This window comes from Streptococcus sp. 3874 (genome assembly GCF_013276425.1).
GTDB lineage: Bacteria > Bacillota > Bacilli > Lactobacillales > Streptococcaceae > Streptococcus > Streptococcus pseudopneumoniae.
On the sequence record NZ_VMLA01000013.1, the window covers coordinates 1 to 53706 of the forward strand.

Below are 53706 nucleotides of genomic sequence, written 5' to 3' on the forward strand. Positions count from 1 at the left end.
TTCTCTTTCTAGCGACAGACCTCAAACAGTCTCTCCCCAGACTGTTTGAGTATTCACCCCTTCGCTCCACTTCCATTACAGAAGTTTCCTCACTACTATGGGTTCGGCTGACTTCTCATGATTCCTTGTTACTACGCTTTCAGAGCTCATGAGACCTCACGGGATAAGTCCTACATCTTTCCTCGTTTATACAAGATATGAGGACGTTAAAAGGTTAGAGTGAAAATAGGAAATCTGACGCAGAGTCTTTAGACTCTAGAAAGATTTATCTTTTTCACACAAACCTTAGTCCGAATTCAATTACTCTCGTGATTTACGCATATAGGTTACGACCACCTTTTTGGACTTTAAGGTTTCGCGCCCCCCTATCCGCTATATACGCCTTACTATCACCTTCCTGTTCGTAGAGCCACGATTTCGCTATCCCTTCCTCTGACGATTCTTATTTCCAGTGTCAGACTTAAAACGGTCTATCCCCAGACCGTTTTAATCCGCTACCTCACGATAGTCAGGCTTGGGAATCGCTATTGGGTTCACCGGTAGCAGGTGCCCACCGAGGACTTACACCTCAGATGCACGACATGCCCGTCGTACCAGAAAAGAGCAGGAAAAATTTCCTACTCCAATTTTCTACACTCGTTCTCCATCACTGTTTACTCTGTAGCCATCCACCGTCGTATTAACAGCTAGGGCACCTGAAGAGTAAGAATAATACCACTTACCAGAAACTTGATACCAACCTGTTTTCATTGCCCCTGAACTATCCAGATAATACCACGAGCCATTTTCCTTTAACCATCCTGTCTGCATTTCACCAGATAATTTCAAATAATACCAGCTAGAACCGTCTTTCAGCCAGCCTGTTGATTTAGAACCATTTGATTTGAAATGATACCAACTACCATTTATTTTCTTCCAACCGACAGTTGGACTACTATTGGATCTATAGCTAGAGCTATTTCCTGATTGATTCTGATAATTTTGTGAAGAAGTCACTCCCTCTAGCTGTATATAGCGACGACTTCCGTTATAAGCCGTATAACTCAACCACTTGTAGCCATCTTTTTCGAGAATTTGATCATAATGAACCTTCTCCCCAGGATAATAGTAATCAATCACAGTTGCGCTAGCTAGAGGTTGATTTTTGATAGCTGACTTAGTCTTAAAATAATGTGTGCCCCCTGTTGAAGCTAAGGATTGACTAGTCCCAACACTGCCACCAGCCAAATCTTTAAAATGAATAAATCCTGTCATCGTATTTGCTTTTATACTTCGTTTATTATAGGCTTCTGTATAACCATAGTTATATTCCTCGATCTCAATCTGATCTCCCATTACATTTGACACCCAGGCAACATGCCCATAAGTTCCTGCAGTAGACCAAGCAATGGAGCCAATCGTCGGTGTATTATCTACACGATAGCCTTCACGACGAGCACGATGCCCCCATTCATTCGCATTTCCATAAGCCCTTGGAATCTCAAAACCATTGACATTACTCAAACGAAAGGCTGCGAAAGAAGTACACTGACGAGAATACATGCGCCACTGATCAATCTCCTGGCTCCCATTTTTATAATAAGCAGGATAATCATCTCCACGCGCAATCGATCCATTCCCTCCAGAGTAGGCATAGACACTATCACCCGCTGCTAGCATCAATCCTACTACTAAAAAAGAAACAAGCTTTTTAACTGACATCTTCAAGTAATAACTTGTCCCTCTTGCTATAAACGGTAAAATTTTCATTCTTCCTCCTTGAAAAATAATATAAATCGAAGATTGCCTTCACTTAAACTATTCGGAGAAAAAAGAAAAAGTGAGAAAATTTCTCACTTTAGTCCAGATAATGAATCAAATTCTTTTCTGTAAGGATATCTGAGTAGGTAAAGGATTCAACGTAAACATTAGCTTGTTTATCTCCTTCAACGTTCCCAAATTCCACAATAAATAGGGATGGATAAACTTCAATTAACTTACCCAATCTATTTTTTTGGCGCTTGCGTCCATTTTCCAAAGTCATTTCAATTACATGACCCTCATGAGCCTTGATTTCCTCTTTGATTTTTTTCATCTTGGCTACATCTGTAAATGCATCTGACATCTTATGCCTCCCTCTTTGAGATACTTGAAAATTTATTGTATTCTTTTTGGAAAATCAATTCCACAGTTCCACGAGCTCCACTACGGTTTTTCTCGATAATAACTTCCACCTTATTATTTGGTATGCCTTCCTCTTCTTCACCACCACGCTCATAGTAATCGTCGCGATAAAGAAAGGCTACGATATCAGCGTCCTGCTCGATAGACCCAGATTCACGAATATCAGACAAGACTGGTCTTTTATCCTGACGTTGTTCTACACCACGAGACAACTGACTCAGAGCGATTACGGGAACTTTCAGTTCCTTGGCTAAGATCTTCAACTGACGTGAAATTTCTGAAACTTCTTGTTGACGATTTTCCCGACCAGTTCCCGTGATAAGCTGCAAATAATCTATCAAAATCAAACCAAGATTGCCCGTTTCTTGAGCCAATTTACGAGAACGAGAACGAATTTCTGTGATTCGAATCCCTGGCGTATCATCGATATAGATACTCGCGTTGGCTAGATTCCCTTGAGCAATGGTATATTTTTGCCACTCCTCATCAGTCAATTGACCCGTACGGATAGAATGAGATTCCACCAAACCTTCTGCCGCTAACATACGATCGACTAGACTTTCTGCACCCATTTCGAGCGAAAAGATAGCAACCGTTTTGTCCAACTTAGTCCCAATGTTCTGAGCGATATTCAAGGCAAAGGCTGTCTTACCAACCGCCGGACGAGCTGCTAAGATAATCAACTCCTCTTCATGCAGACCAGTCGTCATATGATCTAAATCACGATAGCCTGTCGCAATACCTGTAATATCGGTCGTTTGTTGCGAGCGAGCTTCCAGATTTCCAAAGTTGACATTCAACACATCTCGAATGTTCTTAAACCCGCTTCGATTAGCATTTTCACTGACATCAATCAGGCCTTTTTCTGCCTGAGCAATGATTTCATCAGCTGGTTGCGACGCTTCGTAAGCTTGATTGACAGACTCTGTCAACTTGGCGATTAATCGCCGTAACATAGCCTTTTCTGCAACGATTTTAGCATAATACTCCGCATTAGCAGAAGTTGGCACAGAATTGACAATCTCAACCAAGTAAGACAAGCCACCAATATTCTGCAAATCGCCTTGATTATCAAGAATGGTACGAACCGTTGTTGCATCTATGGCATCGCCACGATCGGATAAATCGACCATAGCTTGGAAAATCAAACGATGGGCATACTTAAAAAAGTCCCGAGACTCAATATATTCTCGCACAAAAACAAGCTTACTCTCATCAATAAAGATAGCCCCCAAAACGGATTGTTCAGCTAAGATATCTTGAGGTTGTACTCGTAACTCTTCTACTTCTGCCATCAGATTTCCCTTCCTTTTACAATCTTGTCAAGAAGGTGTAAACTTATCCTTCTTTCACACGAAGATTGATTACACTTGTGATATCTTGATAGATTTTCACTGGCACATCAATCAAACCAACTGCTCGAATCGGAGCTTGTACTTGAATATGACGTTTATCAATCTTAATTCCAAATTGCTTTTGCAATTCTTCTGCAATCTTCTTATTGGTAATAGAACCAAAGGTACGACCATCTGGACCAACTTTTTCAACAAATTCTACAACTGTTTCTTCTGCTTCAAGCTGGGCTTTAATTGCTTTTGCTTCTGCAATCATCTCAGCGTGAGCTTTCTCTTCAGATTTTTGTTTACCACGAAGTTCACCTACAGCTTGAGCAGTCGCTTCTTTTGCTAGGTTCTTTTTGATAAGAAAGTTTTGCGCATACCCTGTTGGTACTTCCTTAATTTCGCCTTTTTTACCTTTTCCTTTAACATCTGCTAAAAAGATTACTTTCATTCTTCTTTCTCCTTTTCCTTTATTTCATTTAATACAATTTCTGTCAGTTTTTCACCTGCTTCTGACAAGGTTAAATCTTTAATTTGAGCTGCTGCCAAATTAAAGTGACCTCCACCGCCTAACTCTTCCATAATCCGTTGCACATTCAGTTTACTACGACTCCGAGCTGAGATGGATATAAAGCCTTGTGTATTTTTCGCAAGAACAAAACTCGCTTCAATACCTGACATAGCTAACATGGCATCTGCTGCCTTACTAATAACAACTGTATCATAGCATTTCGTGTCCTTAGCCTCTGCTATTAGTACATCTGAACCTAATTTACGCCCCTGTAAAATCAGTTCATTGACCTCACGATATTCTTCAAAATCTGTCGCAGCGATTTCTTGGATAGCAACACTATCACTTCCGCGCGTTCTGAGATAGCTAGCAACATCAAATGTCCGACTAGTCACTCGTGAGGTGAAATTTTTAGTATCCAACATCATACCAGCCATCAAGACACTTGCTTGCATACGACTCAAACGATTTTTCTTAGAATTTTGGAACTGAATCAATTCCGTTACCAACTCACTGGCACTACTTGCACCACTTTCGATATAAGTGATAACTGCATTATCTGGAAAATCCTGATCCCTTCTGTGGTGGTCAATAACAATAGTTTGGGTAAATAAATCATAAAATTCTTTTGATAATGTTAAGGCTGTCTTTGAATGGTCTACAAGAATCAACAAAGAACGATTGGTCACCATCCCCATTGCATCCTTAACAGACAACAACTTCGTAACTCCTTCTTTTTCTAAGAATGAAACAGCTCGTTCAATATCTGGAGACATTTGTTCTTCGTCATAAAGAGCATAGCTATTTTCAATCACATTGCTGGCGAACAACTGCATACCTACAGCAGAGCCCAAAGCATCCATATCTAAATTTCTATGCCCAACTACAAACACTTGATCCACACTACGAATCTTATCAGATATGGCTGTCATCATTGATCGAGTACGGGTACGAGTGCGCTTGATGGACGCAGCCGACCCACCGCCAAAGTAGACTGGATTTTTCGTTTCATCATTCTCCTTGACAACCACCTGGTCGCCACCACGTACTTCAGCCAAGTTCAAGTTGAGCAAAGCAACTTTCCCTATTTCATCATGATTTCCATCGCCATAAGAAAATCCCATACTTAAGGTCAAGGGCAACTGCCTCTGTTTCGACTCTTCTCTGAAAGCATCAATAACAGAAAATTTATCATTCATCAAGCCCTCAAGCACCGTATAGTCAGTAAATAGATAAAATCGATCCATACTTACCCGACGAGAAAACATCATGTATTTTTCTGAAAACTCTGATATAAAATTAGCTACAAAACTATTGATTTGACTAATATCTGACTCAGAAGTTGCATCCTCCAAATCATCATAATTATCCACAGACACAACTCCAATCACTGGTCGACTCGTTACTAATTCATCTGTTATGGCTTGCTCCCTGGATACATCTACAAAATACAAAACACCGGAAGAAGAATCCATATGAACAGCATAACGCTTCTCACCCAGCTTAGCATAAGTAGACGGATTTCCTACTGAAGCCTTGATAATCGTTTGAACAGCTTCTAAATCAAAATCGCCATCTTCCTTGGTCAAAATCAATTCAGCATAGGGATTAAACCACTCAACCTCTCCAGAAGATAAATTCAATTTCATAACACCTACAGGCATCTGTTCCAATAGAGATGTCAAACTTTCTTCCGCTTGGTGGTTTACATACTGTATCTGTTCTACATCACTCCTTGTATAATGCACTCTCAGTTTCTTAAATAAAAAAACATAGCCTCCTACAAAAAGAAACAAAATGAAAACCGTCAACAGATTATTATTAACAAAAATAATGAAAGTGGATAAGACTCCAAACGCAATCAATCCTACTAGAATAGGAAAAATTGGACTTACATAAAATTTTTTCATTCAAAACCTCTTGGCACCCATTATACCATAATACCCCTCAAAAAGCGACTTTTTAAAAGTGTAATCAGTAATTCTATCAATTATAAGAAAAAGGTAGTTTACAATTCAGTAAACCTACCTTTACACATATTGAAATTAAGATTCTTTAACCTCTAACAAACCAATTTCGCCATCCTCACGACGATAAATCACATTGGTTGTCTGATCTTCAACATCCACATAGATAAAGAAATCATGCCCCAATAAATCCATTTGTAGAATTGCTTCTTCCAAATCCATTGGTTTTAAATCAATTTGTTTTGAACGAACAACTTTAGACTGGACAACATTTGAATCTTCCACCAAAGCATCTGTAAATAATTGACCAGTTGCTACCTTATTTTTATTTTTACGCTCGATTTTTGTTTTATTTTTACGAATCTGACGTTCAATTTTATCAGTTACAAGGTCAATTGAACCATACATATCTTGAGATACATCTTCTGCACGAAGAGTAATAGAGCCAAGCGGAATCGTTACTTCTACTTTAGCAGTTTTTTCACGATACACCTTCAAGTTAACTCGAGCATCCAACTCTTGTTCAGCTTGAAAATACTTTTCGATCTTTTCGAGTTTAGAAACTACATAATCACGAATTGCTTCTGTTACTTCTAGGTTTTCACCACGTATACTATATTTAATCATATGAGTACCTTCTTTCTAAACATTTTTGTTTTTATGATTTTATTATAACGCTTTCATTCTATTTTTGCAAATTTTTTCCTCATCTTACAAGGGAAAATGTTTTTACATCCTTAGCACCAGCTTCTTCCAACAGTTTCTTGACACGATTTATAGTTGCTCCTGTAGTATAGATATCATCTATAAGTAGGATTTTTTTAGGAATAGTGACTCCACTTTTTATAAAGAAAGGAAGTTCTGTCCCCAAGCGTTCTGAACGATTTTTAGAAGAACTGGCTCTCTCTTCTCTTTTCCCTAGTAAATCCAGATACGAAAAACCTGCTGCCTCTACCAAGCCCTCAACCTGATTAAATCCTCTGTTAACATATCTATCAGGACTTAGGGGAATGACTACAAATTGATACTCTTTGTACTTTTTTAACTCCTCACTTAAAACTGAAGCAAACACTTTTCTTAAAAGGAAGTCTCCATCAAACTTATACCGACTGAAAAAATCCTTCATAGCTTGATTGTAAGTAAAAATCGCTCTATGACTGACTTCAACTCCTTCTTTACACCAAAATTGACAACCTTGACACTTTGTTGACAATCCTATTTTCATACAGTTTGGACAGTGCTCTTCTCCAATCCTCTCAAAAGTAGAATCACAATCTAAACAAAGACAGGAGGCATCATTCTTCAGAAGTAAGAGACTACTAAAAGTTAAAACAGTCTTCATAGTCTGCTCACATAACAAGCACTTCATAGACCAGCCTCCTTATTCATCATCTGAATTTCCTTAATCGCCTTCTTAATTGAAGCATTTAACCCATCATGGAAGAAAAGCAAATCTCCTGTCGGTCTATCCATACTTCGTCCAACTCGTCCACCAATTTGAATCAAACTAGACTTGGTAAACAAACGATGATTGGCCTCTACTACGAAAACATCCACACAAGGGAATGTAACTCCACGCTCCAAGATTGTCGTACTGATAAGTATTGTCAGCTCCCCATCTCGAAAAGCTTGTACTTGCTCTAATCGATCCTCTGTTACAGAAGATACAAAGCCAATTTTCTCATTTGGAAATTGCTCCTGTAAGATTTCTTTTAACTGCTCCCCTTTCTTAATTTCTGAAGCAAAAATAAGTAACGGATAACCTGTCTTTCTCTGCTTATCAATATAGGACTTTAACTTTGGCGACAAACACTTCTTATCTAAGTAGCGATTAAAATCCGATAACCAAATTGGTTTTGGAATAATCAACGGATTTCCATGAAACCGTCTCGGTAAGCTCAATCTTTTTAGTTCTCCTAAACGGACTTTCCTATCTAACTCATCTGTCGAAGTCGCTGTTAAAAAGATTCTCAATCCATTCTCCTTTACACTATTCTTGACAGCATGGTAAAGCGTGGGATTGTCAACATAAGGAAAGGCATCTACTTCATCCACTATCAGCAAATCAAAAGCTTGATAAAACTTCAATAACTGATGGGTCGTCGCAACAACTAGTGGTGTTCGAAAATACGGCTCTGATTCTCCGTGTAGTAAAGATATCTCGCAAGCAAAATCATCTTGCAGGCGCTTGTATAGCTCCAAACAAACATCTATGCGAGGACTGGCCAAACATACTGCACCACCTTCATCAATCACTTTGGCCACTACTTGATAAATCATTTCTGTCTTTCCAGCTCCTGTTACAGCGTGAACCAAGGTTGGCTCCTGCTTGTCTACTGCTCGAATCAGTCCCTGTGATACCTTCTCTTGAAAAGGAGTTAATTGACCACTCCATTTAAGAACATCTTGCTTCGGAAAATCCTCCTGCGGAAAATAGTATAAAGCTTGATCACTCCTGACTCGCTTCATCAGTAAACACTCCCTACAATAGTAAGCACCGATGGGCAAATACCATTCATCTAAAATAGCACTATCACAACGTTGACAGAAAAGTTTCCCTTTCTCCTTTCTCATTGCTGGAAGTTTCTCCGCCAACTGACGTTCCTCTTTAGTTAATTCATTCTCAGTAAACAAACGACCGAGATAATTTGGATTTACTTTCATACTTCTTTATTCGTAAAAACCTAGCGCTTTAGATGATTTTTTAGTACAATTAAATCATGGAATTTAGAACAATTAAAGAGGACGGTCAAGTCCAAGAAGAAATCAAAAAATCTCGCTTTATCTGCCATGCCAAGCGTGTTTATAGCGAAGAAGAGGCTCGTGACTTCATTACTGCCATCAAAAAAGAACACTACAAAGCGACACATAACTGCTCTGCCTTTATTATTGGAGAACGTAGTGAAATTAAACGTACAAGTGATGATGGTGAGCCTAGTGGTACTGCTGGTGTTCCCATGCTTGGGGTACTAGAAAATCACAATCTCACCAATGTCTGTGTGGTTGTGACACGCTACTTTGGTGGTATTAAACTAGGCGCTGGAGGACTAATTCGTGCTTACGCCGGCAGTGTCGCCTTAGCTGTCAAAGAAATTGGCATCATTGAAATAAAGGAACAGGCGGGCATTGCTATTCAAATGTCTTATGCTCAGTACCAAGAGTACAGTAACTTTCTTAAAGAACATAATCTCATGGAGCTGGATACAAACTTTACAGATCAAGTCGATACGATGATTTATGTTGATAAAGAAGAAAAAGAAACTATTAAAGCTGCACTGGTAGAATTTTTTAATGGAAAAGTCACTTTAACTGATCAAGGTTTACGCGAAGTTGAGGTTCCTGTAAACCTAGTGTAAACAATAGATAATACAGTGTTTCACTGATATTTCCACCGCTACTTTAATTAGCAAAATAAAAAGATGCGTACCAAAATATACTAGAAAATGAAGCAATTCAAACGAAACCTGATATCGTTTTCCTTTACACCTATTTACTAGAATTAGCTGAACACAATCGCTTAAAAATTAATGGCTTAGACCTGTGATATAAAAAAATCCTATCACTTCGATAGGATTTCTATATTTTACAAATGGTATAGATAGCGTTATACTAGAAATATCTTATACAAAGAGGTATTCATATGTCTATTTATAACAACATTACTGAACTAGTCGGTCAAACACCGATTGTTAGACTCAACAACATTGTGCCAGAAGGTGCTGCAGATGTCTATGTAAAACTTGAAGCATTTAATCCTGGTTCATCTGTAAAAGACCGTATTGCCCTTAGCATGATTGAAAAAGCTGAACAAGATGGTATTCTGAAACCTGGTTCTACTATTGTTGAAGCAACAAGTGGAAACACTGGTATTGGACTTTCATGGGTAGGGGCTGCTAAAGGGTATAAAGTTGTCATCGTTATGCCTGAAACTATGAGTGTAGAACGCCGTAAGATTATCCAAGCCTATGGTGCTGAACTCGTCCTTACGCCTGGTAGCGAAGGAATGAAGGGTGCTATTGCTAAGGCTCAAGAAATCGCTGCTGAACGTGATGGCTTCCTTCCTCTTCAATTTGACAATCCAGCTAATCCAGAAGTACACGAAAGAACAACAGGAGCTGAAATACTAGCTGCTTTCGGTAAAGATGGACTAGATGCCTTTGTTGCTGGAGTGGGTACCGGTGGAACGATTTCTGGTGTTTCTCATGCACTCAAATCAGCAAATTCAAACATTCAAGTTTATGCAGTGGAAGCTGATGAATCTGCTATTCTATCTGGTGAAAAACCTGGTCCTCACAAAATTCAAGGTATCTCAGCTGGATTTATTCCTGATACACTTGATACTAAAGCCTATGATGGTATCGTTCGTGTAACATCAGATGATGCTCTTGCACTCGGACGTGAAATTGGTGGAAAAGAAGGCTTCCTTGTAGGGATTTCCTCAGCTGCAGCTATCTACGGAGCCATCGAGATTGCCAAAAAATTAGGTACAGGTAAAAAAATCCTTGCTCTAGCACCAGATAACGGTGAACGTTATCTCTCTACAGCACTCTATGAATTTGAAGTTTAGTCTCCTAAATACAATTGGCCCTTATTATAGGGCTTTTTATTTTTACCTTGAAAATAGGAAGCTCTCCCTATAAGGATCGACTGCATAGAAAAAAGGAAGCAAATTTACTTCCTTTCTATAATTAGTTATTCAAGGCTGCTGCCATTGTAGCTGCAACTTCAGCTTCAAAGTCGTTTGCAGCTTTCTCAATACCTTCACCAACTTCAAAGCGAGCGAACTCAACTACTGAAGCGTTAACTGATTCAAGGTATGCTTCAACTGTCTTGCTGTCATCCATGATGTAAACTTGTGCAAGAAGTGTATAAGCTTGGTCAACTTTAGTGTTGTCAAGCATGAAGCGATCCATTTTACCTGGGATAATTTTGTCCCAGATTTTTTCTGGTTTGCCTTCTGCAGCCAACTCAGCTTTGATGTCAGCTTCAGCTTGAGCAATCACTTCATCAGTCAATTGTGCTTTTGATCCATACTTCAAGTGTGGAAGAGCTGGTTTGTTAACCATTGCACGACTTTCGTTATCTTGGTCGATAACGTGGTTCAATTGTGCCAACTCATCTTTAACAAATTGCTCATCCAATTCTTTGTATGAAAGAACTGTTGGTTTCATCGCTGCGATGTGCATTGAAATTTGTTTAGCAAGTGCTTCGTCTCCACCTTCGATTACAGAGATAACACCGATACGTCCACCGTTATGTTGGTAAGCTCCAAAGTGTTGTGCGTCTGTTTTTTCAATCAATGCAAAGCGACGGAATGAGATTTTTTCTCCGATAGTTGCTGTTGCAGATACGTATGCAGCTTCAAGAGTTTCACCTGAAGGCATTGTCAAAGCAAGAGCTTCTTCGTTGTTAGCTGGTTTTCCTTCAACGATTGCTTTAGCTGTTGCGTTTACTAACTCAACAAATTGAGCGTTTTTCGCAACGAAGTCAGTTTCAGCATTTACTTCAACAACTGCTGCAATGTTACCGTCAACATAAACACCAGTCAAACCTTCTGCAGCAACACGGTCAGCTTTCTTAGCTGCCTTAGCCATACCTTTTTCACGAAGCAATTCAATCGCTTTTTCGATGTCACCGTCTGTTTCTACAAGCGCTTTTTTAGCGTCCATAACACCGGCACCAGATTTTTCACGCAACTCTTTTACAAGTTTAGCTGTAATTTCTGCCATTTTGATTCTCCTATATTTTTTAAAAATAGGAGAGCCGGGCTAAGCCCCGCCCTCCTAGGTAATTACTATTTATATAAATTAAGCGTTGTCGCCTTCTACAACTTCAACGATTTCTTCAATTGAATCTGCTTGAGTTTCTGAAGCTGCAAATTCTGCTTCAACTGCTACTGCATCCTCACCTTGACGTCCTTCGATGATAGCGTCAGCCAATTTAGCTGTGATCAATTTAACAGCACGGATAGCGTCATCGTTAGCTGGGATGATTACATCAATATCATCTGGATCAGTATTTGTGTCAACCATCGCTACAACTGGGATTCCCAATTTTTTAGCTTCTTTAACAGCGATTTGCTCTTTATGTGGGTCAACTACGTACATCACATCTGGGATACGAGGCATATCTTCGATACCACCCAAGAATTTTTCAAGACGCGCACGTTGTTTGTTAAGAAGTGCAACTTCTTTCTTAGGAAGAACTTCGAAAGTTCCATCTTCTTCCATACGTTTGATTTCTTTCAAACGAGCGATACGTTTTTGGATTGTTCCCCAGTTTGTAAGAGTTCCACCCAACCAACGGTGGTTGATGAAGTATTGACCTGAACGTACTGCTTCTTCAGCAACTGCATCAGCTGCTTGTTTCTTAGTACCAACGAACAATACAACTGCATCGTTAGCTGCTGCATCACGCATGAAGTCGTATGCTTGGTCAGCATATTTTACAGTTTGTTGCAAGTCGATAACGTGGATTCCGTTACGTTCAGTAAAGATGTACTTAGCCATCTTAGGGTTCCAGCGACGAGTTTGGTGACCAAAGTGTACACCAGCCTCAAGAAGTTGTTTCATTGAAATTACTGCCATGAGTATTTCTCCTTTTTGTTTTTTCCTCTTCTTGACTTCAACTCGCAAAACGACCCAAGGGCAACTGCTTCACAATTCATCAAGAATGAGTATTATCGTTCATACGACAATTTTTATTCTACCATACTTTTTCGATATTTTCAAGCTATTTTGATGGGATTTTTAATAGTTATTGTCTCTGGTAAAATCTGAAAAGAGGGCTCTATTCGAGTCCCTCTATAATTAGTCTGCATAAATATATGTTACAAAACCTTCAGAAGTCGTTGTTGGATTGAACCATCCACGGTGATTTCCAATTGTACGATTCCCAGCATAATTTGATTCTGATACTTGGATACGTGTTGTTGATTCAACAGCTGTAACAACCGCTACGTGACCATATCCACCATCGTTCCAACATGCAATTGCTCCAACTTGAGGTGTTGAACCTGTACGGAAACCTGCTGCTGCTGCACTTGTGGCCCACTGTGCTCCATTACCCCAATAGTCTCCAGCCCAAGGTGCTAATGTTTTAACTCCCCATGTACATTCACCAATTGGATAAGTTGAAGCATTTGTACTGTATGTTGGGCGTTGTTTGACTGCCACAGGAGTATATGTTGTTGATTCCGAAGAAGCTACAGCTTGAACCTGTGCTGCAAAAGTCGTATTTCCAGAAGCAACAACTGTTTGTTGTTGACTTACTTGTTTTGCCTTATAAGCTGCTTCTGCTGCCGCAGCTGCACGAGCCTCAGCCTCAGCTGCTGCTTTTTGTTCCAATAGACTTGCTTTTTCCCCTTCAGCTGTCGCTTTCTCAGCAGCAAGACTCAATTCAGCAGCTTTTAGTTCTGCCTGTTTAGTAGTCAATGCTTGAGCATCATCTGCCAATTTTTGTTGATTAGCAATTACAGTATTGATTGCATCATTGTTTGCTACTTGCTTTTCAGAAATAGCTTTCTTATCTGCCTTTTGTTGTTCCAACATTTTGTTGTTGGCAGATACGATTTCACTCATTGCAGCAACACGTGAAATAGCTTCTGTAATTGATTTTGAGTTTACAATGGTATTGATATAGCTAGTTGCGGCTCCATTTGTTTGAGCACTACGAGCTTGTTTTTCCAAAGATTGGTTACGAGAAACAATGTTTTTAGAAAGTTCTGTAATCTCACCCTCGAGTTTCTTAGATTCTGCTTGTAATCTATCATTTTCAGATTGCAAGTTAGATTGCTCTACTTGAATAGCAGATACTTGCTCCTGAATTTGATCAACTTGTTTTTGTGCTTCTTCTTGTTGTGCTGTTAAGTTACTAATTTTATTATCTTGAGCAGCAATTTTGTCATCAGTCGTTTCTGCATGGGCAGTCGTCAATACTGCTGCCTGGGAAACCATTACTGTACTTAATAAAAGCGAGGCTAAGATTTTTTTCTTCATGGTTAATAAATACTCCTTCTGTTTAAGACAATACTAGTATACCAAAAAAAACTCCAATAAATATTACGCCTTTGTTACATTTATATGTCGTTCTTATAGATAATATTTTTCAAAAATAAATTGAAAAACAGTAACCCATAAAAAATTTAAAATCATCGTCGGTACCAAGCTATAGACTATAAAAATCGACATGTTATCCACTGTCAGCCCTACCATAAAAGCCAAAAGATAACTACCCATTTCAAACAGGAATGTCAGGACAATCATGGCTAGCATTCTTGTCCAACGATTCAACAAAATAACACTATTCAATTTATGAAGAAGGGCTCCCAATAAGATAAATAAGAGAGTTGCAATCCCTATTAGATGGAAAAAGTAAACATCATAAACCAGGCCCACCATAAAACAATAGACTAGATAGAGATATTCTGATACTTCTATTGTCTCAAATAAGAGAAATAGAAAAAGAAAATGACTAGCCAAATGTACATGGGGGAAAAATGAGCCCAGAAGCTGGCTAATATGGGCGTCAATTAGAACAAAGAAAGGAAGCAATAAAAACACTCCAACCCGCTTCAACTGTCTCATTATGAATTCCCCACTAATTCTATCACATCCACATTATGAGTATCTGCACTCAATTTAACAGTTACTTCTCGTGTCAAATAGTCTGTACTATGCGTTGTGGCAACCACTTCACCAACAGGAATATCAGCAACGTTAAAGTTTCCTAATCCACCAGTAGTCACCTTATCTCCCGCACTAATATCGCTATTACTATTTAATTGGCTAATTTTAAGAACTTCATTTTCCTTGTCGTAGCCAACAATAATTCCATAAATTGTGGTAGTGCCGTGTTGAATTTTAACAGAAATCTTATCAGCATTTTCCGTATTTGTCAGAAGGTTGACCATGGTAGAGTTCTCCTCTACTTTTGAAACGCTCCCAATCAAACCACCATTTGCAATAGCTAACATGTTATCTGAAGCTCCTTTTGATTTGCCTACATCTAAGGTCAATTCCTGTTTCCAAGATACCGGAGAACGCATAATAACATCTGCTGCCAAAGTCTTTGTGGCTTGCAATTTAGACTTCATATCAAGCAATTGACGCAGTTGTTCATTTTCCGTCTTTAAACTTTCCGCCTCATTTGATTTGACTTCTAACTGGTAAAGCTGTTTCTTCAAACTTTCATTTTCATTATATGCTCGTGTCAAATGAGCCAAATCTGATTTGACAGAATCAAACCACCGAAAAGGTTTTTGCACAACCCTATCAACCAATGAGATTCCATCTCCTAATTTTGTCACAATTGTACTTGAATAAGTCGTCGCTAAGAGAGCTGATACAAGCAGAACAGTGACAAAAACAATAATGACATATTTTGATTTTTTAAAACGGTTCATATCCCTACCTTTATATCAAGAACTGTTACAGTAACTTTTTTATCAATTCCTGAAAGCTACTAAGATTTTAAGAAAAATAAGCAACAACCAAGTACGATAACAACAAGAATGGTCAGCGTATCCTTTCGAGTCCATTTCAATTGTCGGTATTGACTTCTGCCTTTTCCACCCTGATAACCACGCGCTTCCATGGCGATAGCCAAGGAATCCGCACGTTTTAAACTTGTCGCAAAAAGAGGAATCAAAATAGGAATCATAGCCTTTACTTTTTGAGCAATGCTTCCTTCACCAAAATCCACTCCACGCGCTTTCTGTGCATTCATAATCCGCGTCGTATCATCCATCAAGGTTGGGACAAAACGTAGACTCATAGACAGCATCAAACCAATTTCATGAACAGGAACTTTCACACGTTTTAAAGGCGCTAACAAAGCTTCGACAGCTGATGCCAAACTTAAGGGCATGGTTGTTAAGGTTAACAAAGTTGAAAAGAAAATAATTAATACAAAGCGACAAAAAATAATTCCAGCTTGTTGCAGAGCATAATCCGTGATTCTCACAAACGAAAATTCAAATAAAACATTCCCATTAGAAATGAAAAACAGTTGAAAAATAGTTGTGAAGGCAATCAAGAAAAACATAGACTTCAAGCCCTGAATAAAAAATGAAATAGATACTCCTGACAAGGCAATAAATATCCCTGTCGCTATAAAAAGAATTAGATTCGTCAAAGGATTATTAGCCCAAAAAACGATCAAAATTAGTAACATCATAGCAAGCAATTTGCTACGTGGATCCAATCGGTGAACAATCGAATCCCCTGGGATATAACGTCCCAAAATCATACTATCCATTTAGCGACTCCTTGAACTCCTCTATCTTAATCGGTAATCGTTTAAATGACACGCCTCTATCAGCCAATCGTTTACAAAAGGCCGTAATTTTAGGTACTCCCAACTGCACTTCTTCCATAAAGACAACATCTTGAAAGACATCACTTGGCTTACCACCCTTAACTAGACGTCCCTTTTCCATCACATAGACTTGATTCGCATATTCAGCAACATCATCCATCAAATGCGTTACCAAGACAATGGTCACCCCTGACTGGTGGAGTTTTTTGAACAAATTCATCAACTCTTTTCTACCCAGAGGATCCAGACCTGCTGTGGGTTCATCTAAGACTAATATAGATGGCTCCATTGCAAGTATGCCTGCAATGGCCACACATCTCATTTGTCCCCCTGACAGCTCAAACGGGCTACGATTTAAAAGTGATTCATCAATTCCAACCAGAGCCAGTTTCTCACGCGCAATCTTCTCCGCATCTTCTTCAGAAACTCCAAAATTTTGCGGTCCAAAAGCAACGTCTTTCAAAACCGTTTCTTCAAAAATCTGATTTTCAGCAAACTGAAATACCAAGCCAACCTGTTTTCTAATTTGACGAATATCTTTATTTTTAGAAGTTGAGGTGATTAAGGTATCAAAAACCCTCACACTCCCTTGACTTGGCACCAATAAACCATTTAAGAGTTGTAAAATAGTTGATTTACCACTACCTGTGTGCCCAATTAAAGCCGTATAAGAACCATCTTCAATCGTCAAAGAAACATCCGACAAAGCTGTTGAAGCTAAGGGAGTACCTTCTTGATATGTAAAACTCACATTTTCTAGAGCAATTCCCATAGCTTATCCTCTAGCTCACTTTCTGTCAAATAATTTTCAGGCAAATCATAGCCATTCTGGCTCAAAGAATGTTTTAATTGATTGGCAAAAGGATTGTCTAATCCAATTTGATCTAAATCATTTCGAGAGAAAAGAGCTCTTGGACTACTAGTTGATTCAATTGACCCTTTTTTCATGACCAATACACGATCACTCATGGCAACTTCTTCCAAATCATGTGTAATGGAAATGACGGTCATATCATAGTCTTTTCGAATTCCTTTTACCGTATCAATCAGTTCTCTACGCCCCTCAGGATCCAACATACTCGTTGCTTCATCTAAGATTAAAATAGCTGGTCTTAGGGCTACAACACCTGCAATGGCTACACGTTGCTTTTGGCCACCTGATAGACGCGCTGGCTCTCTCTTTTTAAAGTCCAACATGCCAACCAAATCCAGAGCTTCCTCCACTCTCTTTTTCATTTCTTGACGAGAAAGTCCCTGATTTTCCAAACCAAAAGCAACATCATCTTCAACAGTCGCTCCAACGAATTGATTATCTGGATTTTGAAAAACCATACCGATTTGACGACGTATATTCCAAACATTTTCCTCAGTCAGCCGTTGGCCATCAATTACAATCTCTCCGGATTCTGCTTCCAGTAAGCCATCAATTAAACGAACCGTCGTTGATTTACCACTACCATTATGCCCTACAATCGAAAGCCATTCCCCACGTTTCACGTGAAACGTAATATCCTTCACATCATAGTATTCTTGACTTTCCTTATAACGAAAAGAAAGATTTTTTACATCAATTACTGATTTCATTTCGAACCAAATGTCCCTTTAAATACATAGGCACTACTCTTGAAATAGTCATAGCCAGAGTAGATAGTGAAAAACAAGGCTACATAAAGTAGAACTTGACCAAGCAAAGTCCAATGTAATAGCAAGAAAATAATCGCAAACATCTGACTAAAAGTTTTAATTTTTCCAGGCATTGCCGCTGCTAAAACCGTTCCACCAGTTTCAACCAATAAAAGCCTTAAACCTGTCACAGCCAACTCACGACAGATAATCACTGCAACAATCCAAGCCGGAGCCATACCTAACTCAATCAGCATAATAAAAGCCGACATAACTAGTAACTTATCCGCCATAGGATCTGCAAATTTACCAAAATTACTGACCACATTCCATTTACGAGCTAAATATCCATCTAAATAGTCGGTAATACTGGCAACAGCAAAGATAATAGCTGCCACTATATGACTATCTATCGAATTTCCTATCGTTAAAATAAAGATAAAAATAGGTATAAAGAGAATTCGACCTATTGTTAAGAGATTGGGAATTTGTTCTTTTTTCATTCGTTTTTCCTTAATTTTTAGTAAAGGTTACAGTGATTTGTCCAGTCTGAGCTGTTAATTTCGATAAATCAACAGTCTGATTATCTACTGTCAAAGCAACACCTTTTACAACACCTAACGTAATTGTTACAGGACTTTTAGTTGCAACTGTTGCTTCTGCATTTTTCTTCTCTGGCGATAAGGTTACACCGCCCTCAAGTTCGCTTTCTGAAACGCTGATCCAACTTGTAACATCTGAAACTGCCAATTGCAATTTAACTGTTTCCTTACTTGTCTTATAAGCGATTTCTACATGATTTCCTTCGCCTGATACACTTATAGCTGATTCTATACTAGAAGAACTGCTAGATGAACTACTACTTGAGGAGTGGGGAACAGAGCTAGTTGAACTTGTTGATTGAACCACACTGTAATTAGAAAGAGAAGGCCCCTCTGGTTGAGTTTGAATATAGTTCCAAACATAATAGGTCACAAAAATTAAAATCGATAAAGCAAAAAGGATAAAATAAAATAAAGGTAAAAAGGATGTTTTTTTCTTCTTTTTCTTACTTGAACGTCTACGACCTGTCAACTCATCTTCATCAACATCTACTTCCTCATAAGTAATCATACTCCCAGAATCATAAGCATCCAAAACAATTTGATCATCTAACTCAACAGCCCATGCATATTTTTTCAAGAAAGAACGCGTATAAAAAGGACTTGGAAGTTGATCGAAATCGTCTGCTTCCATTGCTTCCAACATATCTAACTGGATTTCTGTCTTTTTCTGCAATTCATCTAAACTCAATCCCTGATTGATTCTAGCTAATCGTAAAACCTCACCAATTGTTTTTTTCCTCATACTTGTCATCCCTTCTTTCTAGTGTCTATTATGATAGGTTACTACGATGGGAATATTGTAAAATCAACTATATCCCCTTCATCTATTAAGTGATGCCCTGCTTCAAGGACATCCTCTAAAGTAATTTCCTGTAAAATCTTTGGTAAATCAAAAATTGTCTCACCATGTTCAAAAGCATCATATTGCGTTGCAATAAATTCAAGAGAGTTCATGCTGCTGAAAAATTCTCCAAACATCTCTCTTTTGATAATATCTAAATGATCCTCTGTAATATCTAAATCCTTTGTAAAATTACGAATGGCCTTCCTAAATTGATGAGATAAAGCAACTGGCTCTTTCGTATCCATTGTCAACATAACAAAATGAAAACGACTTGTTACTTCAATTTCAAGAGATAAGGAAGCATCTATTTTACCTGATTCATAACATTTTTGAAAACGATCCGAAGTCCAACCAAACATCATTGCAAACAATAATTTTAATAAAATATGATGTCGATAGCAATCCGCTTCAGCAACTTTTCGCTTACCTCTAATCCCAATCGCTAGTTTGGGAGAAGATACTTCCATTCTCATACTGTCTGTTTGCTTTACAGCCTGTAAAACAAATTTTTCTCTTACTACTTCCTGAACATCTGAATCTTTCAGTTCTTTTCTTTCAAAATAGTCCTGTACTCGCTCCACATCAAAATTACCAACTAAAAACAGAGACATGTTTACAGGTTTGTAAAATCTTGTAAAATTTTCTTGCAAATTAGTTAGATTAATTTGAGAAATCGACTCCTCACTTCCAACAATATCAGTTGCTAAAGGTGTACCAGGATACAAATTCGCTAAAGTTGAAAAGAATAAACACGAATCTGGGTCATCTTGATACATTTCTCGTTCTTGCTGAATAATATCCTGCTCTCTTAAAATGGAATCTTCAGTAAAATGTGCTGATGTTACCAATTCATCAAGTAACTCTAAATTTTCTAAAAAATGATCCGTTGCTGAAAAAAGATAGCTTGTTTTTGTAAAGCTTGTAAAGGCATTACTATCTGCACCTAGACTCGCAAAAGCAGACATCAAATCGCTAGAATCTTCTCTTTCAAATAATTTATGTTCAAGAAAATGAGCAATTCCCGCAGGATATTCTTTTACATCTCCGTCAACTTCTGTGACAAGCGTATCTACCGAACCAAATTGTACAGTTACACTCCCGTAAACCTCTTTAAATTCCTTTTTAGGCAAAAGAGCTACTGTCAATCCATTTGACAAACGAGTCCGATAAACTATTTCTTTTACAGCTGGATAGTATTTTTCTTCAAAAACAACCTTTGTCATTCTATTCCTTCCATAAAGTAAATCGCTTGTAGTTTCACATTATTAGCTGCTCTACAAATAACCTCTTTGTCAACTTGCTCTAGTTTTACAATCCAACTTTTAAAGTCTGCTGAAGATTTTCCAAGCAAGGCATTTTGATAAGCACGTTCAATCAATGAACTTTGATTATCTTGAGAAAGCAACAAAGACCGACGAATCATTTCCTTGGTCTGCTCTAGCTCAAGCTCTGTAAAATATCCTTTTTTTAAATCAAGCAGTTGATTATTCATCATTTTTCGAGCCTGATTCCGATTTTCTCTATCAATGCCAGCATACATCCTCAAGAATCCACTAAACAAATCAAGCTGACTTGAAATAGTATAAGCCAATCCAGCATTTTCACGGACATTTGTAAATAATTTAGAATGAGCAAATCCACCAAGTAAACCATTCATTACAATCATGGGTAAATGTTGCCCATCACCATATTCAGAAGGGCAATGATAACCTAATTCCAAAATGGATTGTCCCACATTTTTCCGAACCATACCTTCCTGAAGGATATTGGAATAAGGTTGACAATACTGAACCTTCACATCTCCTTTTCGACCTTTAAAGCCAAATGATTCTAATACATTTTGAATTTCAACCTCATTAAAATCACCTAGGAAAAAGAAATCTATTCGATCACTAGCCAAAAATTCTTGGAAACAAGAATAAGAACTTTGTGGAGTTTCAACTAAAATACGATTTCGTAAATCACTATATTCCAATTGAAGACGTTCATCATGAAAAAATAATTTATCCAATTCTTTATGTGCAAAGTAAAAAGAATCATCCATATCAGCTGCTAAACTTGCTAGCAATTGTTTTTTCTCAATTTCAAATAAGGCCGGATCAAACCCATTATCAACTACTACGGGGGAAAAAAGAGTTTCTTTTACTAGTTCCAAAACCTGAGAAGTTAGCACATTTTTCCTACTCAAAAACTCATCACGAACGTAGGTAAATGTCAATTCTACAATGTGACTTTGCCCTCTTCTGAAACAATTGGTTGACATATCTGTACCGTATAGACTGGCCAAATGTCTTCTCAAATCTTGAGAAGTGGGGTATATCTGATTAGCAGTCTCTAGCATACTCGCACTCAACATGCGACCTGCAATCGTATCAAGAGATAATGGAGCGGTAAAACGCACGGTGATTTTGTTCGTTTTAAACTTCTTTGATTGGATAAAATGTGTTGAAATTCCATGCACTAACTCCATGATTTACCTCCTTATATACAGACTTCTATTATATCACGAAAACCTGAAATTTTCTTGTTCTCTGTAACACTTTTGAAATAAAAATCGCTTACATTACTCCTTGTTTCTCTCACTATTTTTAGGAAAATATGGTATAATACCAAAGATTGAGGTGAATTATGGAATACAAATTATTTGAAGAATTTATTACCCTCCAAGCACTACTCAAAGAACTTGGAATTACACATAGCGGAGGAGCTATCAAATCATTTCTCTCTGAACATTCTGTTTACTTTAATGGGGAATTAGAGAATCGTCGTGGTAAAAAACTTCGTATTGGTGATAAAGTTGACATCCCTGACATGAATATTGACATCTTGTTGACACAACCTACTTCTGAAGAACAGGATGAACACCAAGATGATAAAGTTGAAAAAGAACGAATCGCTAAACTCGTCAAAGAGATGAATAAGGGAGTAAAAAAAGACAACTCTAAACCTACTTCATCACCAAAAAGCAAACAAGCTCCACGATTCCCTGGTAGATAATCATGTGGCTACAAAACCTATCTCTCAAGACTTTTCGTAATTACAAAGAGACGAAAATAGACTTTAATCCTAAATTAAATGTCTTTTTAGGACGTAATGCACAAGGTAAAACAAATATGTTAGAGGCTATCTATTTTTTAGCCTTAACACGTAGTCATCGAACTAGAACAGATAAAAATCTCATTCATTTTGATGAGAAACAACTTCATCTTTCAGGTCTTGTTCAGAAAAAAAATGGATCCATTCCTCTCGAAATTGAACTAACACAAAAAGGCCGTGTAACAAAAGTTAATCACTTAAAACAGGCACGACTTTCAGATTATGTCGGACACATGAATGTTGTCTTATTTGCTCCTGAAGATTTACAACTAATTAAAGGAGCACCTTCAGTTCGACGAAAATTCATTGATATGGAGCTTGGACAAATTAAGCCCATCTATCTATCAGACTTAACCAATTATAACCACATCCTAAAACAAAGAAACACTTATCTAAAATCAGCTCAAAAAATAGATGAAACCTTCCTTTCAGTCTTAGATGATCAGCTAATTGATTATGGATGTCGTGTAATGAATCAACGCTTAGATTTCATAAAAAAACTAGAATATTTTGGTCGTAAGAAACATTTTGAACTCTCTAATCAGATTGAAGAGTTGTCAATATCCTATCAATCTTCTGTCAATATAACTGACAAAGAAGACTTATCCGAATCTTTCAAAATTGCTTTAGAAAAAAGTAGAGCCAGAGATTTATTTAAAAAGAATACTGGTGTCGGTCCTCATCGAGATGACATTTCTTTTTATATAAATGGGATGGATGCTAGTTTCGGAAGTCAAGGCCAACATCGTAGTCTCGTCCTTTCTATAAAATTAGCAGAAATCGAGTTAATGGAAAGTATTACTACAGAATCTCCAATATTACTGCTTGACGATGTCATGAGTGAACTTGACAACACTAGACAGTTAAAATTATTAGAAACGATTTCTCATTCAATCCAAACCTTTATCACAACAACCAGCTTAGATCATCTTCAAAATCTGCCAGAAAATCTAAGTATCTTCACTATTCAGGATGGTAAAGTTACTGTAAATGAAAATTGACAACATTGTAAAAGAACTCCTGTTTTTACTGGAGTTCTTTTCATTGTTTTTTTACATAGAATAATTTGGTGCCTCATTAGTAATTTGTACATCATGAGGATGGCTCTCTTTCAAACCAGCACCAGACATTTCAATAAATTGAGCATTATCGTGTAGTTCTTTAAGGTTAGCTGCACCACAGTAACCCATACCAGAACGAATACCACCAATCATTTGGAAGACAATATCAGCTGCAGCACCTTTATAAGCAACACGACCTTCAATTCCTTCTGGAACGAGTTTGTTTGCTTCATTGACAGAACCTTGGAAGTAACGATCGCTTGAACCTTTCTTCATAGCAGCAATTGATCCCATACCACGGTAAGTCTTAAACTTACGTCCTTGGAAGATTTCAGTTTCGCCTGGAGCTTCATCAGTTCCAGCAAACATTGATCCAAGCATAACTGCATTTCCACCTGCAGCAAGGGCTTTTACAATATCTCCAGAATACTTGATTCCACCGTCAGCAATGATCGTTTTACCATATTCACGCGCAACAGCTGCAGCATCATAGATAGCTGTTACTTGCGGAACACCGACACCAGCAATCACACGAGTTGTACAGATTGAACCTGGCCCAATACCAACCTTGACAACGTCTACACCTGCTTCATAAAGGGCACGTGCACCTTCAGCAGTAGCAATATTTCCAGCAATCAAAGTACGATCTGGGAAATGAGAACGAATCTCAGCAATTTTACGCAAGACACCTGCAGAATGACCATGCGCCGTATCGATAACAATTGCGTCAGCTCCTGCCTCAAAAAGGGCCTCTGCACGTTCAAATGTATCTGAAGTGACACCTACTGCACCTGCAACTAGAAGACGACCAAACTCATCTTTAGCCGCATTTGGAAACTCAATAACTTTTTCAATATCTTTGATAGTAATCAAACCAGAAAGACGACCTTCTTCATCTACCAACGGAAGTTTTTCAATACGGTGTTCTTGAAGAATACTCTCAGCTGTTGCAAGATCTGTACCCACAGGAGCAGTCACAAGATTTTCACTGGTCATATGGTTTGAGATTGGTTGGTTATAATCTGAAATAAAACGAAGATCTCGGTTTGTCAAAATACCAACCAATTTACGATTTTCAAGTGTTTCAACAACTGGAACACCACTAATGCGGTAACGACCCATAAGCTCATCTGCTTCAGCAATTGTATGTTCAGGTGTCAAAAAGAACGGATCAATAATAACTCCATTTTCAGAACGTTTTACCTTACGAACCTCGTCTGCTTGTTGAGCAATTGACATGTTTTTATGGATAACTCCGAGACCGCCTGCACGAGCAATAGCAATGGCCATTTGACTCTCTGTAACTGTGTCCATGGCAGCGGTAATAATTGGGATATTTAAAGTCAGATTATCTGCCAATTTAGTTGTTAAATCTGCATCGTTAGGCAACACATGACTTTCAGCTGGAATAAGCAATACATCATCAAAGGTAAAACCTTTTTTCAAAAATTTAGTGTCCCAATTAGACATTCGAAGTTTCCTCTTTTCTTTCTTTTTGAGCTTGACTCTTTTTATATTGTATCTATCATACCATTCTATAAAAATTTGTCAAATGTTACAGGGGTAAATAAAAAACTATCTTTTCTTCGAGATAGAAATGATAGTTTCTTGTAAAATAAACTTAGTTAAAGTAATGAAGTCCCATTGCTCCTTTAACCTCAGATAGGGTTTGACCTGCAACTTCACGCGCTCTTTCACTACCTTTTTGAAGCATATTATAAACTTCTCCCATATCCTTAGCAAATTCAATACGGCGCTCACGAATAGGACCAAGTTCACGTTCTAATATTTCAAGTAGATAACGCTTGGTCTTCACATCACCAAGACCACCTCGTTGATAATGTTCTTTCATGTCTGCAATTTCTTGAGTATCTTCTGGACGACCAAAAACATCTAGATAATGGAAAACCATATTTCCTTCAATTTTACCTGGATCCTCAACGCGGATATGATCTGAATCTGTATACATACTCATCACTTTTTTACGCAAAGTATCCGCATCATCAGCTAAATAAATACCATTATTGAGTGATTTAGACATTTTAGCATTTCCATCTAAACCAGGCAAACGCCCTGCTCTCTCATTTTCTGGATAAATACCTTCCGGCTCTACCAAGACATCACAGTTATATGCATTGTTAAAAGAACGAACAATTTCACGAGTTTGCTCAATCATTGGTTTCTGATCTGTCCCAACAGGAACATAATTGGCCTTAAAGGCTGTGATGTCAGCTGCTTGAGCTATTGGATAGACCAAGAATCCTGTCGGAATGCTTTCTCCAAATCCTTTCTGAGCAATTTCTGTCTTGACAGTTGGATTACGCTCCAAACGTGCTAATGACACCAAATTCATATAATACATAGACAACTCAGCTAATTCTGGAATTTGGCTTTGAATAAAGATAGTTGACTTACTTGGATCCAATCCAACTGCAAGATAATCCAAAGCCACATTTCCGATAGACTCTACAATGGTTTGAGGATCTTTGGCATGATCTGTCAAGGCTTGTTGGTCAGCCAAGAACACAAACATATCATACTTATCCTCTTCCTGTAATAATACTCGATTTTTGAGACTTCCAACATAATGTCCAATATGCAATTTTCCTGTTGGACGGTCTCCTGTTAAAATAATGGGTTTAGTCATTTTATTCTCCTTCGATATGGTCCCTTCAATTATAGCATTTTTTTAATGAAATAACCGCAATTTATCAAAATAAATCAACCTTGCTATTTACGGATTTGTGTAAAGCATGCTGTAAATTTGATTTACACAAAATTGACAGATAAAAATTTGAATATTTCCGTATTTTCTAGTAGAATAAATATATTACACATATAGGAGAAAAACATTGCTTACAGTATCTGATGTTTCACTACGTTTTAGTGATCGCAAACTTTTTGATGATGTCAATATCAAATTTACAGAAGGAAATACTTATGGATTAATCGGTGCTAATGGTGCCGGAAAATCAACCTTTTTAAAAATTTTAGCTGGAGATATCGAACCTACTACTGGTCACATCTCTCTTGGTCCAGATGAACGTCTCTCTGTTCTTCGTCAAAATCACTTTGACTATGAAGACGAACGTGCCATTGATGTCGTTATCATGGGAAATGAAAAACTTTATAGCATCATGAAGGAGAAAGATGCTATCTACATGAAAGAAGATTTCTCAGATGAGGATGGAGTGCGTGCTGCCGAACTCGAAGGAGAGTTTGCCGAGCTTGGGGGCTGGGAAGCAGAAAGTGAAGCCTCTCAACTACTTCAAAACCTAAACATTCCAGAAGAATTGCACTACCAAAACATGAGCGAATTGGCCAACGGTGAAAAAGTAAAGGTTCTCCTCGCCAAAGCACTTTTTGGTAAACCAGATGTTCTTCTTTTGGACGAGCCTACCAACGGTTTGGACATCCAATCGATTACTTGGTTAGAAGACTTCTTGATTGACTTTGATAACACCGTTATCGTAGTATCCCACGACCGTCACTTCTTAAACAAAGTATGTACTCACATGGCCGACCTTGACTTTGGAAAAATCAAACTCTATGTCGGAAACTATGACTTCTGGAAGGAATCTTCTGAACTCGCTGCTAAATTGCTAGCAGACCGTAATGCCAAAGCAGAAGAAAAAATTAAACAATTGCAAGAGTTCGTTGCTCGTTTCTCTGCTAATGCTTCCAAATCAAGACAAGCAACATCACGTAAGAAAATGCTTGATAAGATTGAACTTGAAGAAATTGTACCATCTAGTCGTAAATATCCATTTATCAACTTTAAAGCGGAACGTGAGATTGGTAATGATCTCTTGACAGTAGAAAATCTAACTGTAAAGATTGATGGTGAGACTATTTTAGATAATATCAGCTTTATCTTGCGTCCAGGTGATAAGACAGCGCTTATTGGACAGAATGACATCCAAACGACTGCATTAATTCGTGCAATCATGGGGGACATTGACTATGAAGGAACTGTCAAGTGGGGAGTAACTACTAGCCGTTCTTACTTGCCAAAAGATAACTCAGCTGATTTCGCAGGGGGAGAATCAATTCTTGACTGGTTGCGTCAATTCGCAAGTAAAGAAGAAGATGACAATACTTTCCTACGTGGCTTCCTCGGCCGTATGCTCTTCTCTGGAGATGAAGTTAACAAACCTGTAAATGTCTTGTCAGGGGGAGAAAAAGTTCGTGTTATGCTTTCAAAACTCATGCTCTTAAAATCAAATGTCCTTGTACTTGATGATCCAACAAATCACTTGGACTTGGAATCTATCTCAAGCTTGAATGATGGATTGAAAAACTTTAAAGAATCAATCATCTTTGCCAGTCATGACCACGAGTTTATTCAAACTTTGGCTAACCATATCATTGTCTTATCTAAAAATGGTGTCATTGACCGTATCGATGAAACCTATGATGAATTCCTAGAAAATGCAGAAGTACAAGCAAAAGTTAAAGAACTTTGGAAAGACTAAATAAAACTTCAAAACTCAGTTGGATTAACCAGCTGAGTTTTCTAACATTTTATGAGGTAACATGAAATTATTTTTTAAAACATATTGGATCTATTTTGTTTCTTTCATCATTCCCGTAATCATTATGATAGGAGTATATCTATCTCAAGGTATCTACTGGAATAGTGACACCTCTCCTCTATTAGGAGATGGGTTTCATCAATACGTTATTTTTGATATAGCTCTAAGAAATATCCTACATGGGAATGGTAGTCTGTTTTACACCTTTACAAGTGGCCTCGGATTAAATTTCTATGCCCTATCTAGTTATTACTTGGGAAGTTTCCTTTCACCTCTAGTTTACTTTTTTAATCTGTCGAATATGCCAGATGCTGTCTATCTGACAACTCTCTTAAAATTTGGATTGATTGGACTGTCAACTTACTTTAGTTTAAATAAATTATTTCAATCGATTCCTAAGCCTTTAAAACTAGCTTTATCTACTTCCTATGCTCTGATGAGTTTCACTGTCAGTCAATTAGAGATAAAAACCTGGCTAGATGTTTTTATCTTGATTCCTTTAATTATAACTGGTTTACATCTACTTATCACTGAAAAGAAATTCATATTGTACTTTACAAGTCTGTCAATCTTATTTATCCAAAACTATTATTTTGGATATATGACAGTATTGTTTCTTATTTTCTGGTATCTCTGTCAAATTTCGTGGAACTTTAAAACCCGAAAATCATCTGTTCTTGATTTTGTTGTGACCTCCTTTTTAGCTGGTATGGCTAGTTTGATTCTGACTCTTCCTACTCTGTTTGATTTACAGACACATGGGGAAAAATTAACTGAAGTTACAAAGTTTCAAACTGAAAGTAGCTGGTATCTTGATCTCTTTGCCAAGCAATTCATTGGTTCATTTGACACAACAAAGTATGGGGCTATCCCAATGATTTTTGTTGGACTACTTCCCTTTATTTTGACCATTTTATTTTTTACACTGACATCCATTAAGTTTCACGTGAAACTTATCTATGCAATTTTCTTTGCATTTCTAATTGCCAGCTTTTATATAGAAGCTCTTGATTTATTTTGGCAAGGCATGCATACTCCAAACATGTTTTTACATCGCTATGCTTGGATTTTCTCTACCTTGTTAATTTACACAGCAGCAGAAGTCTTAAATCGTCTGAAAGAAATTAAAATCTGGAATTTTTTAGTTTCGCTTTTTCTTATAGTAACAGGATTTTTAGCTACCATCTATCTAAAATCACATTATTCTTTTTTAACAGATTTGAATATTCTGCTGACTCTTGAATTTTTGGTTGTCTATTCGCTTTTACTCCTTGCAGTTATCAAAAAGTTTATCTCTGTGAATCTGTTTACCATTCTAATCTCTTTATTTATAATAGTTGAAATAAGTTTAAATGCTTCATCTCAAATAGACGGAATTGCTAAGGAATGGGGTTTTGCTTCTCGAAATGCATATAATCGAGATATCCCAGCTATGGAATCTTTCTCAACATATATTGGAAATCAATTTACTCGTACTGAAAAACTACAAACTCAGACAGGAAATGACAGTATGAAATTCAACTATAATGGAATCTCTCAATTTTCATCTGTTCGAAATCGTTCAGCAAGCTCTACTTTGGATAAACTTGGTTTTAAATCCTCTGGGACTAATCTAAATCTCCGTTATGCCAATAATAGTATTTTGGCTGATAGTTTATTTGGTATCCAGTACAATATCTCAGACAGTCCTATTGATAAATATGGTTTTAAAGATATCTATCAAAAAGATAATCTTACCCTATATGAAAATCAATTCTCTCTCCCGATTGCATTTGCTAGTCAATCTGTTTACAATGATGTCAAGTTCACTGAACACACTCTAGATAATCAGGCCTCGTTTTTAAATCAACTTGCTAACGTCAATTTTGATTATTTTTCTGCGATCCCTTATGACAAAACAGAAAATACTGATGATTTGATTAGTGTTACAAGCTCTTCAAATGAGGATGCAGCAATCCAGTATCAAATTGAAGTACCAGAAAACAGCCAAATTTATCTTTCTTTCACAAATCTTCACTTTTCTAATGATAAACAAAAGAAGGTTGACATCCTTGTAAATGGTGAAAAAAAGACTTTTACAACTGATAATGTCTTCTCCTTCTTTAATCTAGGCTATACAAAAGAGAAAAAAACTTTCAATATCAATGTTAGTTTCCCTGGAAATTTACAGGTATCATTTGAATCTCCTACCTTCTATCGTTTAGATACCAAAACTTTTACCGAGGCAATTCAAAAAATTAAAGAACAACCTGTCACAGTATCAACTTCTAAAAACAAGGTCTTTGCTACATATGATGTCAAACAAGATACGTCGATTTTCTTCACCATTCCTTATGACAAAGGTTGGTCTGCCTACCAAGATGATAAGAAAATAGAAATTAAACAAGCTCAAACTGGATTTATGAAAGTTGATGTTCCCAAGGGAAAAGGAACTATTACACTTTCCTTTATTCCCAATAGTTTTATTACTGGAGCAATCTGTTCCTTTACTTCACTTTTACTATTTGGAATTTATAATCACAAACGAAAGTCATCTAAGACATAAAAAAAATCGACCAGTTGGTCGATTTTTTTAATATTCTTCCATTTTCTTAGGTTGATAGGCTAGCATACCTAAACCAATAAATAGGGCTAATATCACAACAAGGAAAATGACTTGATGATGAATATTCCCTGTCATAGAGATTGTTTGTCGTAATCCAGAAACTGAATAACTCATTGGTAACCAAGGATTAATGGCTCTAAAGAAATCATTTGTCAAAGCAAGTGGGTAAGTACCTGCACTTGATGCTAACTGTAATAAAAGCAAGATAAGAGAGAAGAAAGCTCCTATACGGCTATTCCATGTTGTTAAAGCGGTCACCATGGACATGAATACTAAACTTGTTAGGATAATGAGAATAAGTGTTCTCATCTCATGATTTGCAGTTAGACCAATAAGATGGACTCCTCCATATACTAAAATCCCTGCTAAAACAGCTATAATACCATTTATTTCAGCCCGAGATTTCAACCAAGCCCAACGGCTCTCTGGATGACGTCCTGAAGGCAGCTTCGCAAAGATCATATTCGTTGATATTGCTGCAACAAAGAGAGCAACTGATATCATATAAGGAGCCATTGCAATTCCATTTACAGGAACTTGGTCATTGTCAGTTTTGGAGAGACTGAGAGGATTTGACAAAATCTCTGCATTTTTAGATTCTGTTGATGCTGACTTGAGTTGATCACTAGCATTACCTAATCCTTGTCCCAAAGAAGCAACTCCTGACTGTAAATCTTCCAATCCAGAAGTTAACTTTGTTCCACCTTCTGCTAGTTTCCCAGCTCCAGCTGCCAATTTATTAGCTCCACTTTCTAATTGAGAAGCACCTGAAATTAACTGACTTGATTTGTCAGCTAGTTGGCTAGAGCCTGACTGCAATTTATCAACTCCTGCTATCAATTCTTGACTCTTTTGATTCAATTGGTTAGAGCCAGTTGATAATTTTTTAATACCAGACACTAATTCTGGAGTTTTTTCAACTAATTGACCAACTCCTGCTGTCAAGTTAGAAGATTTTTGTGTCAAGGTAGTTGAGCCTGAAACTAGTTGATCCAAACTACTTGTCAAGGTGGCATTTTTTTCACTTAGTTGACTTGCGCCCTGAGAAACTTTATCAACACCTGCAGTATATGCATTTACACCCGATGTAATCGACTGACTAGCAGGAACTAATTTACTCGTCACTGCTCCCTGTATTTCTGTTAATCCACTTGACAATCCTGTCAAAGAAGTAGAAGCAAGCGGTAATACTTGATTAGCTTGATTTTTTAATGTCGAAAGATTTGAAGATTGATTTTGTAAGTTTTCCAAACTTCCCTGTAAACCTTGTACTAAAGCTATTATTGACTGAGCCGATTGAATACTATCAGTCGAATTTTGAGATACAGAAGCGCTTATCTCAGCTTGTTGCTCACTTGTCAATGATTGATAAGCTGCTGTCGATTGAATATTAGCTAATGTAGTCGCTTTATCAGACTGAGCACTTGCTAACATTTGATTAGAAAGAGATACTATACTTGATAAAACAGAATCTAATTGTTTTGTATTTCCAACATCAATATTTTTAATAGTTTGATTTAACTGATTCAAACCAGAAGATAATTGATTAATTTGATCTTTTTTCCCAGACGAAGCATCTAACTTGCTAGAAAGTTGTTGAATCCCTTCACTTAATTTCCCCACCTCCATTCGAAGTGCAGCTGATTGACTAGATAACTGATTAGCACCTGTTGCAAGATTTCCCACTCCATTTGTATAAGCACTAACACCAGATGAAAATTGATTAAGACCAGCATTAAGCTGAGAAACACCGCCAGTATAGGACTCTACACCAGTATATAACTGATTGATTCCCCTTACTAATTCAGGACTTTTAGAAGATAATTGACCTAATCCGTTATCTAATTGACTCACTGCACCAGTATATGTAACTAAACCACTATTAAAATTCCCTAAGCCAAGATGAAGTTGTTCGACACCAGAAACATAAGAGGATAATCCTCTAGTAAACTGTTCCGTTCCATTTGAAAATGTTAAACTTGAAGCTGCTAAAGAGTGTAGGTTGGTAGTTAATGTTTGACTTCCTGCCACTAACTGATTCGCTCCATCAGTTAATTTTTCACTACCAGAAGCTGCTTGACTCATACCATCCTTTAAATCGACCATTTTGTTGAATAAAGCTTTAGTATAGGTCTCGGTTACATTGGTAGAAACACTCTGCTTTAATTGTGTCATAGCAGAATCACTCATCTTGCTGGCAATAAAGCTATGACCACTTGAAGTCTGATAATCGATTTGCATTTGCTCTGGATGATCCGTTAAAATAGAAGATGATTTTTCAGATAAATCACTTGGTAAAGTTACTACCATATAGTAATCGCCATTTTCTAAACCCTTCTTACCTTCTTCTTTATCTACAAAATGAAAATCCAAGGTTTTATTTTCTTTTAAATTGGACACCATGTCTTTTCCTATTGCCATAGTATTATCATTATAGGAAGCCTCTTTATCATTATTGACAACTGCCACAGGTAAGTCAGACAATTGACCATATGGATCCCACATTGATGATAAAAATATGATATTGTACAGAGCTGGAATAAGAGAAATCCCTATCATGACAATAATAAAGGTTGGTTTTTTAAAAATTGCTTTCCATTCTTTAAACATAGTTTCTCCTTTTTTAAACATATTGTCTAAAATTTTGATATAATAGATTATACATTAAAAAATCTAAATTACAAGATAAAAAATCCATTTTTAGACAGATAGTCTAATTTGTTTACAAGGAGGAAATATGCAAGAAAGTAACAAACGCTTAAAAACAAAGCGAACTATTGAAAATGCTATGGTACAATTACTGATGGAACAGCCATTTGATCAAATTTCTACTGTCAAGTTAGCAGAAAAAGCCGGAATTAGTCGTTCCAGCTTCTATACTCACTATAAGGATAAGTATGATATGATTGAGCACTATCAAAGCAAGCTATTTCATACATTTGAATATATTTTTCAAAAACATGCTCATCACAAAAGAGATGCTATTTTAGAAGTATTTGAATATCTAGAGTCAGAACCACTTCTGGCTGCCCTTCTTTCTGAAAATGGGACTAAAGAAATCCAAAATTTCTTACGAAATAAACTTCATATCATGCTCAGTACAGATTTACAAAAGCGATTTATGCAACTGAATCTCAATACAACTGAATTAGAATACAGTAGCATCTATCTAACTCATGCACTTTTTGGTGTCTGTCAAACTTGGATTGCACATGGAAAAAAAGAAAGTCCTCAAGAAATAACAGATTTCCTTATGAAGATGCTTGGTGATACAAATTGATACAAAAAGGGAACACAGTTGTGTTCCCTTTTATCTATACTCCGCCAGTAGGACTCGAACCTACGACATCATGATTAACAGTCATGCGCTACTACCAACTGAGCTATGGCGGATAAAATAGTCCGTACGGGATTCGAACCCGTGTTACCGCCGTGAAAAGGCGGTGTCTTAACCCCTTGACCAACGGACCTTCTATCTGTAGCAGATATAACCATTATATCAATTTCTTGCTAATTGTCAATCACTTTTGAGATTTTTTCTCTAAAATATCTTTCAATTTTCTAATTTTTAACCTTGAAATAGGACAGCGATGATCTTCATAGAAAACAACTTCTAGATTCTTTCGGTCAATTTCTCTGATATTGCCTATATTTACCAAAAATGACTTATGAGGTGAATAAAATCGTTGGGTATGTTTATCCTTTTCCTGAATATCTGTCATGGTACCGTAAAACTCTTTGGCAAAATTCTTACCAATAATGCGCAATTTATGAGAGACTCCTGTCGTTTCAATATACAAAATATCATGGTAAGGGATTTTTAAATCATTTCCCTTGTAATTGTAATCAAAATAATCTACAACATCTTCATTTTCAAGTAACATACTCTTCGTGTAGAATATATTTTGCTCAATTCTCTTCTTAAACATCTCATCATTGATATCCTTATCAACAAAATCTAAGGCTGATACCTGGTATTTATAGGTGAGAGTCGCAAACTCTGATCGACTGGTAATAAAGACGATAATGGCATAAGGATTGTAATGACGAATGAGTTGAGCCACTTCAAATCCCTTTTTTTCAATCCCATGAATATCGATATCTAGGAAATAAAGCTGATTTACTTCATCGTTTTCAATGTATTCTTCAAATTCACGGACTTTTCCCGTTGTCTTGTATGATATTGGAATATTCGATTCTTTCGAAATTTCATCCAATATTCTTTCTAGTCTCACTTGATGTTCAATAACATCCTCTAAAATTAAAACTTTCATTCAAATTCCCTCTTAAATCTAATAATTTGTCTAAATGTACTGCCTTCCATCTCTGTTTCTAAAATAATATTGTTGTACTTATCCAGTAGTTCTTTCACATTATTTAATCCGACTCCACGATTTCTTCCCTTAGTAGAGAATCCTAAAGCAAATAGGTCTCCTGAAGGAGTCATCGTCATTTTACATGAATTCTGAATCACAATCACTGTTTCAGTTTCCATCTTAATAACTGCTACTTCCATCTGTTTTTTATAACTATCAGCCGATCCTTCCACAGCATTGTTCAATAAAACACTCATAATACGAACTAAATCCAGCAAGTCTATTGGTAGTCTAGTAATTATATCTTTTACTTCCAGTGTAAACTCTACACCATTATTTCGAGCATAGACAATTGACTGTGCAACCAAACTTCGTAAAGCTGAATCTTCTATGTTGTTCAAATCAAAGTAAGTGTACTTATCTGAACGCAGTTTATGATTGGCTTTGACCAAAACTTCATTGTAAATTCTGTCAATTTCCTGTAAATCACCACTGTCAATTGCCATCTGCATACTGACAAGCATCCCAGCATAATCATGTCGAAAACCACGAATTTCATTATATAGACCGACAATTTCATCTGTATAATTCTGTAAATGTTTCTGTTCAAATTTCTTCTGCTTCAAAGCAATCTCTTTCTCCATTTGTTCTTTATGCGAATTCATTGCAAAAAAGGTCAAAAGTAGAGAAATAAAGACAATAGATGATAAAATACTTCCAAAACTATTCAAATGTTTAATCGTACTTACCATATCTGAAACGAAAGATACAATATGGAGCAGTAGTAAAGCAAAAAATACTTTTTTCAAGAAAGGATAGAGGTAGTCTTTGTCAAAATAGGATAGTTCCAAATGGAAATAATGAATGATTTTTAAGACAACAAAATAGGTCAACACCGTTACAACGAAAAAGAATGGGTCATGATATTGTGAAACAAAGTTATCTCCTGTTATAGAGGAGAAAGTTACGGACAGAAAGTTATGAGTGCTCTCATATAAAAGAGATAGTAGTAAACTTAGGAATAGTCCTCTATCCCTCTCATACTGTTTAATCCATCGAAAATAGGAATATAAGCCCAAAGGAAATAAAAATCTTTCAATCACTATTTCATCTAAATATAGAAGATAAAAGGAAAGTTCAAGTACTGCTTCTACTAGTAATGTATAGATACCAAAAAAATATAGTTCCTTTGATTTTATTTGACCTTTACAAATTAAACGGTAACTGTGACTAATAATTAAAAAATGACCAATAACTGTCCCAAATCCAAATAAATTCATTACTCTTTCCCCTTATTTTATTACTTTTTTCTTGGGAAAATAAAATCACGGAGGATTTTTGGCAGTCTCATCTCCCCACCTTTAATCTCCTGCAAGTCTTTTTCCTTCAAGGCTACAAACTGTTCCAATTTAACTGTGTTTTTCATAATAAAATCTCCTAAAATGTTTTTTCTTGTAAGCTAACTTACAAAAACCATTATACAAAATGGAATTTCGTTTTAGATAAAATTCTCTCAACTGTCATTTTTTTCTCCTCAAGTGTACTTTTTTAAGAAAAAAGCCGGGAAAATTCCCAGCTTTGCTACTATATTGATCCCAGCAGGATTCGAACCTGCGACCGTTCGCTTAGAAGGCGAATGCTCTATCCAGCTGAGCTATGAGACCTAATACAATTATTCTACCAAAAATTCAATTAAAAGTCAATTTTCTATTTATGATAGGGCGAGCCCTGCTGAATCGTAAAAGCGCGATAGATTTGTTCAACAAGGACTAGTCTCATTAACTGATGGGGCAAAGTTAGACGGCCAAAACTAACAGAAAGATTAGCTCTCTTTTTTACAGCTGATGATAATCCTAAACTCCCTCCAATAATAAAGGTAAGAGTAGAAAATCCTTTTATAGAAGCTTCTTCTAACTGCTTACTAAATTCTTCTGAAGAAAGTGTTTTCCCCTCAATGGCTAACACAATAACAAAATCACGATCACTAACTTTTGATAAAATTCTCTGACCTTCTATTTCTAAAATCTTTTGATTTTCTGACTCACTAGCCCTATCTGGTGTTTTTTCATCTGCCGGCTCAATCATTTCAAGCTTAGCAAATCGAGAAATTCGTTTTGAATACTCTGCAATACCATCTTTTAAATACTTTTCTTTCAGTTTCCCAACTGTTACAACTTTAATTTTCATGACTCTATTCTAGCATATTCTTTATTTTTTCACATCTTATTCACAAAATAAAAGGTTAATTTTAACTGAGAAAACCACAGATTTTAGAAAGTTATCCACAATCTGTGAAAAACTTTTGTATTTAAGTTATAATTAAGCTAGTCAGTTTATACTTTCAGTAATTTCAAACATATGGAGGCAAATATGAAACATCTAAAAACATTTTACAAAAAATGGTTTCAATTATTAATCGTTATCGTCATTAGCTTTATTAGTGGAGCCTTGGGTAGTTTTTCAATAACTCAACTAACTCAAAAAAGTGGTGTAAGTAGCTCTAACAACAATAGTACTATTACACAAACTGCCTATAAGAACGAAAATTCAACAACACAGGCTGTTAATAAAGTAAAAGATGCCGTTGTATCCGTTATTACTTATTCAGCAAATAGACAAAATAGCGTATTTGGCAATGATGAGACTGATACAGATTCTCAGCAAATCTCTAGTGAGGGATCTGGCGTTATTTATAAAAAGAATGATAAAGAAGCTTACATCGTCACCAACAATCACGTTATAAATGGCGCTAGCAAAGTAGATATTCGATTATCAGATGGGACTAAAGTACCTGGAGAAATTGTCGGAGCGGATACTTTCTCTGATATTGCTGTCGTCAAAATCTCTTCAGAAAAAGTGACAACAGTAGCTGAGTTTGGTGATTCTAGCAAGTTAACCGTAGGAGAAACTGCTATTGCCATTGGTAGTCCGTTAGGTTCTGAATATGCAAATACTGTCACTCAAGGTATCGTATCTAGTCTTAATCGAAATGTATCTTTAAAATCTGAAGATGGACAAGCCATTTCTACAAAAGCCATCCAAACTGATACTGCTATTAATCCAGGTAACTCTGGTGGCCCACTGATCAATATCCAAGGACAGGTTATCGGAATTACCTCAAGTAAAATTGCCACAAATGGAGGAACATCTGTAGAAGGTCTTGGTTTTGCAATCCCTGCAAATGATGCTATCAATATTATTGAACAGTTAGAAAAAAACGGAAAAGTGACGCGTCCAGCTTTGGGAATCCAGATGGTTAATTTATCTAATGTGAGTACAAGCGACATCAGAAGACTCAATATTCCAAGTAATGTTACATCTGGTGTAGTTGTTCGTTCGATACAAAGTAATATGCCTGCCAATGGTCACCTTGAAAAATACGATGTAATTACAAAAGTAGATGACAAAGAGATTGCTTCATCAACAGACTTACAAAGTGCTCTTTACAATCATTCTATCGGAGACACCATTAAGATCACTTACTATCGCAACGGTAAAGAAGAAACTACATCTATTAAACTTGACAAGAGTTCAGGTGATTTAGAATCTTAATTGACATCTATGTAAAGAAAGCTTTACATAAGAGAAAAGATGTGTTAGTGTAGAATCATGGAAAAATTTGAAATGATTTCTATCACAGATATACAAAAAAATCCCTATCAACCCCGAAAAGAATTTGATAGAGAAAAACTAGATGAACTAGCACAGTCTATCAAAGAAAATGGGGTCATTCAACCGATTATTGTTCGTCAATCTCCTGTTATTGGTTATGAAATCCTTGCAGGAGAGAGACGCTATCGGGCTTCACTTTTAGCTGGTCTACGGTCTATCCCAGCTGTTGTTAAACAGATTTCAGACCAAGAGATGATGGTTCAGTCCATTATTGAAAATTTACAGAGAGAAAATTTAAACCCAATAGAAGAAGCACGCGCCTATGAATCTCTCGTAGAGAAAGGATTCACCCATGCTGAAATTGCAGATAAAATGGGCAAGTCTCGTCCATATATCAGCAACTCCATTCGTTTACTTTCCTTGCCAGAACAGATTCTCTCAGAAGTAGAAAATGGCAAACTATCACAAGCCCATGCGCGTTCCCTAGTTGGGTTAAATAAGGAACAACAAGACTATTTCTTTCAACGGATTATAGAAGAAGATATTTCTGTAAGGAAGTTAGAAGCTCTTCTGACAGAGAAAAAACAAAAGAAACAGCAAAAAACGAATCATTTCATACAAAATGAAGAAAAACAGTTAAGAAAACTACTCGGATTAGATGTAGAAATTAAACTATCTAAAAAAGACAGTGGAAAAATCATTATTTCTTTTTCAAATCAAGAAGAATATAGTAGAATTATCAACAGCCTGAAATAAGGCTGTTCTTTTATTTTTTTATCTCACAAGGTTATCCACTATGTTTTTCGATAAAAAGCTTAATAAATCAATAATTTCTTCTTTTATCCCCAACCTGTGGATAAAGTTTGGTAACATTGTGGATTATTTTTCACAGCTTGTGGAAAATTCTTGCTATCTATGGTAAAATATCTCTAGTATTAAACTTTTAAATAGTAAAGGAGGAGAAAAGATTGAAAGAAAAACAATTTTGGAATCGTATATTAGAATTTGCACAAGAAAGACTGACTCGATCCATGTATGATTTCTATGCTATTCAAGCTGAACTCATCAAGGTAGAGGAAAATGTTGCCACTATATTTCTACCTCGCTCTGAAATGGAAATGGTCTGGGAAAAACAACTAAAAGATATTATTGTAGTAGCTGGTTTTGAAATTTATGACGCTGAAATAACTCCCCACTATATTTTCACCAAACCTCAAGATACGACTAGCTCACAAGTTGAAGAAGCTACAAATTTAACTCTTTATGACTATAGTCCAAAGTTAGTATCTATTCCTTATTCAGATACGGGATTAAAAGAAAAGTATACCTTTGATAACTTTATTCAAGGGGATGGAAATGTTTGGGCTGTATCAGCCGCTTTAGCTGTCTCTGAAGATTTGGCTCTGACCTATAACCCTCTTTTTATCTATGGAGGACCAGGCCTTGGTAAGACTCACTTATTAAACGCTATTGGAAATGAAATTCTAAAAAATATTCCAAATGCACGTGTCAAATACATACCTGCTGAAAGCTTTATTAATGACTTTCTTGATCACCTAAGACTTGGGGAAATGGAAAAATTTAAAAAAACCTATCGTAGTCTTGATCTTTTGTTAATCGATGATATCCAGTCACTCAGCGGAAAAAAAGTCGCAACTCAGGAAGAATTTTTCAATACCTTTAACGCCCTTCATGACAAGCAAAAACAGATTGTCCTAACCAGTGATCGTAGTCCAAAACATTTAGAAGGGCTCGAGGAGAGGCTTGTCACGCGCTTTAGTTGGGGATTGACACAAACTATCACACCCCCTGACTTTGAAACACGCATTGCCATTTTACAAAGTAAAACGGAACATTTAGGCTACAATTTCCAAAGTGATACTCTAGAATACCTAGCTGGGCAATTTGATTCAAATGTTCGAGATCTTGAGGGAGCCATAAACGACATCACTTTAATTGCCAGAGTAAAAAATATCAAGGATATCACTATTGATATTGCTGCAGAAGCTATTAGAGCTCGAAAACAAGATGTTAGCCAAATGCTCGTCATCCCAATTGACAAAATCCAAAATGAAGTTGGTAACTTCTATGGAGTTAGTGTCAAAGAAATGAAGGGAAGCAGACGCCTTCAAAACATTGTGTTAGCCCGTCAAGTAGCCATGTATTTATCTAGAGAACTAACAGATAATAGTCTTCCAAAAATTGGGAAGGAATTTGGTGGAAAAGATCATACAACAGTTATTCATGCCCATGCTAAAATTAAATCTTTGATTGATGAAGACGATAATTTACGCTTAGAAATTGAATCAATCAAAAAGAAAATCAAATAAGTTGTGGATAACTTTTACTTTATTATCTTTTTTATCCACATTTTTTAAACAAGCCAAAAAACTTGATATGACTTGTTTAAAGTCTGTTTTCCACAGATTTCACAGACTCTATTATTACTATTATCCTTCTAATACTAAAAATAAATAAAGGAGAATCCATGATTCATTTTTCAATTAATAAAAATTTATTTCTACAAGCCTTAAATACAACTAAAAGAGCTATTAGTTCTAAAAATGCCATTCCTATTTTATCAACTGTCAAAATTGACGTGACCAATGAAGGTGTTACTTTAATTGGTTCAAATGGTCAAATTTCAATTGAAAATTTTATTTCTCAAAAAAATGAAGATGCTGGTCTATTAATTACTTCTTTAGGTTCGATCCTTCTTGAAGCTTCTTTCTTTATCAATGTGGTATCTAGCCTACCTGATGTAACTCTTGATTTTAAAGAAATTGAACAAAATCAAATTGTTTTAACCAGCGGCAAATCAGAAATTACCTTAAAAGGAAAAGATAGTGAACAGTATCCACGAATCCAAGAAATTTCAGCAAGCACTCCTTTGGTTCTTGAAACAAAATTGCTCAAGAAAATTATCAATGAAACAGCTTTTGCTGCAAGTACACAAGAAAGTCGTCCAATTTTAACAGGTGTTCATTTTGTATTGAGTCAGCATAAGGAGCTAAAAACAGTGGCAACAGACTCTCATCGTCTAAGCCAGAAAAAATTAATGCTTGAGAAAAATAGTGATGATTTTGATGTCGTGATTCCTAGCCGTTCTCTACGCGAATTTTCAGTGGTATTTACAGATGATATCGAAACTGTAGAGATTTTCTTTGCCAATAACCAAATCCTCTTTAGAAGCGAAAATATTAGCTTCTATACTCGTCTCCTAGAAGGAAACTATCCTGATACAGATCGCTTGATTCCAACAGACTTTAACACTACTATTACTTTTGATGTGGTAAACTTACGCCAGTCAATGGAGCGTGCTCGTCTTTTATCAAGTGCGACTCAAAATGGTACTGTGAAACTTGAAATTAAAGGTGGTATTGTTAGCGCCCATGTTCACTCTCCAGAAGTTGGTAAAGTAAACGAAGAAATCGATACTGATCAGGTTACTGGTGAAGATTTGACCATTAGTTTCAACCCAACTTACTTAATTGATTCTCTTAAAGCTTTAAATAGCGAAAAGGTTACCATTAGCTTTATCTCAGCTGTTCGTCCATTTACTCTTGTGCCAGCAGATACTGACGAAGACTTCATGCAGCTCATTACACCAGTTCGTACAAATTAAGTGAAAGAGGTTGAGCTTAGCTCGCCTCTTTTATGATATAATCGAAAAAGAAAAGGAGAATAGTATGTATCAAGTTGGAAATTTTGTTGAAATGAAAAAACCACATGCTTGCACCATCAAGTCAACAGGTAAAAAGGCCAATCGTTGGGAAATTACACGTGTAGGAGCAGATATCAAAATCAAATGCAGTAATTGTGACCATGTTGTCATGATGGGGCGCTATGATTTTGATCGAAAAATGAATAAAATTATTGACTGAACCCCCTTAGTTAGAGGGTTAGCAAGTTTTCCCTTTTTGTGTTATAATATTAGGGATTGAAATGAAAACGGAGAATGAGAAATATGGCTTTGACAGCAGGTATCGTTGGTTTGCCAAACGTTGGTAAATCAACACTATTTAATGCAATTACAAAAGCAGGAGCAGAGGCAGCAAACTACCCATTTGCGACGATTGATCCAAACGTTGGAATGGTTGAAGTTCCAGATGAACGCCTACAAAAACTAACTGAAATGATTACTCCTAAAAAGACAGTGCCAACAACATTTGAATTTACAGATATTGCAGGGATTGTAAAAGGAGCTTCAAAAGGAGAAGGGCTAGGGAATAAATTCTTGGCCAATATTCGTGAAGTAGATGCGATTGTTCACGTAGTTCGTGCTTTTGATGATGAAAATGTGATGCGCGAGCAAGGACGTGAAGACGCCTTTGTAGATCCACTTGCCGATATTGACACCATTAACCTAGAATTGATTCTTGCTGACTTAGAATCGGTGAACAAACGATATGCGCGTGTAGAAAAGATGGCACGTACGCAAAAAGATAAAGAATCAGTAGCTGAGTTTAATGTTCTTCAAAAGATTAAACCAGTCCTTGAAGATGGGAAATCAGCTCGAACTATTGAATTTACAGATGAGGAACAAAAGGTTGTAAAAGGTCTTTTCCTTTTGACGACTAAACCAGTGCTCTATGTTGCTAATGTTGACGAGGATGTGGTTTCAGAACCTGACTCTATCGACTATGTCAAACAAATTCGTGAATTTGCAGCGACAGAAAATGCTGAAGTAGTCGTCATTTCTGCGCGTGCTGAGGAAGAAATTTCTGAATTGGACGATGAAGATAAAAAAGAGTTTCTTGAAGCCATTGGTTTGACAGAATCAGGTGTAGATAAGTTGACGCGTGCAGCTTACCACTTGCTTGGATTGGGAACTTACTTCACAGCTGGTGAAAAAGAAGTTCGCGCTTGGACTTTCAAACGTAGTATGAAGGCTCCTCAAGCAGCTGGGATTATCCACTCAGACTTTGAAAAAGGATTTATTCGTGCAGTAACCATGTCATATGAGGATTTAGTGAAATACGGATCTGAAAAGGCCGTAAAAGAAGCTGGACGCTTGCGTGAAGAAGGAAAAGAATATATCGTTCAAGATGGCGATATCATGGAATTCCGCTTTAATGTCTAAAAAATTAATAAATGGTGTCAATTAGGTTGGAAAAAAATTCCAACCCTTTTGGCTTTTGAAAGGAAAAATAAATGACCAAATTACTTGTAGGCTTGGGAAATCCAGGAGATAAATATTTTGAAACAAAACACAATGTTGGATTTATGTTGATTGACCAACTAGCGAAAAAACAAAATGTCACTTTTACACATGATAAGATATTTCAAGCTGACCTAGCATCCTTTTTCCTAAATGGAGAAAAAATTTATCTTGTCAAACCAACGACATTTATGAATGAAAGTGGAAAAGCGGTTCATGCTTTATTGACTTATTATGGTTTGGATATTGAAGATTTACTCATCATTTACGATGATCTTGACATGGAAGTTGGAAAGATTCGTTTAAGAGCAAAAGGTTCAGCAGGTGGTCATAATGGTATCAAGTCTATTATTCAACATATTGGAACCCAAACCTTTAATCGTGTTAAGATTGGAATCGGAAGACCTAAAAATGGCATGTCAGTTGTTAACCATGTTTTGAGTACCTTTGACAAGGATGATTATATCGGTATTTTACAGTCTATTGACAAAGTTGACGACTCTGTAAACTACTATTTACAAGAGAAAAACTTTGAAAAAACGATGCAGAGGTATAACGGATAAATGGTGACCTTATTAGATTTATTCTCAGAAAATGATCAGATAAAAAAATGGCATCAAAATCTGACAGATAAGAAAAGACAATTAATGTTAGGTTTGTCAACTTCTACAAAAGCTTTAGCAATAGCTAGTAGTTTGAGACAGGAAGATAAGATTGTGTTATTGACGTCAACTTATGGAGAAGCAGAAGGACTTGTTAGTGATCTTCTATCTATCTTGGGTGAGGAATTTGTCTATCCATTTTTGGTAGATGACTCCCCTATGGTAGAATTTTTGATGTCTTCACAAGAAAAAATCATTTCACGGGTTGAAGCCTTGCGTTTTTTGACTGATTCATCTAAGAAAGGGATTTTAGTTTGTAATATCGCAGCAAGTCGATTGATTTTACCGTCTCCAAATGTATTCAAAGATAGTATTGTAAAAATCTCAATCGGTGAAGAATATGATCAACACGCGATTATCCATCAGTTGAAGGAAATTGGCTATCGAAAAGTTACACAAGTACAAACTCAAGGCGAATTTAGTCTTCGAGGAGATATTTTAGATATTTTTGAAATATCCCAGTTAGAACCTTGCCGAATTGAGTTTTTTGGTGATGAAATTGATGGTATCAGGTCATTTGAAGTAGAAACACAATTATCGAAAGAAAATAAGACAGAACTCACCATATTTCCAGCTAGCGACATAATTTTGAGAGAAAAGGATTATCAACGAGGTCAGTCAGCTTTAGAAAAACAGATTTCAAAAACGTTATCACCTATTTTAAAATCATACTTAGAAGAAATTCTTTCAAGTTTTCACCAAAAACAAATGCATTCTGATTCACGGAAATTTTTATCTTTATGCTATGATAAGACATGGACTGTATTTGATTATATTGAAAAAAACATACCAATATTCTTTGATGATTATCAAAAATTGATGAATCAGTATGAAGTCTTTGAAAGAGAATTAGCGCAGTACTTTACAGAAGAATTACAGAATAGTAAAGCATTTTCTGATATGCAGTATTTTGCTGATATTGAACAAATCTATAAAAAACAAAGTCCGGTGACTTTTTTCTCTAATCTTCAAAAGGGACTAGGAAATCTCAAGTTTGACCAAATTTATCAATTTAATCAATATCCTATGCAGGAGTTTTTCAATCAATTTTCTTTTTTAAAAGAAGAAATTGAACGATACAAAAAAATGGATTACACTATTATCCTGCAATCTAGCAATTCAATGGGAAGTAAAACATTGGAGGATATGTTAGAGGAATATCAGATTAAATTGGATTCCAGAGATAAGTCAAGAATCTATCAACAATCTGTAAACTTAATTGAGAGTAACCTAAGACATGGTTTTCATTTTGTAGATGAAAAGATTTTATTGATAACTGAACATGAGATTTTTCAAAAGAAATTGAAACGTCGTTTTCGAAGACAGCATGTTTCAAACGCAGAGAGATTAAAAGATTACAATGAACTTGAAAAAGGAGATTACGTTGTTCACCATATTCATGGGATTGGTCAATATCTAGGAATTGAAACAATTGAAATCAAGGGGATTCACCGTGATTATGTTAGTGTTCAATACCAAAACGGGGATCAAATCTCTATCCCAGTAGAACAGATTCATCTACTGTCTAAATATGTTTCAAGTGATGGGAAAGCTCCAAAACTCAATAAATTAAATGACGGTCATTTTAAAAAAGCAAAGCAAAAAGTTAAGAACCAGGTAGAGGATATAGCAGACGATTTAATCAAACTCTATTCTGAGCGTAGTCAGTTGAAGGGTTTTGCTTTTTCAGCTGATGATGAAGATCAACATGCTTTTGATGATGCATTTCCTTATGTTGAAACGGATGATCAACTTCGTAGTATTGAGGAAATCAAGAGGGATATGCAAGATTCTCAGCCAATGGATAGGCTATTGGTTGGGGATGTTGGTTTTGGAAAGACTGAAGTTGCAATGCGTGCAGCCTTTAAGGCTGTCAATGATCACAAACAGGTTGTCGTTCTAGTTCCGACGACGGTTTTAGCGCAACAGCACTATACGAATTTTAAGGAACGATTCCAAAATTTTGCAGTTAATATTGATGTGTTGAGTCGCTTTAGAAGTAAAAAAGAGCAGACTGAAACACTTGAAAAATTGAAAAACGGTCAAGTCGATATTTTAATTGGAACACATCGTGTTCTGTCAAAAGATGTTGTGTTTTCTGATTTGGGCTTGATGATTATTGATGAAGAACAACGATTTGGTGTCAAGCACAAGGAAACCTTGAAAGAGTTGAAGAAACAAGTGGATGTCCTAACTTTGACCGCTACGCCAATCCCTCGTACCCTCCATATGTCTATGTTGGGAATCAGAGATTTGTCTGTTATTGAAACTCCGCCGACTAATCGTTATCCTGTTCAGACCTATGTTTTGGAAAAGAATGATAGTGTCATTCGTGATGCTGTTTTGCGTGAAATGGAGCGTGGAGGTCAAGTTTACTATCTTTACAATAAAGTTGACACGATTGACCAGAAGGTTTCAGAATTACAGGAGTTGATTCCAGAGGCTTCGATTGGTTATGTTCACGGACAAATGAGTGAAATCCAGTTGGAAAATACTCTACTAGACTTTATTGAGGGACAATACGATATCTTGGTGACGACTACCATTATTGAGACAGGGGTGGACATTCCAAATGCCAATACTTTGTTTATTGAAAATGCAGACCATATGGGCTTGTCAACCTTGTATCAGTTAAGAGGAAGAGTCGGCCGTAGTAATCGTATTGCTTATGCCTATCTCATGTATCGTCCAGAAAAATCGATTAGTGAAGTCTCTGAAAAGAGATTAGAAGCGATTAAAGGATTTACAGAATTGGGATCCGGATTTAAGATTGCTATGCGAGATCTTTCGATTCGTGGAGCAGGGAATCTCCTAGGAAAATCCCAGTCTGGTTTCATTGATTCTGTTGGTTTTGAATTGTATTCGCAGTTATTAGAGGAAGCTATTGCTAAACGAAACGGTAATGCTAACACAAGAACCAAAGGGAATGCTGAGTTGATTTTGCAAATTGATGCCTATCTTCCTGATACTTATATTTCTGATCAACGACATAAGATTGAAATTTACAAGAAAATTCGTCAAATTGACAGCTGTGTCAATTATGAAGAGTTACAAGAGGAGTTGATAGACCGTTTTGGAGAATACCCAGATGTAGTTGCTTATCTTTTAGAGATTGGTTTAGTCAAGTCATATTTGGACAAGGTCTTTGTTCAACGTGTGGAAAGAAAAGATAATAAAATTACAATTCAATTTGAAAAAGTCACTCAACGACTGTTTTTAGCTCAAGATTATTTTAAATCTTTATCCGCAACGAACTTAAAAGCAGGCATCGCTGAGAATAAGGGATCAATGGAGCTTGTATTTGATGTCCGAAATAAGAAAGATTATGAAATTTTAGAAGGTCTGCTGATTTTTGGAGAAAGTTTATTAGAGATAAAAGAGTCTAAGAAAGAAAATTCCATTTGATATTTTTCTTCTATAAAGTAGATAAAAATGGTACAATAATAAGTTGAGGTAATAAGGATGAGATTAGACAAATATTTAAAAGTATCACGAATTATCAAGCGTCGTACAGTCGCAAAGGAAGTAGCAGATAAAGGCAGAATTAAGGTTAATGGAATCTTGGCCAAAAGTTCAACGGATTTGAAAGTTAATGACCAAGTTGAAATTCGCTTTGGCAATAAGTTGCTACTTGTAAAAGTACTGGAGATGAAAGATAGTACAAAAAAAGAAGATGCAGCAGGCATGTATGAAATTATCAGTGAAACACGGGTAGAAGAAAATGTCTAAAAATATTGTACAATTGAATAATTCTTTTATTCAAAATGAACACCAACGTCGTCGCTACCTGATGAAAGAACGACAAAAACGGAATCGTTTTATGGGGTGGGTATTGATTTTGATTATGCTATTATTTATCTTGCCAACTTTTAATTTAGCGCAGAGCTATCAGCAATTACTCCAAAGACGTCAGCAATTAGCAGACTTGCAAACTCAGTATCAAACCTTGAGTGATGAAAAGGATAAGGAGACAGCATTTGCTACCAAGTTGAAAGATGAGGATTATGCTGCCAAATATACACGAGCGAAGTACTATTATTCTAAGTCGAGGGAAATAGTTTATACGATTCCTGACTTGCTTCAAAGGTGATAAAATGGAAAATTTATTAGATGTAATTGAGCAATTTTTGAGTTTATCAGATGAAAAGCTGGAAGAATTGGCTGATAAAAATCAATTATTGCGTTTACAAGAAGAAAAGGAAAGGAAGAATGCGTAAATTCTTAATTATTTTGTTGCTACCGAGTTTTTTGACCATCTCAAAAGTCGTTAGCACAGAAAAAGAAGTCGTCTATACTTCGAAAGAAATTTATTACCTTTCACAATCTGACTTTGGTATTTATTTTAGAGAAAAGCTAAGTTCTCCTATGGTTTATGGAGAAGTTCCTGTCTATGCGAATGAAGATTTAGTAGTGGAATCTGGAAAATTGACTCCTAAAACAAGTTTTCAAATAACCGAGTGGCGCTTAAATAAACAAGGAATTCCGGTATTTAAGCTATCAAATCATCAATTTATAGCTGCGGACAAACGATTTTTATATGATCAGTCAGAGGTAACTTCAACAATAAAAAAAGTATGGTTAGAATCTGACTTTAAACTGTATAATAGCCCTTATGATTTAAAAGAAGTGAAATCATCCTTATCAGCTTATTCGCAAGTATCAATCGACAAAACCATGTTTGTAGAAGGAAGAGAATTTCTACATATTGATCAGGTTGGATGGGTAGCTAAAGAATCAACTTCTGAAGAAGATAATCGGATGAGTAAAGTCCAAGAAATGTTATCGGAAAAATATCAGAAGGATTCATTCTCTATTTATGTTAAGCAACTGACTACTGGAAAAGAAGCAGGTATCAATCAAGATGAAAAGATGTATGCAGCTAGCGTTTTGAAACTCCCTTATCTCTATTATGCGCAAGAAAAAATAAATGATGGTCTTTATCAGTTAGATACGACTGTAAAATACGTATCTGCAGTCAATGATTTTCCAGGTTCTTATAAACCAGAGGGAAGTGGTAGTCTTCCTAAAAAAGAGGATAATAAAGAGTATTCTCTCAAGGACTTAATCACAAAAGTATCTAAAGAATCTGATAATGTAGCTCATAATCTATTGGGTTATTACATTTCAAACCAATCTGATGCCACATTCAAATCCAAGATGTCTGCCATTATGGGAGATGATTGGAATCCAAAAGAAAAATTGATTTCTTCCAAGATGGCCGGGAAGGTCATGGAAGCTATTTATAATCAAAATGGATTTGTGCTAGAGTCTTTGACTAAAACAGATTTTGATAATCAGCGAATTGCCAAAGGTGTTTCTGTGAAGGTAGCTCATAAAATTGGGGATGCGGACGAATTTAAGCATGATACGGGTGTTATCTACGCAGATTTTCCATTTATTCTTTCTATTTTCACTAAGAATTCTGATTATGATACGATTTCTCAGATAGCCAAGGATGTTTATGAGGTTCTAAAATGAGAGAACAAGATTTTTTAAATCATTTTCTCAAGAGAGGATATTTTAAAAAGCATACTAAGGTGGTGCTAGCTCTTTCTGGTGGATTAGATTCTATGTTTCTATTTAAGGTATTGTTTACTTATCAAAAAGAGTTAGAGATTGAATTGATTCTGGCTCATGTGAATCATAAGCAGAGAATTGAATCAGATTGGGAAGAACAGGAATTAAGGAAGTTGGCTGCTGAATCTGGACTTCCTATTTATGTCAGCAATTTTTCAGGAGAATTTTCAGAAGCGCGTGCACGAAATTTTCGCTATGATTTTTTTCAAGAGGTCATGAAAAAGACAGGTGCGACAGCCTTAGTCACTGCCCACCATGCGGATGACCAGGTGGAAACGATTTTGATGCGCTTGATTCGAGGTACTCGCTTGCGCTATCTATCAGGAATTAAGGAGAAGCAAGTAGTCGGAGAGATAGAAATCATTCGTCCCTTCTTGCATTTTCAGAAAAAAGACTTTCCATCAATTTTTCACTTTGAAGATACATCAAATCAGGAGAATCATTATTTTCGAAATCGTATTCGAAACTCTTACTTACCAGAATTGGAAAAAGAAAATCCTCGATTTAGGGATGCAATCTTAGGCATTGGCAATGAAATTTTAGATTATGATTTGGCAATAGCTGAATTATCTAACAATATTAATGTGGAAGATTTACAGCAGTTATTTTCTTACTCTGAGTCTACACAAAGAGTTTTACTTCAAACTTATCTGAATCGTTTTCCAGATTTGAATCTTACAAAAGCTCAGTTTGCTGAAGTTCAGCAGATTTTAAAATCTAAAAGCCAGTATCGTCATCCGATTAAAAATGGCTATGAATTGATAAAAGAGTACCAACAGTTTCAGATTTGTAAAATCAGTCCGCAGGCTGATGAAAAGGAAGATGAACTTGTGTTACACTATCAAAATCAGGTAGCTTATCAAGGATATTTATTTTCTTTTGGACTTCCATTAGAAGGTGAATCAATTCAACAAATACCTGTTTCACGTGAAACATCCATACACATTCGTCATCGAAAAACAGGAGATGTTTTGATTCAAAATGGGCATAGAAAAAAACTCAGACGTTTATTTATTGATTTGAAAATCCCTATGGAAAAGCGAAAATCTGCTCTGATTATTGAGCAATTTGGTGAAATTGTCTCAATTTTGGGAATTGCGACCAGTAATTTGAGTAAAAACACGAAAAATGATATAATGAACACTGTACTTTATATAGAAAAAATAGATAGGTAAAAAAATGTTAGAAAACGATATTAAAAAAATTCTCGTTTCACACGATGAAATTACAGAAGCTGCTAAAAAATTAGGTGCTCAACTCACTAAAGACTATGCAGGAAAAAATCCAATCTTAGTCGGGATTTTAAAAGGATCTATTCCTTTTATGGCTGAATTGGTTAAACATATTGATACACATATTGAAATGGACTTCATGATGGTTTCTAGCTACCATGGTGGAACAGCAAGTAGTGGTGTTATCAATATTAAACAAGATGTGACTCAAGATATCAAAGGAAGACATGTTCTATTTGTAGAAGATATCATTGATACAGGTCAAACTTTGAAGAATTTGCGAGATATGTTTATTGCAAGAGAAGCAGCTTCTGTTAAGATTGCAACCTTGTTGGATAAACCAGAAGGACGTGTTGTAGAAATTGAGGCAGACTATACCTGCTTTACTATCCCAAATGAGTTTGTAGTAGGTTATGGTTTAGACTACAAAGAAAATTATCGTAATCTTCCTTATGTTGGAGTATTGAAAGAAGAAGTGTATTCAAATTAGAAAGAATAATTTTTAATGAAAAAACAAAATAATGGTTTAATTAAAAATCCATTTCTATGGTTATTACTTATTTTTTTCCTAGTTACAGCTTACCAGTATTTTAGTACAGGTAGTGTTGCAGGGAAAAGTGAGCAAATTAATTATACAGAATTGGTAAAAGAAATTACCGATGACAATGTAAAAGAATTAACCTACCAACCAAATGGCAGTGTTATCGAAGTTTCGGGTGTTTATAAAAATCCTAAAACAAGTAGAGAAGAAACAGGCATTCAGTTTTTCACGCCATCTGTTACTAAGGTAGAGAAATTTACCAGCACTATTCTTCCTGCAGATACTACCGTATCAGAATTGCAAAAACTTGCTACTGACCATAAAGCAGAAGTAACTGTTAAGCATGAAAGTTCAAGTGGTATGTGGATTAATCTACTCGTATCCATTGTGCCATTTGGAATTCTATTCTTCTTCCTATTCTCTATGATGGGAAATATGGGAGGAGGAAATGGCCGTAATCCAATGAGTTTTGGACGTAGTAAGGCTAAAGCTGCAAATAAAGAAGATATTAAAGTAAGATTTTCAGATGTTGCTGGAGCTGAGGAAGAAAAACAAGAACTAGTTGAAGTTGTTGAATTCTTAAAAGATCCAAAACGATTTACAAAACTTGGGGCTCGTATTCCAGCAGGTGTCCTTCTGGAGGGACCTCCGGGAACAGGTAAAACTTTGCTTGCTAAAGCAGTCGCCGGAGAAGCAGGTGTTCCATTCTTGAGTATCTCAGGTTCTGATTTTGTAGAAATGTTTGTCGGAGTTGGAGCTAGTCGTGTTCGTTCTCTTTTTGAAGATGCCAAAAAAGCAGCGCCAGCTATCATCTTTATCGATGAAATTGATGCTGTTGGTCGCCAACGTGGTGTCGGCCTCGGTGGAGGAAATGATGAACGTGAGCAAACCTTGAACCAACTCTTGATTGAGATGGATGGTTTTGAGGGAAATGAAGGGATTATCGTCATTGCTGCGACAAACCGTTCAGATGTACTAGACCCTGCCCTTTTACGTCCAGGACGTTTTGATAGAAAAGTATTGGTTGGTCGCCCTGATGTTAAAGGTCGTGAAGCAATCTTGAAAGTTCATGCTAAGAACAAGCCTTTAGCAGAAGATGTTGATTTGAAATTAGTGGCTCAACAAACTCCAGGCTTTGTTGGTGCTGATTTAGAGAATGTCTTGAATGAAGCAGCCTTGGTTGCTGCTCGTCGCAATAAATCGATAATTGATGCTTCAGATATTGATGAAGCAGAAGATAGAGTGATTGCTGGACCTTCTAAGAAAGATAAGACAGTTTCACAAAAAGAACGTGAATTGGTTGCCTACCATGAGGCAGGACATACCATTGTTGGCCTAGTCTTATCGAATGCCCGCGTTGTTCATAAGGTTACAATTGTACCAAGAGGCCGTGCAGGCGGATACATGATTGCACTTCCTAAAGAAGATCAAATGCTTCTATCTAAAGAAGATATGAAAGAGCAATTGGCTGGCTTAATGGGTGGACGTGTAGCTGAAGAAATTATCTTTAATGTCCAAACTACAGGAGCTTCAAACGACTTTGAACAGGCGACACAAATGGCGCGTGCAATGGTTACAGAGTACGGTATGAGTGAAAAACTTGGCCCAGTACAATATGAAGGAAATCATGCTATGTTTGGTGCACAGAGTCCTCAAAAATCAATTTCAGAACAAACAGCTTATGAAATTGACGAAGAGGTTCGTTTATTATTGAATGAAGCACGAAATAAAGCTGCTGAAATTATTCAGTCAAATCGTGAAACTCACAAGTTGATTGCAGAAGCACTATTGAAATACGAAACATTGGATAGTACACAAATTAAATCTCTCTATGAAACAGGAAAGATGCCTGAAGCAGTAGAAGAGGAATCTCATGCATTATCTTATGATGAAGTAAAGTCAAAAATGAATGATGAAAAATAACCCAAAGAGAGGCAA

General features: G+C 36.4%; 49 protein-coding genes, 3 tRNA genes and 1 pseudogene. 23 read left to right on the forward strand and 30 right to left on the reverse strand.

Annotation, left to right across the window (positions count from 1 at the left end):
• Nucleotides 1-630 precede the first annotated feature (630 nt).
• The 8 genes from cbpD to HT703_RS01090 all read right to left on the reverse strand — a co-directional run bounded on the left by cbpD (nucleotide 631) and on the right by HT703_RS01090 (nucleotide 8645).
• Nucleotides 631-1749, reverse strand: coding sequence for a choline binding-anchored murein hydrolase CbpD (gene cbpD, locus HT703_RS01055; RefSeq protein WP_000698583.1), 1119 nt, complete (start codon nucleotides 1747-1749; stop codon nucleotides 631-633).
• A gap of 88 nt (nucleotides 1750-1837) precedes the next feature.
• Nucleotides 1838-2104 (reverse strand): Veg family protein, encoded by a 267-nt coding sequence (locus HT703_RS01060; protein ID WP_001278160.1) that lies wholly within the window; start codon nucleotides 2102-2104, stop codon nucleotides 1838-1840.
• Between the two features lies 1 nt (nucleotide 2105).
• A complete protein-coding gene (gene dnaB, locus HT703_RS01065) occupies nucleotides 2106-3458 on the reverse strand; it encodes a replicative DNA helicase (protein WP_000852490.1) in 1353 nt (450 codons plus the stop codon).
• A gap of 43 nt (nucleotides 3459-3501) precedes the next feature.
• Nucleotides 3502-3954 carry a 50S ribosomal protein L9 gene (rplI, locus tag HT703_RS01070; protein ID WP_000864214.1) on the reverse strand — a complete coding sequence of 151 codons (453 nt, stop codon included), beginning with the start codon at nucleotides 3952-3954 and terminating at the stop codon, nucleotides 3502-3504.
• On the reverse strand, nucleotides 3951-5924 hold the full coding sequence (locus HT703_RS01075; protein ID WP_172929834.1) for a DHH family phosphoesterase: 1974 nt from the start codon (nucleotides 5922-5924) through the stop codon (nucleotides 3951-3953). The genes rplI and HT703_RS01075 overlap by 4 nt, the downstream gene beginning before the upstream one ends.
• Before the next feature lie 135 nt (nucleotides 5925-6059).
• Nucleotides 6060-6608, reverse strand: coding sequence for a ribosome-associated translation inhibitor RaiA (raiA, locus tag HT703_RS01080; protein WP_000599099.1), 549 nt, complete (start codon nucleotides 6606-6608; stop codon nucleotides 6060-6062).
• 79 nt (nucleotides 6609-6687) lie between these two features.
• Complete coding sequence (locus tag HT703_RS01085) at nucleotides 6688-7350, reverse strand: ComF family protein (protein ID WP_023936284.1); 663 nt, start codon at nucleotides 7348-7350, stop codon at nucleotides 6688-6690.
• Nucleotides 7347-8645 carry a DEAD/DEAH box helicase gene (locus HT703_RS01090; RefSeq protein WP_054392554.1) on the reverse strand — a complete coding sequence of 433 codons (1299 nt, stop codon included), beginning with the start codon at nucleotides 8643-8645 and terminating at the stop codon, nucleotides 7347-7349. Before HT703_RS01090 ends, HT703_RS01085 begins: the two co-directional genes overlap by 4 nt.
• Before the next feature lie 56 nt (nucleotides 8646-8701).
• Here HT703_RS01090 and HT703_RS01095 point away from each other — a divergent pair, with 56 nt between their 5' ends.
• The 3 genes and pseudogenes from HT703_RS01095 to cysK all read left to right on the forward strand — a co-directional run bounded on the left by HT703_RS01095 (nucleotide 8702) and on the right by cysK (nucleotide 10548).
• Complete coding sequence (locus HT703_RS01095; RefSeq protein WP_000395743.1) at nucleotides 8702-9337, forward strand: YigZ family protein; 636 nt, start codon at nucleotides 8702-8704, stop codon at nucleotides 9335-9337.
• 104 nt (nucleotides 9338-9441) lie between these two features.
• A pseudogene (locus HT703_RS11570) lies at nucleotides 9442-9525 on the forward strand (PH domain-containing protein); the annotation flags it as partial.
• Between the two features lie 96 nt (nucleotides 9526-9621).
• On the forward strand, nucleotides 9622-10548 hold the full coding sequence (gene cysK / locus HT703_RS01100) for a cysteine synthase A (RefSeq protein WP_023936280.1): 927 nt from the start codon (nucleotides 9622-9624) through the stop codon (nucleotides 10546-10548).
• A gap of 121 nt (nucleotides 10549-10669) precedes the next feature.
• Here cysK and tsf read toward each other — a convergent pair whose 3' ends face one another.
• From tsf to HT703_RS01160, 12 genes are all read right to left on the reverse strand, one after another.
• Nucleotides 10670-11710 carry a translation elongation factor Ts gene (tsf, locus tag HT703_RS01105; RefSeq protein WP_023936278.1) on the reverse strand — a complete coding sequence of 347 codons (1041 nt, stop codon included), beginning with the start codon at nucleotides 11708-11710 and terminating at the stop codon, nucleotides 10670-10672.
• Nucleotides 11711-11788: 78 nt separating this feature from the next.
• On the reverse strand, nucleotides 11789-12568 hold the full coding sequence (gene rpsB / locus HT703_RS01110) for a 30S ribosomal protein S2 (RefSeq protein ID WP_000268466.1): 780 nt from the start codon (nucleotides 12566-12568) through the stop codon (nucleotides 11789-11791).
• Between the two features lie 222 nt (nucleotides 12569-12790).
• Nucleotides 12791-13978, reverse strand: coding sequence for a CHAP domain-containing protein (locus HT703_RS01115; protein ID WP_172929836.1), 1188 nt, complete (start codon nucleotides 13976-13978; stop codon nucleotides 12791-12793).
• 93 nt (nucleotides 13979-14071) lie between these two features.
• A complete protein-coding gene (gene mreD / locus HT703_RS01120; protein ID WP_172929838.1) occupies nucleotides 14072-14566 on the reverse strand; it encodes a rod shape-determining protein MreD in 495 nt (164 codons plus the stop codon).
• Nucleotides 14566-15384 (reverse strand): rod shape-determining protein MreC, encoded by an 819-nt coding sequence (gene mreC / locus HT703_RS01125; protein WP_172929840.1) that lies wholly within the window; start codon nucleotides 15382-15384, stop codon nucleotides 14566-14568. Before mreC ends, mreD begins: the two co-directional genes overlap by 1 nt.
• 59 nt (nucleotides 15385-15443) lie before the next feature.
• Nucleotides 15444-16238 (reverse strand): energy-coupling factor transporter transmembrane protein EcfT, encoded by a 795-nt coding sequence (locus HT703_RS01130; protein ID WP_119947682.1) that lies wholly within the window; start codon nucleotides 16236-16238, stop codon nucleotides 15444-15446.
• On the reverse strand, nucleotides 16231-17070 hold the full coding sequence (locus tag HT703_RS01135) for an energy-coupling factor transporter ATPase (protein WP_119947681.1): 840 nt from the start codon (nucleotides 17068-17070) through the stop codon (nucleotides 16231-16233). Before HT703_RS01135 ends, HT703_RS01130 begins: the two co-directional genes overlap by 8 nt.
• On the reverse strand, nucleotides 17055-17882 hold the full coding sequence (locus HT703_RS01140; protein WP_033685654.1) for an energy-coupling factor ABC transporter ATP-binding protein: 828 nt from the start codon (nucleotides 17880-17882) through the stop codon (nucleotides 17055-17057). Before HT703_RS01140 ends, HT703_RS01135 begins: the two co-directional genes overlap by 16 nt.
• On the reverse strand, nucleotides 17879-18424 hold the full coding sequence (gene pgsA / locus HT703_RS01145) for a CDP-diacylglycerol--glycerol-3-phosphate 3-phosphatidyltransferase (RefSeq protein ID WP_077804494.1): 546 nt from the start codon (nucleotides 18422-18424) through the stop codon (nucleotides 17879-17881). Before pgsA ends, HT703_RS01140 begins: the two co-directional genes overlap by 4 nt.
• 10 nt (nucleotides 18425-18434) lie before the next feature.
• Nucleotides 18435-19268 carry a cytoskeleton protein RodZ gene (rodZ, locus tag HT703_RS01150; protein WP_172929841.1) on the reverse strand — a complete coding sequence of 278 codons (834 nt, stop codon included), beginning with the start codon at nucleotides 19266-19268 and terminating at the stop codon, nucleotides 18435-18437.
• A gap of 41 nt (nucleotides 19269-19309) precedes the next feature.
• Entirely contained in the window at nucleotides 19310-20593 is a 1284-nt protein-coding gene (locus tag HT703_RS01155; RefSeq protein ID WP_172929843.1) for a pitrilysin family protein, read from the reverse strand.
• Entirely contained in the window at nucleotides 20590-21840 is a 1251-nt protein-coding gene (locus HT703_RS01160) for a pitrilysin family protein (RefSeq protein ID WP_172929845.1), read from the reverse strand. The genes HT703_RS01155 and HT703_RS01160 overlap by 4 nt, the downstream gene beginning before the upstream one ends.
• Before the next feature lie 158 nt (nucleotides 21841-21998).
• Here HT703_RS01160 and yaaA point away from each other — a divergent pair, with 158 nt between their 5' ends.
• Nucleotides 21999-22367, forward strand: coding sequence for a S4 domain-containing protein YaaA (yaaA, locus tag HT703_RS01165; protein WP_069288776.1), 369 nt, complete (start codon nucleotides 21999-22001; stop codon nucleotides 22365-22367).
• Between the two features lie 2 nt (nucleotides 22368-22369).
• A complete protein-coding gene (gene recF, locus HT703_RS01170; protein ID WP_172929847.1) occupies nucleotides 22370-23467 on the forward strand; it encodes a DNA replication/repair protein RecF in 1098 nt (365 codons plus the stop codon).
• Between the two features lie 51 nt (nucleotides 23468-23518).
• Here the strand turns inward: recF and guaB are convergent, their stop codons facing one another.
• Nucleotides 23519-24997, reverse strand: coding sequence for an IMP dehydrogenase (gene guaB, locus HT703_RS01175; protein WP_000073420.1), 1479 nt, complete (start codon nucleotides 24995-24997; stop codon nucleotides 23519-23521).
• A gap of 151 nt (nucleotides 24998-25148) precedes the next feature.
• A complete protein-coding gene (trpS, locus tag HT703_RS01180) occupies nucleotides 25149-26174 on the reverse strand; it encodes a tryptophan--tRNA ligase (RefSeq protein ID WP_172929848.1) in 1026 nt (341 codons plus the stop codon).
• Nucleotides 26175-26379: 205 nt separating this feature from the next.
• On the opposite strand from trpS, the gene HT703_RS01185 reads away from it, so the two are divergent.
• Together HT703_RS01185 and HT703_RS01190 are read left to right on the forward strand one after the other, a co-directional pair.
• Nucleotides 26380-28002 (forward strand): ATP-binding cassette domain-containing protein, encoded by a 1623-nt coding sequence (locus HT703_RS01185; RefSeq protein WP_000958774.1) that lies wholly within the window; start codon nucleotides 26380-26382, stop codon nucleotides 28000-28002.
• Nucleotides 28003-28063: 61 nt separating this feature from the next.
• On the forward strand, nucleotides 28064-30607 hold the full coding sequence (locus tag HT703_RS01190) for a YfhO family protein (RefSeq protein WP_172929850.1): 2544 nt from the start codon (nucleotides 28064-28066) through the stop codon (nucleotides 30605-30607).
• Nucleotides 30608-30634: 27 nt separating this feature from the next.
• On the opposite strand, the gene HT703_RS01195 is transcribed toward HT703_RS01190, so the two are convergent.
• Nucleotides 30635-33277, reverse strand: a complete 2643-nt coding sequence (locus tag HT703_RS01195; protein ID WP_172929852.1) for a YhgE/Pip domain-containing protein — start codon at nucleotides 33275-33277, stop codon at nucleotides 30635-30637.
• 127 nt (nucleotides 33278-33404) lie between these two features.
• Here HT703_RS01195 and HT703_RS01200 point away from each other — a divergent pair, with 127 nt between their 5' ends.
• Nucleotides 33405-33947, forward strand: coding sequence for a TetR-like C-terminal domain-containing protein (locus tag HT703_RS01200; protein ID WP_001158275.1), 543 nt, complete (start codon nucleotides 33405-33407; stop codon nucleotides 33945-33947).
• 39 nt (nucleotides 33948-33986) lie between these two features.
• Here the strand turns inward: HT703_RS01200 and HT703_RS01205 are convergent.
• The 7 genes from HT703_RS01205 to rlmH all read right to left on the reverse strand — a co-directional run bounded on the left by HT703_RS01205 (nucleotide 33987) and on the right by rlmH (nucleotide 37170).
• Nucleotides 33987-34060 (reverse strand) — tRNA-Asn (locus tag HT703_RS01205).
• 5 nt (nucleotides 34061-34065) lie between these two features.
• A tRNA-Glu gene (locus HT703_RS01210) sits at nucleotides 34066-34137 on the reverse strand.
• A 51-nt stretch (nucleotides 34138-34188) separates the two neighbouring features.
• Complete coding sequence (gene comE, locus HT703_RS01215) at nucleotides 34189-34941, reverse strand: competence system response regulator transcription factor ComE (protein WP_000866069.1); 753 nt, start codon at nucleotides 34939-34941, stop codon at nucleotides 34189-34191.
• The gene (comD, locus tag HT703_RS01220) at nucleotides 34938-36263 is read right to left on the reverse strand and encodes a competence system sensor histidine kinase ComD (protein WP_077804504.1); all 1326 of its coding nucleotides are present in this window, start codon (nucleotides 36261-36263) and stop codon (nucleotides 34938-34940) included. The genes comE and comD overlap by 4 nt, the downstream gene beginning before the upstream one ends.
• Before the next feature lie 20 nt (nucleotides 36264-36283).
• The gene (gene comC, locus HT703_RS01225; RefSeq protein WP_000799683.1) at nucleotides 36284-36409 is read right to left on the reverse strand and encodes a competence-stimulating peptide ComC; all 126 of its coding nucleotides are present in this window, start codon (nucleotides 36407-36409) and stop codon (nucleotides 36284-36286) included.
• A gap of 164 nt (nucleotides 36410-36573) precedes the next feature.
• Nucleotides 36574-36647: transfer RNA gene (locus tag HT703_RS01230), tRNA-Arg, on the reverse strand.
• Nucleotides 36648-36690: 43 nt separating this feature from the next.
• Nucleotides 36691-37170, reverse strand: coding sequence for a 23S rRNA (pseudouridine(1915)-N(3))-methyltransferase RlmH (rlmH, locus tag HT703_RS01235; RefSeq protein WP_172929854.1), 480 nt, complete (start codon nucleotides 37168-37170; stop codon nucleotides 36691-36693).
• A gap of 183 nt (nucleotides 37171-37353) precedes the next feature.
• On the opposite strand from rlmH, the gene HT703_RS01240 reads away from it, so the two are divergent.
• The 15 genes from HT703_RS01240 (at nucleotide 37354) to ftsH (ending at nucleotide 53691) form a co-directional block, all read left to right on the forward strand.
• Complete coding sequence (locus HT703_RS01240) at nucleotides 37354-38535, forward strand: S1C family serine protease (protein ID WP_172929856.1); 1182 nt, start codon at nucleotides 37354-37356, stop codon at nucleotides 38533-38535.
• Nucleotides 38536-38592: 57 nt separating this feature from the next.
• A complete protein-coding gene (locus HT703_RS01245; RefSeq protein WP_000410378.1) occupies nucleotides 38593-39351 on the forward strand; it encodes a ParB/RepB/Spo0J family partition protein in 759 nt (252 codons plus the stop codon).
• A 212-nt stretch (nucleotides 39352-39563) separates the two neighbouring features.
• The gene (gene dnaA / locus HT703_RS01250; protein WP_023936251.1) at nucleotides 39564-40925 is read left to right on the forward strand and encodes a chromosomal replication initiator protein DnaA; all 1362 of its coding nucleotides are present in this window, start codon (nucleotides 39564-39566) and stop codon (nucleotides 40923-40925) included.
• 158 nt (nucleotides 40926-41083) lie between these two features.
• Nucleotides 41084-42220: a DNA polymerase III subunit beta gene (dnaN, locus tag HT703_RS01255; RefSeq protein WP_023940601.1), complete on the forward strand. Its 1137-nt coding sequence runs from the start codon at nucleotides 41084-41086 to the stop codon at nucleotides 42218-42220.
• Nucleotides 42221-42284: 64 nt separating this feature from the next.
• The gene (locus HT703_RS01260) at nucleotides 42285-42479 is read left to right on the forward strand and encodes a DUF951 family protein (protein ID WP_000285186.1); all 195 of its coding nucleotides are present in this window, start codon (nucleotides 42285-42287) and stop codon (nucleotides 42477-42479) included.
• Nucleotides 42480-42562: 83 nt separating this feature from the next.
• Complete coding sequence (gene ychF / locus HT703_RS01265; protein WP_001218709.1) at nucleotides 42563-43678, forward strand: redox-regulated ATPase YchF; 1116 nt, start codon at nucleotides 42563-42565, stop codon at nucleotides 43676-43678.
• A 71-nt stretch (nucleotides 43679-43749) separates the two neighbouring features.
• Entirely contained in the window at nucleotides 43750-44319 is a 570-nt protein-coding gene (pth, locus tag HT703_RS01270; protein ID WP_000163938.1) for an aminoacyl-tRNA hydrolase, read from the forward strand.
• Nucleotides 44320-47823 (forward strand): transcription-repair coupling factor, encoded by a 3504-nt coding sequence (gene mfd, locus HT703_RS01275; protein ID WP_054388172.1) that lies wholly within the window; start codon nucleotides 44320-44322, stop codon nucleotides 47821-47823.
• A gap of 57 nt (nucleotides 47824-47880) precedes the next feature.
• Nucleotides 47881-48147, forward strand: coding sequence for an RNA-binding S4 domain-containing protein (locus tag HT703_RS01280; RefSeq protein ID WP_001234978.1), 267 nt, complete (start codon nucleotides 47881-47883; stop codon nucleotides 48145-48147).
• Nucleotides 48140-48508, forward strand: a complete 369-nt coding sequence (locus tag HT703_RS01285) for a septum formation initiator family protein (RefSeq protein ID WP_000041903.1) — start codon at nucleotides 48140-48142, stop codon at nucleotides 48506-48508. Before HT703_RS01280 ends, HT703_RS01285 begins: the two co-directional genes overlap by 8 nt.
• Nucleotides 48509-48512: 4 nt before the next feature.
• The gene (locus HT703_RS11930) at nucleotides 48513-48635 is read left to right on the forward strand and encodes an SP_0009 family protein (RefSeq protein WP_000429334.1); all 123 of its coding nucleotides are present in this window, start codon (nucleotides 48513-48515) and stop codon (nucleotides 48633-48635) included.
• The gene (locus HT703_RS01290) at nucleotides 48628-49896 is read left to right on the forward strand and encodes a serine hydrolase (RefSeq protein ID WP_001224763.1); all 1269 of its coding nucleotides are present in this window, start codon (nucleotides 48628-48630) and stop codon (nucleotides 49894-49896) included. Before HT703_RS11930 ends, HT703_RS01290 begins: the two co-directional genes overlap by 8 nt.
• The gene (gene tilS, locus HT703_RS01295) at nucleotides 49893-51170 is read left to right on the forward strand and encodes a tRNA lysidine(34) synthetase TilS (RefSeq protein ID WP_054388171.1); all 1278 of its coding nucleotides are present in this window, start codon (nucleotides 49893-49895) and stop codon (nucleotides 51168-51170) included. Before HT703_RS01290 ends, tilS begins: the two co-directional genes overlap by 4 nt.
• A 4-nt stretch (nucleotides 51171-51174) precedes the next feature.
• On the forward strand, nucleotides 51175-51717 hold the full coding sequence (hpt, locus tag HT703_RS01300) for a hypoxanthine phosphoribosyltransferase (protein WP_000892175.1): 543 nt from the start codon (nucleotides 51175-51177) through the stop codon (nucleotides 51715-51717).
• Between the two features lie 15 nt (nucleotides 51718-51732).
• Entirely contained in the window at nucleotides 51733-53691 is a 1959-nt protein-coding gene (gene ftsH, locus HT703_RS01305) for an ATP-dependent zinc metalloprotease FtsH (protein WP_000744568.1), read from the forward strand.
• Nucleotides 53692-53706 lie beyond the last annotated feature (15 nt).

Bases quoted from the DNA above. Each gene is read 5' to 3' on its own strand.
- HT703_RS01135 (WP_119947681.1), bottom strand. From the start codon at position 17,070: ATGGGAATTGCTCTAGAAAATGTGAGTTTTACATATCAAGAAGGTACT.
- pth (WP_000163938.1), top strand. From the start codon at position 43,750: ATGACCAAATTACTTGTAGGCTTGGGAAATCCAGGAGATAAATATTTT.
- HT703_RS01155 (WP_172929843.1), bottom strand. From the start codon at position 20,593: ATGACAAAGGTTGTTTTTGAAGAAAAATACTATCCAGCTGTAAAAGAA.
- ftsH (WP_000744568.1), top strand. From the start codon at position 51,733: ATGAAAAAACAAAATAATGGTTTAATTAAAAATCCATTTCTATGGTTA.
- guaB (WP_000073420.1), bottom strand. From the start codon at position 24,997: ATGTCTAATTGGGACACTAAATTTTTGAAAAAAGGTTTTACCTTTGAT.
- yaaA (WP_069288776.1), top strand. From the start codon at position 21,999: ATGGAATACAAATTATTTGAAGAATTTATTACCCTCCAAGCACTACTC.
- pgsA (WP_077804494.1), bottom strand. From the start codon at position 18,424: ATGAAAAAAGAACAAATTCCCAATCTCTTAACAATAGGTCGAATTCTC.
- cbpD (WP_000698583.1), bottom strand. From the start codon at position 1,749: ATGAAAATTTTACCGTTTATAGCAAGAGGGACAAGTTATTACTTGAAG.
- HT703_RS01130 (WP_119947682.1), bottom strand. From the start codon at position 16,238: ATGGATAGTATGATTTTGGGACGTTATATCCCAGGGGATTCGATTGTT.
- comD (WP_077804504.1), bottom strand. From the start codon at position 36,263: ATGAATTTATTTGGATTTGGGACAGTTATTGGTCATTTTTTAATTATT.
- HT703_RS01090 (WP_054392554.1), bottom strand. From the start codon at position 8,645: ATGAAAGTAAATCCAAATTATCTCGGTCGTTTGTTTACTGAGAATGAA.
- ychF (WP_001218709.1), top strand. From the start codon at position 42,563: ATGGCTTTGACAGCAGGTATCGTTGGTTTGCCAAACGTTGGTAAATCA.
- tsf (WP_023936278.1), bottom strand. From the start codon at position 11,710: ATGGCAGAAATTACAGCTAAACTTGTAAAAGAGTTGCGTGAAAAATCT.
- tilS (WP_054388171.1), top strand. From the start codon at position 49,893: ATGAGAGAACAAGATTTTTTAAATCATTTTCTCAAGAGAGGATATTTT.
- raiA (WP_000599099.1), bottom strand. From the start codon at position 6,608: ATGATTAAATATAGTATACGTGGTGAAAACCTAGAAGTAACAGAAGCA.
- HT703_RS01245 (WP_000410378.1), top strand. From the start codon at position 38,593: ATGGAAAAATTTGAAATGATTTCTATCACAGATATACAAAAAAATCCC.
- HT703_RS01140 (WP_033685654.1), bottom strand. From the start codon at position 17,882: ATGAAATCAGTAATTGATGTAAAAAATCTTTCTTTTCGTTATAAGGAA.
- HT703_RS01285 (WP_000041903.1), top strand. From the start codon at position 48,140: ATGTCTAAAAATATTGTACAATTGAATAATTCTTTTATTCAAAATGAA.
- comC (WP_000799683.1), bottom strand. From the start codon at position 36,409: ATGAAAAACACAGTTAAATTGGAACAGTTTGTAGCCTTGAAGGAAAAA.
- HT703_RS01095 (WP_000395743.1), top strand. From the start codon at position 8,702: ATGGAATTTAGAACAATTAAAGAGGACGGTCAAGTCCAAGAAGAAATC.
- HT703_RS01290 (WP_001224763.1), top strand. From the start codon at position 48,628: ATGCGTAAATTCTTAATTATTTTGTTGCTACCGAGTTTTTTGACCATC.
- HT703_RS11930 (WP_000429334.1), top strand. From the start codon at position 48,513: ATGGAAAATTTATTAGATGTAATTGAGCAATTTTTGAGTTTATCAGAT.
- trpS (WP_172929848.1), bottom strand. From the start codon at position 26,174: ATGACTAAACCCATTATTTTAACAGGAGACCGTCCAACAGGAAAATTG.
- HT703_RS01280 (WP_001234978.1), top strand. From the start codon at position 47,881: ATGAGATTAGACAAATATTTAAAAGTATCACGAATTATCAAGCGTCGT.
- HT703_RS01075 (WP_172929834.1), bottom strand. From the start codon at position 5,924: ATGAAAAAATTTTATGTAAGTCCAATTTTTCCTATTCTAGTAGGATTG.
- rodZ (WP_172929841.1), bottom strand. From the start codon at position 19,268: ATGAGGAAAAAAACAATTGGTGAGGTTTTACGATTAGCTAGAATCAAT.
- mfd (WP_054388172.1), top strand. From the start codon at position 44,320: ATGGTGACCTTATTAGATTTATTCTCAGAAAATGATCAGATAAAAAAA.
- rpsB (WP_000268466.1), bottom strand. From the start codon at position 12,568: ATGGCAGTAATTTCAATGAAACAACTTCTTGAGGCTGGTGTACACTTT.
- rlmH (WP_172929854.1), bottom strand. From the start codon at position 37,170: ATGAAAATTAAAGTTGTAACAGTTGGGAAACTGAAAGAAAAGTATTTA.
- HT703_RS01195 (WP_172929852.1), bottom strand. From the start codon at position 33,277: ATGTTTAAAGAATGGAAAGCAATTTTTAAAAAACCAACCTTTATTATT.
- HT703_RS01260 (WP_000285186.1), top strand. From the start codon at position 42,285: ATGTATCAAGTTGGAAATTTTGTTGAAATGAAAAAACCACATGCTTGC.
- HT703_RS01160 (WP_172929845.1), bottom strand. From the start codon at position 21,840: ATGGAGTTAGTGCATGGAATTTCAACACATTTTATCCAATCAAAGAAG.
- recF (WP_172929847.1), top strand. From the start codon at position 22,370: ATGTGGCTACAAAACCTATCTCTCAAGACTTTTCGTAATTACAAAGAG.
- HT703_RS01060 (WP_001278160.1), bottom strand. From the start codon at position 2,104: ATGTCAGATGCATTTACAGATGTAGCCAAGATGAAAAAAATCAAAGAG.
- HT703_RS01200 (WP_001158275.1), top strand. From the start codon at position 33,405: ATGCAAGAAAGTAACAAACGCTTAAAAACAAAGCGAACTATTGAAAAT.
- dnaB (WP_000852490.1), bottom strand. From the start codon at position 3,458: ATGGCAGAAGTAGAAGAGTTACGAGTACAACCTCAAGATATCTTAGCT.
- mreC (WP_172929840.1), bottom strand. From the start codon at position 15,384: ATGAACCGTTTTAAAAAATCAAAATATGTCATTATTGTTTTTGTCACT.
- HT703_RS01115 (WP_172929836.1), bottom strand. From the start codon at position 13,978: ATGAAGAAAAAAATCTTAGCCTCGCTTTTATTAAGTACAGTAATGGTT.
- mreD (WP_172929838.1), bottom strand. From the start codon at position 14,566: ATGAGACAGTTGAAGCGGGTTGGAGTGTTTTTATTGCTTCCTTTCTTT.
- cysK (WP_023936280.1), top strand. From the start codon at position 9,622: ATGTCTATTTATAACAACATTACTGAACTAGTCGGTCAAACACCGATT.
- rplI (WP_000864214.1), bottom strand. From the start codon at position 3,954: ATGAAAGTAATCTTTTTAGCAGATGTTAAAGGAAAAGGTAAAAAAGGC.
- HT703_RS01190 (WP_172929850.1), top strand. From the start codon at position 28,064: ATGAAATTATTTTTTAAAACATATTGGATCTATTTTGTTTCTTTCATC.
- comE (WP_000866069.1), bottom strand. From the start codon at position 34,941: ATGAAAGTTTTAATTTTAGAGGATGTTATTGAACATCAAGTGAGACTA.
- dnaN (WP_023940601.1), top strand. From the start codon at position 41,084: ATGATTCATTTTTCAATTAATAAAAATTTATTTCTACAAGCCTTAAAT.
- HT703_RS01085 (WP_023936284.1), bottom strand. From the start codon at position 7,350: ATGAAGTGCTTGTTATGTGAGCAGACTATGAAGACTGTTTTAACTTTT.
- HT703_RS01240 (WP_172929856.1), top strand. From the start codon at position 37,354: ATGAAACATCTAAAAACATTTTACAAAAAATGGTTTCAATTATTAATC.
- hpt (WP_000892175.1), top strand. From the start codon at position 51,175: ATGTTAGAAAACGATATTAAAAAAATTCTCGTTTCACACGATGAAATT.